The following is a 49,027-nucleotide window of genomic DNA, read 5'->3' as shown; positions in this document are numbered from 1 at the left end:
TACCACGGCCTCCATGAGCGGGGCGGGCTCCGCTTTCGTCCACGATGACGACGCCGGGACCGTCTCGACGCCCACCGGCTGGGACTCGGGGTTCCGCCCCTGCCCCTTTGGGTGGGTGACGGTGTTAGCGCCCATTGCTGTCTTCATGATCGATCCTCGAGACGTCATCGCCTACTCGCGGTTCTTCATGTTCGGCCCTTGGTGCCGGGGTGATACGGCACTTACTATGGCCTCTGCTGACGTCTGGTGGCCCATCCCGTCGCCTCTCGACGCCGGTAGCACCGTGGCAGACCACCAGACCTCCCAGGGTAAGACGCGCGACCTTCCTCCCATCTACCCGCCGCATCTACTGCCGCCCCTTCCGGATAGCTATTGGGCTTCGAGTTTCATTGCCCTCTCGCCCAGGTGCGACAGCCTCATATGCGATTTCTGTTCGTCGGGCCGGGAGTTTGCCTCCAGCTTCCTTCAGACTCTGCCTCGCGACGGACGCCCTTGCTGTTTAGCTAACGGTTCCCGCTATCAGGGTCCGTAGGGGACTTTCACCCCCGAGTCATCCCGAGGCACCACCCTCGGGAACAGCGCCAGTCAGGCGCTGCGCACCATGCCTGGCGCACAATGAAAAGACCGCCCACGATGGGGCGGTCAATGTTCGGCAACTCCCCCTCAATCCCGCCCAAGCTGGGCATTCATCATGTCGAACTGCTCGGTAAGATAGGCGCTGGTCTGATTCATGTTGGCGATCATGCTGTCGAGCTGGCCGAACTGGGTGCGGTAGCGCTCGATGGTGGCGTTGATGCTCTGCTCCATGCGCCCATAGCGGTCGACGAGGCTCTCGATGCGATTCTCGGCTCCGCTGATCGAGTTCTCCACCACCCCGTTGCTGCTCATCAGCTGGCCCAGGGTTTCGTTGAGCTGGCCTGCCATGCCCGGTGTTTCATCATTGCCGGCGAAGAATTCGCCCAACGCATCCATGTCCTCGCTGATCACCAGGTTGAGCCGGTCCTCATCCAGGGCCAGGGTGCCGTCGAGCTGCAGCGAGATACCCACGTCCGCCAGCATGGCGAGCGCGCCCTCTTCCCCGCCTCCCTGGGCTACACCGCCGGCCAGGTCGGCACGCAGCCGCGACTCCACGGTACGCAGGGCGCTGTCGCCCAGCAGCTCCCCGGCCTGCCCCGTTTCGCTGTCGAAGGCTGTCAGCTCGCCGGTGGTGCCCTTGAAGCTGTTGTAGGCCTCGACGAAGCCCGCCACCGCCTCACGCACCGCGCGGGTGTCGCGCTCCACGTTGACAGTGCTGCTGCCCTCCTGGGTCAGGCTGAGGGTGACATCCTGGATCGCGCCTTCAACCTGGTTAGAGGCACTACTGATCTCAATACCGTTGACGGTCAGCTGGGCATCATTGCCAAGGTTATCGACGGCTGTCGCTGTGTCGCTGAAGCCCACCCCGTCTGCCAGGGTAACGTCATCCCAGTCCATGCCGGTGATGGAGGCTTCCTGGCCGGTCTCGTTAGACATCAGTGCGAGGCGGTAGCCTTCGCCATCGTTGACGATCGAGGCGCTGACCCCGGTCTGTTCGGCATTGATGGCGTCACGGACATCCTCGAGTGTGCTGTCGGCGGCGATACTGATCGGCAAGCTCTCCCCGCCTTCGTTGTCGGCATGAGCGAACTGCAGCTGCAACTCACCGCCGCCACTCACCACAACGTCATCCAGCGTCTCGATGCCCTCCAGCCGCGCCGTGGCATAGCTGCCGGCGGAGGCCAGGGTCTGGACCTCGACATCGTAGCGCCCCGGGGAGGCGTCGGAGCCGGCGGCAGCCTGTACCGCTTCGCCGCTGACGTCGGCTGAGAGGCTCTGGAAGAGGGAAGGATCGTTCAGGGCACTCACCGCACCCTGGAAGCCAGACAGTGCGCCCTGTAATTCGCCGTAGGCCGAGAGCTGCACCTGCTGGGACTCGATCTGCTGCTCGATGGGTTCGAGTTTACCGCGTTCGGCGTCGTTGAGCTGGTCCAGTAGACCGTTGAGGTCCAGGCCGGAGCCAATGCCGAGGGAGGAGATGCTGGCCATGAGAAACTGCCTTGTGCCGATGAATTCGGGTGCCGCGCATGAATCGCTCGCTTGGCACCTTCCTTTGTTATCTCACATCGGCAACCGATAGAAAAACTTTAGGATGATTATGCGGCATAGGGCTGAATACCATCGTAGCGCTGGCCACGCTTGGCTTGCTCGAGGTCATAGGCGTTCTGCAAGCGCAGCCAGTAGCCCTCGCTGGTGCCAAAGAAGCGAGACAGCCGGAGGTCGGTATCGGCAGTAATGGAACGTGCCCCACGTGCAATCTCGCCGATCCGGGTGGCAGGCACGCCAATGGCTGTTGCCAAACCGTTCTTGGTCAGGCCCATCGGTTCGATGAAATCCTCAAGGAGAATGTCACCAGGGTGGATATTGGGCAGGCGCTGGGTCATGAGACCTCCTCAGTGGTAATCGACAATTTCGACATCGTAGGCATTGCCTTCCTCGAAGCGAAAGCAAAGGCGCCATTGATCGTTGATGCGAATGCTGTACTGGCCCTCACGGTCGCCACGCAGCATTTCGAGACGATTGCCTGGAGGAATGCGAAGATCCTCTAATACGCTGGCCGCGTTGAGCTGGCGTAATTTCTTCAATGCTGCGCGCTGCATATCCTGAGGCAGCTTGCGGGCCACTTGCCCATTGGCAATAGTTGCTGTCGCTCTATCCCTGTAGCTTTTAATCACCGCTCGTCCTCTCTGACATGAGCCAAGCATAACGCACCGCGTCATATGACGCAATACGTTAACACCTCCTCCTCGCAGGTGATTGCAAGCAACGCCGTGATCCGAGGCCCCTCTTACCTGCTGCAAGCGCCGGAAGGTGCCTCCCTTTCACCCATAAACCGCGACTGGCGTGCCAGCCCCTGCCAATCGGTTCGTTCACGCCACCGCTGAAGCCATTCGACCACCGCTTCCGGCGGCATTGGGCGGGCAATGCCATAGCCTTGGGCCAGCCGGCATCCTCGTCCCAGCAGTGCGTCGGCATGCTCCAGGGTTTCCACGCCTTCGGCCAGCAGCGCGCGGTCGAAGCGGCGAGCCATGTAGATCACACTCTCGACAATGGCCAGGTCGCTGGGGTCGGTGAGCATGTCGCGGACAAAGCTCTTGTCGATCTTGATCATATCCACCGGCAGTTGGCGCAGGTACGTAAGGGAAGAGAAGCCGGTGCCAAAGTCGTCGATAGCCACCTCGATGCCCATGGCCTGACAGCGATCGATGGTATCCAACGCCGCCTTGATGTCGTGCATGGCGGCCGTTTCCACCACTTCGAGCTTGAGGCGGTCGGTGGTAATGCACGGGTTGGCCGCCAGCAGGCCTTCCAGCCGTGGCACGAACTCCGGGTTCAACAAGTGCGAGGGGCTGATATTGACGCTTACCGGCAGCACGAGACCCTGTTGCTGCCAGCAACCCAACTGCGTCAGCGCCTGCCGGAGCACCCATTCGCCCAGCGAGGTCTCCAGTTGGGTTCCCTCGATCAATGGCAGGAAGCTATCGGGTGCCTTCAAGCCCTCCTTGGGGTGCTTCCAGCGTACCAGTGCTTCGAAACCAATCACCTCGGCGGTGGCCATGTCGATCTGGGGTTGGTAGTACAGGATCAGTTCACCATTCTCTATCGCCCGAGCAAACCGACGACGCTTCACCTGGCGCTGCTGAACCAGGCGGTCCTGCCCCGGGTCGAATCGACTCACCGTGTTGCGGCCATTCTGCTTGGCCCGATACATCGCCTGCCTGGCATGGCGCAGCAAGCCATCGGCCTCGGCATGGTCATCGGGATAGCGGGATACCCCCAGGCTTGCGGTAATCGATACCCGCTCCCCTTCCAGCGAGAAGGGTTCGCTGATCACCGACAGCATCGTCTGCAAGGCGGCATCGTCGGCAGCGTCATGAGTCAGCAGCACGAATTCGTCGCCACCGGCACGGACAACAACGCTGTCACCACCGACGTATTGCGCGAGACGTAGCGCCAAGGCGTCGATCAGCCGGTCGGCGCCTTGATGGCCCAGGCGGTTGTTGATCAACTTGAAATGGTCCACATCCAGCGCGCAGACCGTCAGGCTCCCCTGGTCCTTGATCGCCCTGGCGAGCGCCTCGTTCATCAACATCGATAGCTGAGTGCCGTCAAACGCGTACATCAGACCTCCGCCCCGTCATTTGCCACGGCAACCAGGGCAGTTGATCTCTCGCTTGTGATGAGTTCTACCCGGTTGCGGCCACCCTGCTTGGCACGGTATAGCGCCCTGTCGGCCCGCATCAGCAGATCACGGGCCGTATCGCCTGGTTGGTAGAGGGTCAAGCCGATACTGATGGTGATGGCGCCGCCGGGCAACTCGGCGCTGGCCACGTCGCTGCGCAGCCGCTCGGCAAGCTGCAGGGCGCCATTGAGTGGGGTTCCCGACAGCAGCAGCGTGAACTCTTCGCCGCCCCAGCGTGCCAGCAGGTCGGTCTTGCGTAGCCTTCGCTGGACGCAATCGGTCAGTGCAAAAAGCACGGCATCCCCGACATCATGACCATGGGTATCATTGACTGCCTTGAAGTGGTCGATGTCGAACAGCATCATGGCGAACTCGCCGCCTTCCTTTTCGGCCAGTCTGACAGCGGTAATCAGGGCGCGGTCAAAGGCGCGTCGATTGGCGGCGCCGGTCAGGTGATCGCGGCTGGCTTCATGAACCAGCGCCTGCTCCACCTGCTTGCGCTCGGCGATATTGTGAAAAACCGACACGTAGTGGCGCACTTCGCCACTCTCACCCTTTACCGCAGTGATCGATTGCCACACCGGATAGATCTCGCCCCGCTTGTTACGATTCCAGATCTCCCCCTGCCAATGCCCCTTGACCGTCAGCGACTGCCAGAGCCCGGCATAGAAGCTGGCGTCGTGGCGCCCGGACTTGAACATGCGCGGCGTGTGGCCAACCACTTCATCGGCGGTATAGCCGGTAATATTGACGAAAGCCTGATTGACTCGCTCTATGCGCATCTCGGCGTTGGCGATCAGCGTTGCCTGCCCCGTTTCGAAGGCAGTCGCCAGCAGGCGCAGCTCCTCTTGCTGGCGTTTGCGTTCGGAAATATCCTCCTTGACGGTAATGAAGCTGATGACCTTGTCGTGCTCGTCCTTGATCGGCGTAATGACCTCGTATTCCCAGTACTCCTCGCCGCACTTGCGGCGGTTGAGCATCTCGCCTCGCCAGATGTTGCCCGCTTTCAGCGTCTGCCATAGCTCCCGGTAGGTCTCGGGTGAGGTCTTGCCGGACTTGATGAGCGAACACGTCTTGCCGATGAGCTCATCACGGCTGTAGCCGGTGATATCGACAAAACGAAGGTTCACATAGAGCAGACGCCCGCTGGGATCGGTGATGGCAGTGGCCATGGGGCTATGTTCCACGGCGGTATAGAAATGCTTGAGCGATTGGACCAGCGTACCCGGCGAGCCACTTGCATCGATATGATCCCAGGCATCCGGTGAGGCGTCGCCTTCCGGAAACTCGTGTTGCTGCGTCATGCAAGGGGTCCTCATCCGGGTGTTGGCTCTGGGCTGGCCTGGTTCGTGTGCTGGATCAGACGTGGCGATGGGTGCCTATCAAGGACGATGATAAGGCCAGTCGCCAGGAATGTATAACTCTTGGAGAAGTAATTTTAAGTTTACTTGATAAAAATCAACTTTTAAGCACATTTTTGGTCAGGAAAAACCAATACTTGTACAAAAAAACTAGCGCGAATGGATGATCACTTCAACGCGCCGGTTCTGGGCTCGCCCCTCGGCACTGTCGTTGGTCGCCAGCGGACGGGTATCGGCCAGGCCCACCGCGCGCAGGCGCTGGGTTTCCACGCCGGCCTGCTCCAGGGCATGCACGATGGCGATGGCACGAGCGCTGGATAGCACCCAGTTGGAGGGAAATTCAGGAGTCTGGATGGAGCGGCTGTCGGTGTGCCCTTCCACCGCCACTTCGCCGTCATGGCGCTGGATGACTTCGACCAGCCGCTGTACCAGCGCCTGGCCATCGTCGGTCAGTTCAGCCTCGGCGGTGGGGAAGAGCCACTGATCCTCTACGCGCAGCTTGATGCCTTCAGCGACTCTGGACACCGCCACGCCTTCGAGGTCCGGCAGGTAAGGAGCGGTTTCGACACGCGCTTCGAGCGCCCGCTGCAGCGCCAGCGAGCCGGCGATGGCCTCCGGCGCCACTTCGCGCACCCGCGACGGGGGGCGGTCGGTGAGTACCAGCATGAAATCTGCCGGGCCAGCCGGCAGCTCGTCACCGTCGGGAATCAGGGGCTGAGGCAGAGGACGCTCATCAAAGGTAGTCCCCGGGGGCACTCGCTCCACCCGCTGAGCGAGCAGCGCCAGCGGCGTGGGCGGTGCGACGAAAGCTGGACGTACCTCTCGCTCAGCTTGCCCCGCCGGCAGCGCCAACAAGGGTGGTGCAGCGCTTGGCGGGGGCGATGCCACTCGACGCGGCAAACCGGCGACACCTAGGGCCGCGGAAAGCGCGAGGGGGCTAAGCTGGCCACTGGGGTAGGGAATTGGCGCGTGATTCGCCATCGCCCAGCGCAGTTCACCGGGCAGAGGTATGGCCATGGATTCCGGGGTATCGTCGGCGCCAGTCGTATCCGTGTCACGATTAGTGGCATAGGTGATGGTAAACAGCAGCACCATCAGGGCCACCAGCAGCGTCATGATATCCAGGTAGCCGATCATCCAGGTACTGTCCTGATCGGAGTCGGCATGCGTCGCCATCAGCGATCCATGCCGCATGGGGCCACGATGATCGCTACCAGCGCTGGAGTTCAATCGGGTCATCTGGACAGCCGGGTCGCCATGAGCAGGCTGCCTAGCCTAACCGCAGGGACGCTGAGGTGAAACGGGGAAAAGCGCCAGCTTGTGGCGCTACTTGCCGGCAGCTTGGCAGGCTCAGGCCTCCTCGGTGACCTCGCCCTGGCGGGATACCAGGTAACGGCTGGCAAAACGAGCCGCGGAAACGGGCCTTCCGGTGAGAAACCCCTGGATCAGGTCCATGTTGTGGCGCAGCAGCGCATCCTGCTGGGCTTCAGTCTCCACCCCCACGGCGACCACCCGCAGCCCCAGCTCCCTGGCCAGGCCACAAACAGCGGCGACGATTGCCGCACTGCCCCGCTGTTCGCCATCGAGGCGCTGGATAAAGCGGCGGTCGATCTTCAATGTGGTGACCGGCAGCTCCTCCAGGTAGCTCAGCGAAGCGTAGCCGGTGCCAAAGTCATCGATGGTGATCTCGCCACCCAGGTCCCGCAGCTGCTGTAACACGGTCGCCGCCTGCAGCGGCTTGTCGAGCAGCGTGCTTTCCGAGAGCTCGAAGCCCACCAGGCCAGGCGGCAGGTCATGATCCGCCAGCATGGCGGCAATCTTGCTTGTCAGGTCCTGCTGCCAGAATTGACGTGGTGACAGGTTGATGCTCACCGGCACCGGCTCGGCAGAGGCCCGACACCATTCACTCAGCTGTGCGAAGACCATCCGCATCATGCGATCGCCCAAGGCCACGATAAGCCCGGCACGTTCGGCCAGCGGTATGACCTCCCCCGGGGGGATGCTCCCCAGCACCGGGTGATGCCAGCACATCAAGGCTTCGGCACTGTGCAAGGCACCGCTTTCCCGTTCGAAGAGCGGCTGGAAGTGGACCTCGAGGCCCTCGCCACTCTCGACGGCGTCTCGCAGTGCGGCTTCCAGCGCCCGCTGACGGTCATCCTGGATGTTCATTTCGGTACGATAGAGCCGATAGGCATTACGCCCTTCCTGCTTTGCCCGATACATGGCCACGTCGGCATCGTGGATCAGGGCTTCGGCATTGGTGGCATCATCCGGGTACAGGCTGATACCAAGACTGCAGCCAATGCTGAATTCATGACCATTGATGATACAGGGCTCGCCCACCGCATCGACCAGCCGCCGGGCCACCCGGGTCACCTCCTCGACTTCTTCCAGGTCCGGCAGCAGAATCAGGAATTCGTCGCCCCCCAGGCGCGCCAGGGTATCGTCCTCGCGCAGCCGGCTCTGAAGTCGGTCGGCGACCATCACCAGCAGTTCATCACCCACGGCATGCCCCATGGCATCGTTGATCTGCTTGAAATGGTCCAGGTCGACGAAGACAACCGCCAGCCGACTCTTGTTACGGTGGGCATGCCGAATGGCCAGCTGTAGCCGGTCCTCCAGCAGGCGCCGGTTGGGAAGCGCGGTCAAAGGATCGTAGTAGGCAAGCTTGCGAATCCGCTCTTCATTTTCACGAATGTGCGTGATGTCATTGAACAGTGCCGCATAGTGCGTCACTTCACCATTCTCGCCAGTGATGGCGGTGATGGTCAGCAGCTCGAGATAGAGCTCGCCACTTTTGCGACGGTTCCAGATCTCGCCCCGCCAGTAGCCGTTAGTCTTCAGCGCCTCCCACATCTGCCGGTAGAAGGCGGCATCGTGACGCCCGGAGGAGAGTATCTCGGGGGTCTTGCCGATGACCTCTTCCGCCGCGTAGCCGGTCATGTGGGAAAATGCCGGGTTGACGAACTCGATGCGATTGCTCGGGTCGGTCACGATAATCCCTTCCAGCGAGGATTCGATGACCCGTTCGGCCAGCTGCAGGTTTTCATGGGATCGGGCAAGGGCCCGGTCGCGCTCTTCCAAGGCGTCGCGCAGGTCCTGCATGTAGTGCTGTTCAGCTCCGGCCAGCATGTCGCGGAAACCAATCAGGCCGATCACATTGCCCTCTTCGTCCAGCACCGCCAAGTGGCGCACCCGTTGCTCCAGGAGCCTGTCCCGGGCAGTGATCAGGGGTTCGTCATGAACTACGGAAAGCAGGGGACGGCTAGCCAGCTCTGCAATCGGGGTATTACCGGGGTAGTGGGCAACAAAGCGCACCATATCGCGCTCGGTGAGAATGCCCAGCTCCTGTTCGCTGCATTTCACTACCACGGCATCGCAGCTGGAGAGGCGCATCGACCGGGCCGCCTCGGCCAACAGCTGAGTACCCTGGAGTACCAGCGCACGCTGCCGCATGGCGGCCCGAACCTCCCGCAGGCGCAGGTAGGGCTCGATGCCCTGATTCATGGCCATGTCGGTCTGGGAGAGGATTCCCTTCGGCAGGCCGGCGCCATCGACCACGACGAAGTGTCGCCGCCCTTCGGCACTGAAACGTAGTGCGGCCTCGCTGATCGGCGTATCCAGATGCAGGCTCGCCACCGGTTGACTCATGACCTCACCGATACGCGTTTGCCCCGCTTGCGGGTCGGCGAAGTTAACTGCCAGCGCATCATGCTCGGTCCAGATCCCCTGCGCCTTGCCCTCACGGGTCACCACGATTGAACTGCATTGACGGTCGGCCATGCGCCGGGCTGCGATGCAAAGCGGCGTATCGGATTCACAGGTCAGCAGACCGGTCTGCATGATGCGTTCAATGGGTAGCTCGTGATTCATGACGCCTCACTGACGGGACGATTCCTACGGGACTCTTCTTCCCGTACTTTTCTTCCGGGACCACGCTTGACATACCCCGAACTGCCGAAAAACGATTCAGAACCAAGATAAATCCTGATTATTCTTAACACTATGTTCAATGATCACGTATTACATAACTAGTCGCAATGATTAACTGAGTGTCAACGGGACAACGTCTGGTCGCTACCCCATCGCCATGTCGCGGGTTAAATCTTGGCTAGTCGGCAATTTCATGACCCATATCAACAACCCCTTCGATCCCCTTCCGATCCGCTAAAGCCACTACTCCGCATGCCGATACCTGAGCGCAACGTGAGCATGACGCGACACCGACCTGCCCACGAAACATCTCTCACTCCCAAAGGAAGGCCTACGATGAACCGACTGCTTCACCGCATCGACATGGGCTGGAAATTCTTTCTCGCACTCTCCCTTCCGCTGCTGGCCATGGCCTGGTTTGCCGCATCCGGCGTTCTGGATCGCCAGCAGGTAACGGCCGACATGGCAGCCCTGGAGGAGATGACTCGCTTGTCCCAACGGGCAGGCAACCTGATACATGAGCTGCAGCGGGAACGGGGAATGACTGCTGGGTTCCTGGCCAGCGAGGGTGAGAATTTTCGGGATGCGCTGCCCGATCAACGCCGTGAAACGGACCTCCAGCAGGATACCTTCCAGCGATATCTCGCCAACGTCGACCTGGTCGCACTGGACCCGACACTTGCCGAGCGCATCGAGACGACCCTTTCACGGCTTCAGCAGACCTCATCCTTGCGTCAGCGAGTCGATGAACAAACATTGACCAGCGGTGAGGCAGTCGCCCATTACACGGAAATCAATGGCGCCCTGATCACTATCATTGGACGCATGGCCCTGGCCAAGGGAGAAGGCAGCGTGGCCAGCCGCATGGCGGCCTATTACAACCTGCTGCAGACCAAGGAACTGGCCGGCATTGAGCGTGCCATGCTCACCGGTGCCTTCGGCTCTGACAGCATGACACCGGCAAGCTATCAGCAATTGCTCAAACTGCTGGGCAGACAGGATGCCTTCGAGGAGGCCTTTACCACTCTTTCCACCCCTGAAATGCATCAGCGGTTCCAGGCGGTGGGCGAGAGCCCGACAGCCGAACGGCTGACGTCACTGCGCAACGTCGCCATCGAACGAGGCACGGCCGGTGGCTACGGCATCGATGCACAGCAGTGGTTCGACTGGCAGACCGACAGGATAGACCTGCTCAAGCAGGTAGAGGATGCCGTGGCGGAAGATGTATTGGCCACGGCCTCACGGCTCAGGAGTGAAGCAAGGGGTGACCTGACCAGCCACCTCGTCGTGGCGGCGGTTGCCAGTATCCTGGCATTGCTGCTTGCCGCCGTGATCGTGCGCAGCATCGTGCTGCCACTGCGTGCGACGCTGGCAGCGATCCAGCGCAGCAGCGGAGATCTCACCCTGCGGCTGGATGCCCCAGGCAAAGACGAACTGGCGCAGCTCTATCGCGCCTTCAATGAATCCACCGCCGATTCCGAGCTGCTGGTCTCGAATATCAAGCAAGGCGCCATGTCGGTCGGCGTGGCCAGCGGACAGATAAACGAGGGGAACCGTGACCTCGCTCAGCGCACCGAGGAGCAGTCCTCCTCCCTGGTAGAAACCGCTTCCAGCATGGAGCAGATGACGGCCAGCGTGCGTCAGACCGCCGACAATGCCCGGCAGGCCGAGGCGCTCTCCCGTGAAGCGGCAAACCAGGCCGGCAAGGGCAGCAGCGTGGCCAACAGTGCCCGCGGCGCCATGCAGCAGATTCATGAGGCCAACCGTGAGGTCACCCGCATCGTCGAGGCGATCGACAGCATCGCCTTCCAGACCAACCTGCTGGCGCTGAATGCATCGGTGGAGGCGGCCAGGGCCGGAGAGCATGGCCGCGGCTTTGCCGTGGTCGCCTCGGAGGTGCGCAAGCTGGCCAGCCGCAGCGCCGAGGAAGCCGAGCAGATACGCAAAGTGGTCGGTATCAATGTCGCCCGCATCAACGAAGGGGAGAAGCTGGTCAATGCCACCAGTGAAACCCTGGAGACGATTTCCCTGGGGATAGAACAAGTGGCCAATCTGATCATCGAGATGTCCACGGCGGCAAGCGAACAGTCGGCGGGCATCGAGCAGATCAACCAGGCAATCGGGCAGCTCGAGGAGATGACACAGCACAACGCCACGCTGGTGGAGCAGGTCGCCGCGGCAAGCCAATCACTGGATGAGCAGGCGAACGATATGACGCGCCTGATCGCCCGCTTCAAGGTCGATGAAGCGCTGCAGGGCGGCAATGTCTGGGAAAGCGAGGTCCAGCCAACCGGTACAGAGACGCAGCGAAAGCTCGCCTACTCTGCAGCGTGACACATGCATGGAAACGGCCGGTAACATTGTTACTAAAGTTTTTGTTCGACCCTGCCGATAGAAGAGGTGCATAGCACTAATGGGAGAAGCCGGCTCGTCCGCCGGCTTCGGGGGGCGGCATTACGATCTGTCGTAGCTGGACCGGGAAACCGGGCGATGGATGGTTGAATGCTTGCCAAGGGCGCATACAAGGAAAACAGGCCATGTCTTCACCACTTACCGATGCCACCAACAGCTTGAGCGCTTCGGCGTTGCACGACCTGACGCCGCGACAGCGCAAGGAGAGCGTTCTGGCATCCTTGCCCGCTGCGGGCACCATGCTGAGCCAGGCCGAGAGCCACGGCAACTCACCCGCCCAGGCGGATCTGGTCGAGCCGATTCAGCGTATCAATGAAGTGCTTCGCCAGCATGGCGTGGAATTCGAGCTCAACGAGATGCCGTCACGGGTGGTGACGCGGATCGTGGACCGGGAAACCGGCGACGTGTTGCGCCAGATTCCCAGCGAGGAAGTGCTGGCCATTGCCGAAAGGCTGGATGAATTGCAGGGACGCTTGATTCGCCTGGAAGCCTAGGCATTGTCCGAAAACTGGCTGCGCTCGGTCATACGGCGTTAAAAATCAGCTCAAAGTACTCATTTACACTCCGTAAACTCCGTCTTTTCGCTGATTTTTGCCTTGTCTGACCGTCGCTCGCCGACTTTTCAGACAGTGCCTAGGAGGCTGGGCTGCTAGACCTGCATATTCATGACGTCGCGATAGGCGGAAACCAGGCGGTTCCTTACCTGCAGCCCCATCTGGAAGGCCACGCTGGCCTTCTGCATGTCGACCATGACGTCGTTCAGCTCCACGTTGGGATCGCCGGCCTGGAATGCCATCGCCTTGGCGCTGGACGCCTGCTGCAAGCGGTTGATGCGCTGGATGGAGGCTTGCAGCTCGCCGGCAAAGCCGCCCTGCCCCACCATGGTCGAGACCTGCTGCCCCTTGGCAGCCTGCCCGCCGGCCTGTGTCGCAAGGGTCTGCATCTGGGCCAGCGCGGACTGTATGGCAGGTGAACTCATGGCTTGCGGCCCCCGTTCTGTTGGTTCGGAAGTGTCACGTAACGAATGTAGCCAAGGCTAACAGCTATGGTCACGACGCCATACCGGCAAATGGCATGAAAAACACGGGCTTTTCCCGCCTTTGGACTCGACCAGGGTTCGCATAATAGCGTTCATCACAGTTGCGCCCGCAAGGGTAGCCAGAATGCGGTGGACGGATGCACTCAATGCCATCTTTTAGGAATACGTTTCAAGCGGCGAACGACGCATCTCCATGGAGGTGCGCATGAGCAATGGCGCCGCGACGCCGGGTCGCCAGGAGACCGCGCCTGACCAGCCGGCCGGCGCGCTGCTGCAGCGCGTTCAGGATCAGATGCGTGGCAACCCGCTGATCGCGATCCTGATCGGCGGTGCGGCCTCGATCGCTATCGTGGTGGTACTGCTGATGTGGGCGAGAGAACCCGACTACCGGGTGCTCTACAGCAACCTCACCGAAGCGGATGGCGGCCGCATCATCAATGAGCTCGAGAGCCGCGGCGTGGCCTATCGCTTCAGCGAAGGCGGCACGGCCCTGCTGGTGCCCGGCGATGAGGTGCATGGCCTGCGACTGCAGCTCGCCGAGCAAGGCCTGCCCCGGGGCGGCAATGTCGGCTTCGAGCTGATGGACAGCCAGGCCTTCGGGGTCAGCCAGTTTGCCGAGCAGGTCAACTTCCAGCGCGGCCTGGAAGGCGAGCTGTCACGCTCCATCGAGTCGCTTGGTCCGGTATCCCGGGCCCGTGTCCATCTTGCCATGGCCCGCTCCTCGGTATTCGTACGGGACCAGGAGCCGGCCAAGGCGTCGGTTATCGTGACCCTTGAATCGGGCCGGGTTATCGGTGATGGCCAGGTCAACGCCATCATCCACATGGTATCCAGCAGCGTGCCCGAACTGGCCGCCGAAGACGTCACGGTGGTCGACCAGGGCGGTCGTCTGCTCTCCATGCCCGGGGCCAACCGCCGCGGCCTGGATGCCACGCAGCTCGATTATATCGCCGAGGTCGAGCGCTCCTTCCAGCAGCGCATCGAAAACATCCTGGTCCCGATTCTGGGCCAGCAGAACGTGCGGGCCCAGGTGGCCGCCCAGATCGATTTCTCGCGGCGCGAAGAGACCAACGAACGGTTCGGCCCCAACCAGCCGCCCAACGAAGCCGCGGTGCGCAGCCGCCAATCCAGCGTTTCCTACAGCGGCGGCGACGACCTGGCCATGGGCATCCCCGGCGCGCTGAGCAACACGCCTCCCGGTATCGCGCCCTCCCCGATCAACCTGCCGGTCGATGAGGATGGCGAACTCATCGAGGAAGCCGAGCAGGAGCTGCTGGCCTTGAGCAACCTGCGCCAGGACGGCGTGATCAACTATGAGGTCGACCGCAACATCGAGCATGTCCAGCACCGCCAGGGGCAGGTGCAGCGCCTGTCCGCCGCGGTGGTGGTGGACTATCGCGAACAGCGCGATGAAGACGGCGACTTGCAGCGCGTGCCGCTGAGCGACGTGGAAGTTGCCCAGATCGAGCGGCTGGTGCGTCAGGCCATGGGCTTCTCCCAGGCCCGTGGCGACGAAATCGAAGTGGTCAACAGCCCCTTCAGCCGCGCCGTCGACGACGACGAACTGCTGGAGTGGTGGCAGTCCCCCGAGGTCCACAACCTGGCACTGACCATCGGCCGCTACCTGCTGGTGGCACTGGGCGCCCTGCTCGCCTACCTGCTGATCCTGCGTCCGTTGATCAAGCGACATACGCAGCAGCCCATGCTGGCCTCGGCGCCGGGCACCGGCCTGCGTGTCAGGGTCGACGATGAGACCCCGGAAGGCATCGACGGCGAACTGGAAGACGATCTGGAGTCGACACGGACTTACAAGAAGCCGAAGCGCAAGCGCAAGTCCTCGGCCTATGAAGACCACCTGGCCGATCTGCGTGAACTGGCCCAGGAGGATCCACGCATGATCGCCATGATCGTTCGCAGCTGGATGAATAAAGAATGAGTACTGCAAGAGCCATGACCGGCGTACGCCGCAGCGCCATCCTGATGCTGGCCCTGGACGAGGACAGCGCCGCTGAAGTGTTCAAGTTCCTGGGGCCCAAGGAGATCCAGCAGCTGAGCATGGAGATGGCCGATTTGGGCCAGGTCTCCCATGAAGACATGCAGAAGGTCATGCAGGACTTCAACGACGAGACCGAAGAGTTCATCGCGCTGAACCTCAACTCCAGCGAGCATATTCGCTCGGTATTGACCAAGGCCCTGGGCAGCGAACGTGCCACCAGCCTGATCGAGGACGTCCTCGAGTCATCGGGCAGCAGCAGCGGTATCGATTCGCTCAACCTGATGGAAGCCCCCATGGTGGCGGAGCTGATCCGCGACGAGCACCCGCAGATCATCGCCACCATCCTGGTGCATCTGGAGCGTCATCAAGCCGCCGATGTGCTGGAGCTGTTCGACGACAAGCTGCGCAACGACGTGGTGCTGCGTATCGCTACCTTCAGCGGCGTGCAGCCGGCCGCCCTACAGGAGCTCACCGAAGTACTGTCGGGCATGCTCGACGGCCAGAACCTCAAGCGCAGCAAGATGGGCGGCGTAAGAACCGCGGCCGAGATCCTCAACCTGATGAACTCCAATCAGGAGGAGACCGCCATCGAGACCGTACGGGCGCACAGCGAAGACCTGGCCCAGAAGATCATCGACGAGATGTTCCTGTTCGAGAATCTCATGGACCTGGACGACCGCAGCATCCAGATGGTGCTCAAGGAGATCGACACCAACTCGCTGGTGGTAGCGCTCAAGGGGGCACCGGAAGGCCTTATGGAGAAATTCCTGCGCAACATGTCCCGCCGCGCCGCCGACCTGATGCGCGAGGACATGGAGGCGCGTGGGCCGATTCGTGTCTCCCAGGTGGAGACCGAACAGAAGTCGATCCTGCAGGTGGTTCGCCGCCTTGCCGACTCCGGAGACATCGTGCTGAGCGGCGGGGACGACACCTATGTCTGATCGCTCCCCCTCGCCCCCCGAGCAGTCGGCGTCCTGGCGCCGCTGGCAAATGGGGGAACTCCAGGATGAGAGACGACGCAGCGAGGCCGAGCGAGCCGCGAAGCCGGCAGAGGACCCCGCGCGCCAGGAGCGTTTTCGCCGTCAGGCCGAGCTCAAGGCCCTGCGCGAGAAGACCCTGCGGGAGGCCAGAGACGAGGGGTTCAAGGCCGGCTTCGATGAGGGACGTGCCCAAGGGCATGCCCAGGGCCTGGAGGAGGGTCGCCGTGAAGCCGAGCGCGAGCTGAAGCTGCGCACCCGTGAGGTCCTGGCGCCGCTCAAGCCGCTGGCGGAGCAGTTTTCCGAAGCCTTGGCCGTGCTCGACGAGGAAGTGGCCAACGACATGGTCGAGCTGGCACTGGCCACCGGGCGCCAGCTGGCCGGCGAAGCCTTGAAGGCCCGCCCGCGACAGGTACTGGAACTGGTCAGGGCGCTGCTGCACACCGACCCGCCGCTGACGGGACAGCAGCGCCTGTGGCTGCATCCCCTGGACCACAAGCTGGTGGAACAGCATCTCGGCCAGGAGCTGGGGGCCGCCGGCTGGAAACTTCAGCCGGATGACCAGCTCAGCCGCGGCGGCTGTCGCGTCACCAGCGCCAGCGGCGAGCTCGACGCCACCTGGGAGAGCCGGTGGCAGGCGGTCAAGGCTCAGGTGCGTCGCCGGCGCCCTGCCACACCCACAGCGGAAGACGAACAGGAGTGAGCGACATGCCCGAGACCCTGGCACAACCACGCAATGCGCACCAGGCACGCTGGCAGCAGACGCTGCAGCATGTCCGCGAGCGCGTGGAGACTGTGCCGGGATTTCGTGCCAGCGGGCGCGTACTGCGGGCCACGGGCATGGTAATCGAAGCCATTGGCCTGCGGGTCGCCCTGGGCAACGCCTGTCGCATCGAGCTGGTTTCGCCGGGTAGCAGTGAATCACCGCGCTTTGCCGAGGCCCAAGTGGTCGGGTTCGCCGGCGAACGACTGTTCCTGATGCCACTTACGGAGATTACCGGCCTGATGCCGGGCGCCCGCGTCTACCCACTGGGCGATGGACCCGACCACACGGCGCGCCGCTTTCCGCTCGGCGAATCACTGCTGGGCCGGGTGGTGGATGGCAACGGCGAGCCTCTCGACGGCATCGGCCCGCTGGACAACGCCCCCCGGGCACCGCTTTCTACCCCGCCGCTCAACCCGCTTGCCCGCGCCCCGATCAACGAGCAGATCGACGTCGGCATTCGCGCCATCAACGCGCTGCTCAGCGTGGGCCGTGGCCAACGCATGGGGCTGTTCGCCGGATCCGGCGTAGGCAAGTCGGTGCTGCTGGGCATGATGGCCCGCTATACCGGAGCCGATGTCATCGTTGTGGGGTTGATCGGTGAACGGGGACGCGAAGTTCAGGACTTCATCGACAATATCCTCGGCGAAGAGGGCCGCCGCCGCGCCGTGGTGGTAGCGGCTCCGGCCGACACCTCGCCGCTGCAGCGCCTGCAGGGCGCCGCCTATGCCACGCGCCTGGCCGAAGGCTTCCGCGACGAGGGCAAGAACGTCCTGCTGATCATGGACTCGCTGACCCGCTTCGCCATGGCCCAGCGTGAGATCGCACTGGCCATTGGCGAGCCACCCGCAACCAAGGGCTATCCGCCGTCGGTTTTCGCCAAGATCCCCAGCCTGGTGGAGCGTGCCGGCAATGCGGAACGCGGCCGGGGCTCGATTACCGCTTTCTATACCGTGTTGACCGAAGGCGACGATCAGCAGGACCCGATCGCCGATTCGGCCCGCGCCATTCTCGACGGCCATATCGTGCTGTCTCGAACGTTGTCTGAGGCCGGGCACTATCCCGCCATCGATATCGAAGCCTCTATCAGTCGCGTCATGACACACATCATCGACGACGAGCAGCTGGCCATGACCCAGGCCTTCAAACGGCTGTTCTCTCGCTACCAGCGCAACCGCGACCTGATCAGCGTGGGGGCCTACAGCCCGGGTCACGACCCGCAGCTGGACGAGGCCGTCCAGCGCTATCCGCTGCTGGAGCAGTTCCTCCAGCAGGGCATTCATGAAAATGCCTCGATTGAGGCCTCTCGACAGGTTCTCGCTGAGACCCTAGGAGTCAGGCAATGAGTGCATCATCACAGCTTGCCATGCTGGGCGATCTCGCCCGGGATGCTCGCGACCAGGCCGGCCAACTGCTGGCCGGTGCGCGCATGAGCGAACGTCAGGTTGCGGCCCAGCTCGAAGCCCTCAGCCAATATCGGCTGGAATACGCCGAGCGGCTGCAGAGCGCCATGCGAGACGGCATCGATCCTGCCAGCATGCATAACTACCAGCAGTTCCTCGCCTCCCTGGACGCCGCCCTCCAGCGTGCCAGGGACGCACTGGACTCCCAGCAGCAGCGCGTTCAGCAGAGCCAGCAACAGTGGCAACAGGAGCAAAAGCGCCTGTCGGCCTACGACACCCTTTCCTCCCGCCGCAACGCCGAACTGCAGAAGCACGAAGCGCGGCGCGAGCAACGCAACAGTGACGAAATGGCCGCCGGACGGCTGCTTCGCCAGCGCCCCGAGCGCGATTCGTGATCCGAGCCAGGAGATCGCAATGGATATTCAGATGATGCTGTCCGCCCTTCCGGGCAAGCCCATGGGCAAGGCCGAGACGGGCGCCAATGCATCCCAAGGCCAATTCGCCCTGGCCCTGGCCGGTGCCGGCCGATCGCAGTCCAACGCCCAGCTGTCTGACCCACTGCCGGATAGCGTCAGGCCTGTCCTGCCGCCCTCCATGGCAGCCCAACTGGCGATGCTGCAGGCCCTGAGCGCCAGCGACCCGGATCTCGTGGCAGACCTGGAACCGGTGCCTCTGCCAGATACCCTTTCGCTTGCCGATATCATGGAGCGCCTGGCGCTGATCGAGGGAAATCAGCCGGCCGAGACTCGCCCGCTTGGCGATGCCACTGACCCGCAAACAATAAACATGCAAACAGTAGCCGAGCAGGCTGCCGTAGCTGCGCGTGATTCGTCCGCCGACCACGCCGTTGCTGCTCTCGTAGCAGCCGATGCGCTGCGCCAGGCCCCCGGGGATCCTGCTCGGACACTGGAAACATCCCCAGCGGGCTCCGCCGTGGCCCTCCTGAACGCCTCACTGGCGCAACCCCAGCAAGCCATCGGTCACACCGTGGAATCAACGCCCCATCCGGCACTTCTCACACAGCTGGAGACCCGGACCGTCGAGCGCCCCCAAAACGCCGGTCACCATGCTCTGGAATCAACGCCTCGTGCAGCGCCTTTAGCACAGTTGGAGACTGGCTCTGCCGAACGGCTGCGGCAGACTCATCGCGATGACATAGAGACTACGCCCCATCCGGCACTTCTCACACAGCTGGAGACCCGGACCGCCGAGCGCCCCCAAAACGCCGGTCACTATGCTTTGGAATCAACACCTCGTGCAGCACTTCTCACTCAGTTGGAGACCAGCACGTCCGAGCGGCCGCTGCGAACCGGCGAGTTCGCTCGCTCGGTAAATATCGCCCCGCAGCCGAGCACGAGCGAACTGCGCGGCATCACGGCAGAAGCACCGCGCCCCACCATGGCAAGTATCGAGCCAACCTCGCCCAGCCTGCAGACAGCCCAACAGCCCGCCGGCACTGCAACCCAGGTTATGCCCGCCCCGGCAACACCCGCCCAGGCCAGCCTGCCCGCGCCGGTGCAAGGCCAGGCCTGGACCGGCCAGCTTGGCCAGCAACTGGTGCAGTTTGCCCGCCTCGGGGGCGAGCAGCAGATCGAGATGAAGCTCAACCCGGCCGAGCTGGGTCCGCTCTCCATCACCCTGAAGATGACCGAGCAGGGAGCACAGGCGCAGTTCCTCTCCGCCCATGCACAGGTGCGCCAGGTACTCGAGCAGGCCATTCCGCAGCTGCGGGAGGCACTGGCTGAGCAGGGTATCTCCCTCGGGGAGACCTCGGTCGGCGAGCAGCGCCACCAGGAGGGCCAGGCCTTTGCCAACCAGGAGAACCACCGGGGCAGCGGGGCCGATGAGACCGAAGTCCATCTGCCTTCCGCTGCCGATATCGGCCTGGTAGAGAATGCAACGGGCGTCAGCCTGGATGGCCGGGTTAACCTCTACGCCTGAGACAAATTGCCAAGATAGGGCCGTTCGCGCGGTCTGTTCCTTTCATCACGACCCGCGCGATTTCCGCATACTGCCCTTTTCCGGCTGGACAAACACTTCACGATAGGCAAGGCAATGGCGAAATCGACGGGTGGCTCATCCAAGCTGCTGTGGCTGATGATACTGCTGGTACTGATGTCCACGGCGGCAGCCGGGGTAGCAATCTATCTGGTCATGAACGATCGCAGTGATGGCTCCGGCAACATGCAGGGGCAGCAACTCGAGCGTCAGGCGCCGATCTTTCTCAAGATCGACCCCTTCACCGTGAACCTCGCCGACGACGACTTCGGTTCCCGACTACTTTATGCCGGGCTGTCGTTGAAGGTAGGCAACGAGGAGACACGTGCGCTTCTCCATGAACACATGCCCCAGGTGCGCAGCCGCCTCTTGATGCTGTTTTCCGGCAAGCAGGCCAGCGAGCTCACTTCACCGGAGGGCAAGCGTCGCCTCGGCGACGAAGTCATCGCCGTTCTCTCCGAGCCGCTGACCCAGCCGCAGCCACCCCTGGATATACGGGACGTGCTGTTCACCGAGTTCATCGTGCAATAACCGGGTGCCCCTGCCACCATGTCCCAAGACGATCTGCTGTCACAGGATGAGATCGACGCCCTGCTAAAGGGGGTCAGCGGAGACGACGAACCTGCTGCAGGCAGCGGTGAGGCGTCTCGCATCCGTCCCTATGATCCCGCGTCCCAGCATCGCGTCATACGCGAGCGCCTGCAGGCCCTGGATATCATCAACGAACGCTTCGCGCGGCATTTCCGCATGGGGCTGTTCAACCTGCTACGCCGTAGTGCGGACATTACAGTGGATTCGGTACGCTACCAGAGCTACAGCGACTTCTCGCGCAACGTGCCGGTGCCAACCAATATCAATATCATCGCCATGAAGCCCTTGCGCGGGTCGGCGCTGATCGTATTCCCCCCCAACCTGGTTTTCATGGTGGTGGACAACCTGTTTGGCGGCGACGGACGCTTCCTGACCAAGTCCGAGGGAAGGGAGTTCACCAACACCGAACAACGCATCATTCAGCGGCTTCTGCGACTGGCCATCGAAGCCTACGAGGAGTCGTGGAAGTCCGTCTATCCGCTGGAGATCCAGTACCTTCGCTCGGAGATGCAGTCCAAGTTCGCCAATATCACCAACTCGCCAAACGAGATCGTGGTAAATACCAGCTTCAATATCGAAGTCGGCAATCTCTCCAGCAATTTCCAGATCTGCATTCCCTATACAATGGTCGAGCCAGTGCGGGACCTGCTGGCCAACCCGCTCAACGACAGCCATCACGACCAGGACGGTACCTGGTCGAAGCGCATGGCCGGCCAGATCCGCCACTCGGAGGTGGAGCTCATCGCCAATTTTGCCGATGTTCCCAGCCGCATTGCTCACGTAATGGCGCTGAAGGTCGGGGACGTACTGACGTTGGAGCTTCCGGAAACCGTTTTCGCCAGCGTGGATGGCGTTCCGGTTATGGAGTGCGACTACGGCAGCCAGCACGAGCAGCGCGCGCTGCGTGTCATTCGCATCATCGATCATGGTGCGCAGAACTCAGTTTCACCTGATGCCTTCAAGAAGGGCGCTGCGCCTCAAGCCAAGGAATCCAAGCATGACTGATCCCAAGAAACCCGATCAGAATATTCCCGACGACGACCCCTGGGCGGAAGCCATGGCCGAACAGGAAGCGGCGGAAACCCCGGCCGAAGACGACCCCTGGGCGGAAGCCATGGCTGAGCAGGAAGCAGCCAGCGGCCCAGCTGACGATGACGACCCCTGGGCCGAGGCGCTGGCCGAGCAGGAAGCCAGCGAGTCCAGCGAACAGCAAGCAGCAAGCGCTGCCCAGGCTGCCTCTACACCGGTTGCCCAGGCGGCCGGCGACCGCATCTTCCGTCCCCTGGACAAGGGCAGCGAAGCCGGTACGGCTCGCGACCTGGAAATGATCATGGATATCCCGGTCAAGCTGACCGTGGAGCTGGGCCGCACCAAGCTGACCATCAAGCAACTGCTGGAACTCGCCCAGGGTTCGGTGATTGAGCTGGACGGCCTGGCCGGCGAGCCCATGGACATCCTGATCAACGGCTACCTGATCGCCCAGGGTGAAGTGGTCGTGGTGGATGACAAGTACGGCATCCGTATCACCGAGATCATTACACCTTCCGAAAGGGTCCAGAAGCTCAACCGATGAAAGACACCTCCTCCTCCGAGGCTCAGGCAACAGGGCTGGAGTCTCTGGCTGTCGGCGGCGATGCCCTGGTAGGCATGGCGACGCTGGGCAAGACCGCTGCCGCCCTGGGACTGGTCATCGCCATCATCCTGGTCTGCACGTCGCTACTGAAGCGCTGGGGGCCACAGCGTCGTGCCGCCGGAGGGCATTTGCAGATCGTCGGCAGTACCGTCCTGGGAAGCCGCGAGCGCCTGGTGATCGTGGAGGTGGAAGGCACCTGGCTCATCCTCGGCGTGGGCGGTGGCCAGATCAACAAGCTGCATGAGCTGGCGGCGCCCGAGCGTCCCCGCGAGCCCGAAAGCGTCGAACTTCAGGGAGAGCGTTTTGCCACCCGCTTCGCCCGTGCCCTGAAGCACAACGCCGGACTGGGAGGCCCCGGTCGGGGAGCGTCATGATTCACCCTGCACTGCCCAATAACCGGCCCACGACCCGGCACAAGGCCCTGCTTGCCCTGCTGGGGGCTTGCCTGCTGATGGCCATGCCGCTCACGGCTGTCGCCCAACAGCTTCCCGGCATCGTCAGCCAGCCGCTGGAGGATGGCGGCCAGCAGTGGTCGATCCAGCTGCAGACCCTGCTGCTGCTCAGCGCCATGGCCTTCCTGCCGGCGGCGCTGCTGATGATGACCGGCTTCACCCGTATCATCATCGTGCTCAGCCTGCTGCGAACCGCCTTGGGCACTCAGGCCACGCCGCCCAACCAGGTGCTGCTCGGCCTTGCGCTGTTCCTGACCTTCTTCGTCATGTCGCCGGTCTTTTCCATCGTCTATGAAACGGCCTGGGTACCGCTTTCCGACGACGAGATCAATTTCGACGAGTTCCTGCTGCTGGCGCAGCAGCCGTTCCGCGAGTTCATGCTGGCCCAGACCCGGGAGCCCGATCTGGCCCTGTTTGCCCGGCTGGCGGAAATCGGCCCCATGCAGGGGCCAGAGGATGTGCCGCTGAGGATCCTGGTGCCGGCGTTCGTGACCAGTGAGCTGAAGACGGCGTTCCAGATCGGCTTCACTATCTTCATTCCCTTTCTGATCATCGACCTCGTGGTGGCCAGCACCCTGATGTCACTGGGCATGATGATGGTGCCGCCGGCCACGATCTCCCTGCCCTTCAAGCTGATGCTGTTCGTGCTGGTGGATGGCTGGCAGCTGATCATCGGCTCGCTGGCGGAAAGTTTCTATATTTAGGAGCCTGTCGGACTTAACACTGATCTACTGCGAGATCCGGTCTCTCGTGACGATCGGTCAAATCCGACAGGCTCCGAGCGCTGAAACCCTTTGGGTCGACACGAAGCTGTCGGCAAGGAGCGAAGAATGACACCGGAAATGGTTATGGGCATCGCCTACCAGGGCATGCGCGTCACGCTTTTCCTGGGCGGCCCTCTGCTGATCACCGCACTGCTGACCGGCCTGACCGTGAGCCTGTTCCAGGCCGCGACCCAGATCAACGAGATGACACTTTCGTTCATCCCCAAGATCCTGGGCGTCTTTACCGTACTGGTATTCGCCGGCCCCTGGCTGCTTAAGCTGATCACGGATTTCACCCGCAATCTGTTCACCAATATCCCCAGCATGTTGATGTGAGCCCGCCATGGTCGAGGTGACCTTTGCCCAGCTGCACGGCTGGCTGGTAATCCTGTTCTGGCCCTTCGTGCGGATTACCTCCTTCCTGGTCGCCTCACCGCTGTGGGGCCACTCCAGCGTACCCAACCAGGCCAAGATCGGCCTGGCGTTCCTGGTAACGCTAGTGATCGCCCCGGTTCTGCCCCCCATGCCTGACGTGCCGATCGTCTCATGGGCCGGTTTCGGCCTGATGGTGGAGCAGATGCTGATCGGCATCGCCATCGGCCTGGTCATGCATGTGGTATTCGCCGTGGTCCAGGCCGCGGGGGAGTTCATCGGCCTGCAGATGGGCCTGGCCTTCGCTACCTTCTTCGATACCGGCAGCGGCACCAACACCATGATCCTGTCACGAATCTTCTTCATGATCACGCTGCTGATGTTCCTGGCCCTGGGTGGCCACCTGATGGTGCTGGAAGCGCTGGCAACCAGCTTCTATAGCCTGCCGGTCGGCATCGGCACCTTCAACCCTGCGGCCTTCGAGATGATGGTGCGCTACGGCGGCACCATCTTCGTTGCCGGCATGTCGCTGGCCCTGCCGCTAGTCGGATCGCTGTTGATCATCAACCTGGCCATGGGCATCCTCAACCGCTCGGCGCCACAGTTGACGGTATTCAACATCGGCTTCCCAACCTCCCTTATCGTGGGTCTCATCCTGCTGATGGTGCTGATGACCGACATGGGACGTTTCCTCCAGCGCCTGTTCAGCAACGGCCTGCAGTTCATGTACCAATTGATCGACATGCTTGCCCCACTGGGAACCTGATTTGCCTGCCCGCTCGGACACATCAAAAAAAACCGCCCAGGCAGGCCGGGGCGGCGAAAAGGCCGGACAAACGCCCGGCCTCAGGGAACTTGACATCAGGACATGGGATTACAGGAAGTTGAACAGCGACAAGCCCTTTACATCGACAAAGGCCTTCTGGGCCGCCTGCAGGCCCACCTGACGCAGGCTGTATTCGGCGATGGCTTCGCTGTAGTCCAGGTCCACCAGGTCGGAAAGCGTCTTGTCGTAGTTCATCATGCGGTTGCTGCCCACCGCATCGACCACATCCAGCTCGTTGAGACGTGCCCCCATGGAGGCGCGCACCGTGAGGACGTTGTCGAGGCTGTTATCCATCTCGCGCATCACGGCGTTGATCGTATTGCGGAAGTGGGCGCGATTCTCGGGCTGACCCTGCTGGTCCATCTCCAGCACGTCGATGGCGTCCTTCAACGACTTGAACAGGTCCTGGTTGGCGCCCTGGGCGTTGGCCGGACGCAGTTGGATCTGGTCGCCCACTTCCGGCTCCCCCTCGAGGGTAATACTGATACCGCCGAAGCTGACCAATTTGCCAGATTCATATGACTCATTAAGGACTTCGTCACCATTGGTGTACGTCAAAAGGTTGCCATTAGAATCTACTGCTTGGACAACAGGAAAACCGTCTACATCAACATCAAATTGTATCGTAAAGCTCTCGCCAAATAGCTCGTTACCTGGATCTACACGGCTAGGGCCCTTGAAGCTAACCGAGCCCTGATTGCGGTCAAAACCCACCTGGGTGCCAATGCTCTCCCCACCGCTATCACGCTCGGCCCGCGCCACATAGCCAGCGCCTGAAGGTACGCTCTGGAAGATCGACTTGCCGTTATCGGCCACCGGCAGCAGGCGCGAGGCATCGATGCGCTGCTCACGAGTGTTCTCGTCGCCAATGTACTGCGTGCCCTGAACGCCTTCACCAGCGGTACGGGCAAAGGGCGGCGAATCGTCGCGGTAGCCGCCGAACAGGTAGCGGCCATTGCCGTCGGAGGCGTTGGCCTGGCCGATCAGCGTCTCGTAGATCCCGCGCAGTTCGCTTGCCACCGACTGGCGGTCCACATCGCTCAGAGTGTCGCTTGCCGCCTGCACCAGCAGTGTCTTGGCGCTGGTCACGGCATCGCTGACGCTGTTGAGGACGCTTTCCGCCTGTGACAGAGAATTGCGTGCGGAAATCCGCGCATCGGCGAACTGCTGGGTAATCGCCTTGGCCTGGGATACGCCCACGGCCCGCGACGATGCCTGGGGGTCGTCGGAGGGATTCACCACCCGGCGGCCACTGGCGATTTGCTGACCGACCTTGAGGAAGTCGCCCTGCTGACGGTTCATGGACGAGACGCTCTGCTCGAACATGGTGACGGTGCTGATACGCATCGCGCTGGACTCCCTTCGAATCAGTTACGCAGACCGAGAATGGTATCGAACACCGTTGACGCGGTATCGATCACTCGGGCATTGGCGGAATAGAACTGCTGGTAGCGAATCAGGTTGGCCGCTTCCTCATCCAGGTTGACCCCAGATTCCGACTGCTGCACCGCCTTGAGCTGGGCGGTCAGGCCTTGGCGCGCATCGAGGTTGACCTGGACGATATTCGCCTGGTTGCCGACATCGCTGACCATGCCGCCGTAGGCTTGGCTGAGCGACGACCGGCCGGCCACCAGCGCCTGGCTCTGCAGGTTTTGCAGGGCCAGGGCGTTACGGTTATCGCCGGTGCCGGAAGCGGCGATGCCCAGGCCGAGCGTAAACTCACCCTGGGTGGCATTGGGCAGTTTCACCTTGAAGCTGATCCCATCCACAGTGAGTGTCGCTCCAGCGGTCAAAGAAGCGCCACTCACCGTTCCATCGCCGTTTACGGTGCGCTCCTCGCCGTTAACAAGCACAGTGGCAGGCCTAACTTCGCCATCTCCAGCGCCGAATATCAACGTGCCATCGCTGTTCAAAGACATGGCATAATTTTCGCTACCAACAAGTCCAGTAAGCGCTTCCGTTTCAGCACGTAGCTGGCCACTGACCATGTCACCGCTGGCGGCCACGTAGCTTCCCGCGGCGATCTTGTCCAGGTCGATGATCTGCGACTCCATGTTGGCCGAGGCGCGGCGCACTGGCTGCACTTCATAGCGATTACCAATGTTTGGCGTATCGCTGAACTCGAGCGTGATACCACCAAAGGCCAGCGTATTTGTTCCAGCATCCCAATCGACCTGATCGGCTGCCAGCTGCTGGCCATTGTCCTTGCGGATGACCTGGGGTGGATCATCTGGAGCGCCGAAGCGCACTGTATAGTCCGTCGCACGCAACTGATGGATATTTGCCGCATCGAAGCTCGTATCGATGACTTCTGCACCACCGGTATTACGCGGGTAGGAGTAGGCCTGGGGCTGACCGATACTGAAGAAGTCGCCGCCCTGCTCGCCATTGAGATCCTGACCCAGACGGTGCTGCTCGTTGAAACCGGTCACCATCGATACGGCGAGCTGGCCGATCTGGTTCTGGGTCTTGTCCAGCGTCTCTGCGCGGAATGTCATCAGGCCGCCCAGGGTGCCACCCTTGATGGTGTCCTCGGGCATGGCCACCAGGTTGCCACCGGAGTCCCGATAGCCGAGCACGGTGCGCTGCGGATCGTTCGGAGCATCCATGGCTTCGAGACGATAGTGATTGGTGCCGGCCACCAGCGGCTGCCCGTTGGGCAGGCTGATGTTGTAGGACTTCCCGTCCTGGATGTTGAGCCGGACATCCATGCGCTCGCTGAGCTCATGCACCAGCTGATCGCGCTGGTTGAGCAGGCTGTTAGGCGCCTCGCCGCTGCGCGCACGGGCTAGGGCGATCTCCCGATTGAGGGTCGCCAATTGCTCGGTCGTATTGTTGATCTGGGTGACTTCGTCACTGATCTGACCGTTGATGCCCTGCTGCATGTCCTGCAGGTAGCCGTCGAAGGACCGAAACTGGGCGGTCAGCGTATTGGTTGTACCCAATACGCCCTGCCGTGCGGCGGGATCGGACGGAGCGCCGGCCAGGTCCTCGAGGGAGGAGAAGAAGTTCTGCATCAGCGGCGCCAGGCCCGCTTCCCTATCGGCCAGCAGGTTGTCGATCTGGCTGATCTGGTTCTCGTAGGTCGCAAGCGCGCTCGACGAGCTGGTCGCGGCATTGAGCTGCGAGGCCACGAACTGGTTGAACTGGCGCTGAATGTCGTTGACCTGCACGCCGCCAGCGGTAGCGCCCTGCTGGCCCAGAATCGTCAGCTCACGATTGTAGCCCGGCGTATAGACGTTGCTGATGTTGTTGCTGGTGGTATTCAGCGCATTCTGAGCGGCATTCAGGCCGCTGAGACCGATAGAGAACATGCTCATGGTGTCGTTTCCTTTCGCCAATGTCCGAAATATCGGCCTCTAGAAGAAAAACTTTAGCGCCTTTAGGCTTTGTCTGAAAAGTCGGCGAGCGAAGGCCAAACAAGGCAAAAATCGGCGAAAAGACGGAGCTTACAGGGTGTAAATGAGTACTTTGAGCCGATTTTTAACGCCGTATGGTCGAGCGCAGTCAGTTTTCGGACACAGCCTAGTAGCGCAGGAAGACCAAAGAGTCGTTGTCACCCTGGGCAACCTGCGGCCCCATGGTGTTCATGATCGAAATCAGCTTGTCGGCGTAGGCCGGGTCGGTGGCGTAGCCCCCGGCCTGCAGCGCCCTGGCCGCCTGTTCGGCACTGCCCGCCGTGGTCACTGCCGCGTAGCGAGGGTTGTTCCCGATCAGGTTGGCATAGTCGGTGAAGGCCTCCTCGAAGGAACCGTAGACACGGAAGGAGTCAACGATCCGGGTTCGGTTGCCGTTGATGTACTCGTGGGTCGTCACGTCCGTGGTGGGGCCACGCCAGCTGCTGCCGGCCTTGATGCCGAAGAGATTGTGGCTGTTGCCGCCGTCGGCCTTCGCAATCTCGTGACGCCCCCAGCCGGTTTCCAGTGCCGCCTGGGCCAGGATCAACTCCGCAGGCACGCCGGTACGCCGACTGGCTGCCTGGGCGGGTGCAGTGAGCTTGTCCATGAAGCGCGTCACATGTTCACCGCTCTGGCCACGGCTACGTGATTCGGCTGCACTGGCAGTAGGCACCGTGGCGTTACGCAGCGACTCCGTTCCCGCCGCTGCCGACGTTGCCGGCAAGGCGTCCACCGCGCTCATGAAGCCTCCGCGGGCGGTCTCCAGCTCGTCGAGGAAGCTGGCCGGCGGCGCTTCGGTCATGCTCGCCACACGGCTCTCGCTGCCTTTCTCATCCTCGATCCCATCCTCTTCGACAGGCTGCAGTGCGTCCTTGAGCACACGCGGCGTACCGCGGGGAATGCCGGCAATCAGCTCGTTGATTTCGCGATCGACTTCCTGCGCCTGGCGACCTTGTCCCACGCCCTGGCTCTGCAGTTGGGCAACGAGATGATCGGCCAGGCCAATGCCGCGGCCGGCCATGGTCTGTGCCCACTGCTGGTCGAGCATCGACTGGTAGAACTCGGTCTGCTCGCTGTCGAGCAGGCCGGTGGTCGGGGTGGCATCACGCATGCTCTTGAGCATCATCTGCAGGAAAAGCGCCTCGAACTGCTGGGCGGCGCCCTTCAGGCCGGCGGCCTCATCGTTGCGCGCCGTGTGCTTGAGTCGCTCAAGGCCCTGGACGTCGAGGGCGAACTGGCTGCTGAAGTCCTGGATGCTCATCAGATGATCTCCAGGTCGGCACGCAGCGAGCCGGATGCCTTGAGGGCTTCGAGGATCGACATCAGGTCGCTGGGCGTGGCACCCAGCGCATTCAGCGCATTGACCACGTCAACCAGGTCTGCCCCCTCGACCACGCGCAGGTAGGCATCCTGCTCCTGGACCTCGATCTCGGTGTCAGGCACCACCACGGTCTCGCCGTCGCCGAACGGCGGCGGCTGGCTGACCAGGAAGCGCGTATCGATGACGATGGAGAGGTTGCCATGAGCTACGGCGGCCCTGCGCAGGGTCACCGCACTGTTCATGACTACCGACCCGGTGCGGGCATTGAAGACCACCTTGGCCGGGGCCTCCATGGGCGTGATCCGGATATTCTCGACCTGGGCCATGAAGTTGACCCGTGAGTTCTCGTTCATGGGGCCATCCAGGGCGATGACCCGGGAGTTACGTGCCGCGGCCACTGGCCGGCCAAACTCGCCGTTGATAGCGTTGACCACACGCTGGGCGGTACCGAAGTCGGCCTGCTTGAGTTCCAGCTCCAGCAGCCCTGCCTCGGCGCCCAGGTTCAGCGGCACTTCCCGCTCCACCATGGCTCCCCCGGGGATACGCCCCCCGGCCAACTGGTTGACCTGCACGGCGGCACCGCCCGCAGCAGCGCCCATACCGCCCACCAGCAGATTGCCCTGGGCGATGGCGTAAGTATCGCCATCGGCACCCTTGAGCGGCGTCATGAGCAGGGTACCGCCACGCAGGCTACGGGCATTGCCGATGGAAGAGACATTGATGTCCAGCCGCTGGCCGGGGCGGGAAAACGGCGGCAGGTCGGCGGTTATCATGACCGCCGCCACGTTGCGCAACTGCATGTTGGTGCCCGGCGGAACGGTGATGCCGAGCTGCGACAGCATATTGGTCAGGCTCTGACCGGTGAAAGGCGCCTGCATGGTCTGATCACCGGTACCGTCGAGACCAACCACCAGGCCATAGCCCACCAGCACGTTGTCACGCACGCCGGCGAAGTTGGCGATCTCGCGTATCCGCTCGGCCTGTACTGGCAGTGCCAGCAGGCCGGCCAACAGCAGCAGCGCCAGCTTCGCCACGACGCGGTGTGCCTGCGGATGGGGGAACGTCTTGGTAAGCGTCTTGAACAGCGTCATGCCTGCGCCTCGGTATTCGGTCATCGTTAGAAGGGCGATATATTGAGGAAAAACCGCTGCAGCCAGCCCATATGCTGCGCCTCATGGATATAGCCACTACCCACGTATTCGATACGGGCATCGGCCACTGCCGTGGAGGGCACGGTATTCTGGCCGGTTATGGTGCGCGGGTTCACCACACCGGAGAAACGGATGAACTCCACACCCTGGTTGATGGCGATCTGCTTCTCGCCACGCACTCTCAGGTTGCCGTTATGCATCACCTCGAGTACCGACACGGTGATGGTTCCGGTAAAGCTGTTGTTGGCCTGGGAGCCACCTCCGCCAGCAAAGTCGCTGTTGCCCGATACGTCGAAGCCATACTTGGCCAGTTCCTCCAGGGCATCGGGTAAGCCGGCAAGATCCAGACCCATCGAGCCGTTTCGGTTTGCATTGGACTGGGAGTTCTTGCTGGCACTCACCTGCTCGTCCAGAACGATGGTAAGAATATCGCCGATCATGCGCGGACGCCGGTCCTCGAACAGCGGCTGGGACCCGCGATGCGCCTGGTAGATCGAGCCATTGGCCAGGCGAGGCGGTGGCTCGATGATGGCGATCTGCTCCTGCTCCCCGACCACCGAGGCACGGGGAACTTGAGCGCAGCCGCCCAAGGCCAATACCGCCAGGACGAGGAGGACCAGAATCAGTCTCGATTTCGAAAAACCCGCGCCTTTCATGCTTGCTCGCTTCCCATGGCAGGGAGTGGAAATCATCATGCCGTCGTCTGTCAGAGCTGGCTCAACCGGGCCAGCATTTCGTCGCTGGTCTGCACCGCACGGCTATTGATCTCGTAGGCGCGCTGGGTCTGAATCATGCTGACCATCTCCTCCACCACGTTGACGTTGGAGGTTTCCACAAAGCCCTGGAAGAGACGTCCCGCGCCGTCCATCCCGGGAACTGCCTGGTTGGCAACGCCCGAGGACGTTGTTTCCTTGTAAAGATTGCCGCCGACAGACTCCAGGCCCGTTGGATTGATGAACGTTGTCAGGGTTATCTGACCAATATCTTGGGACTGGGCCACGCCCGGCTGAGTGATGGAAACCGTGCCATCTTCGCCAACCGTCACCGACAGGGCCGTCTCCGGTATGAAGATGGCAGGTTCTAGGGGATAACCGTTGGCGGTGACCATCTGGCCATTTTCATCGATCTGAAAGCTGCCATCACGGGTAAAGGAGGAGGTGCCGTCCGGCATCTGGATCTCGAAGAAGCCGTTACCGTTGATGGCCAGATCTCGGGAGTTCTCGGTACGTTCCAGATTGCCTTGTGTGTGCAGCCGCTCGGTGGCAACTGGTCGCACGCCGGTCCCCACCTGCATGCCGGAAGGCAGTCGGTTCAGCGCGTCATTCTGGGCACCTGGCTGGCGCATGTTCTGGTAGAGCAGGTCCTCGAAAACAGCACGTGAGCGCTTGAAACCATTGGTGCTGACGTTGGCCAGATTGTTGGAGATGACGTCCAGCTTGACCTGTTGCGATTCCAGGCCCGTCTTGGCCGTCCAAAGTGACTTGATCATATTCGTTTCCTCGGGCACCACTCAAAAAGTGCCTAGCTGTCAGACCATGAGCCCTGAATAGAGCCTTCAGCCCAATATAGAGAGCCTTCAACCCAATATAGAGAGCCTTCAGCCCTGTATGGAAAGCAGGTTATTGGCCCGCTGGGCATTTTCATCAGCGGTGCTGATCACTTTCATCTGCATTTCATAGCGTCGCGCCACGTCGATCATCGACACCATGGCATCAATGGCCCCGACGTTGCTGCCTTCGAGCACGCCGGTCGCCACGCGGGCCTCTTCGTCTGCGGCCAGCTGTGCCACATTGCCTTGTACATCCGGCAGCGGGCGAAACAGACCATCGTCGCCGCGCACCAGATCGGCCTGCGGCGTGACAAGCTTGATACGCCCGACATCGGCAAGGGCTTCAGGTCCCTCGCCTTCACCGATGGCACTCAGAGTGCCGTCGGCGCCCATGTACAGCTGTGAGCCGGGGGGCACCTGTATCGGACCACCGTCACCCATGACCGGCCGCCCCACTACCATCAGGATGCCGTCTCCGGCAATCTGCAGGTCGCCGCGACGGGTATAGGCTTCTCCATCTTCACTCTGCACCGCGAGCCAGGCATTGCCCTGCATCGCCACGTCCAGTTCGCGGCCGGTGGCATTCATGGGCCCCGGGGTAAAGTCGCTCGTCGGCGTGGTGCCCGCCACGGATACGCGGGTAGGCAATGCGCCGTTGCCCTGCACCGGTACGGCGCGCATGGCATGCAGTTGGGCGCGAAACCCGGCGGTGTCGAGGTTCGACAGGTTGTGACTGACCACCGCCTGCTGATCCATGCTCTGCTTGGCTCCGCTCATGGCGGTATAGAGGATGCGATCCATCGTTGTGCCTGCTGTCTGCTAACGCTACCCAGGGTGAAAAAGGCCCCCTCGGAAGAAGCCAAAGTGAGGTGTCCGACGTGCAAGCCGGGTCAACGCTCTAAATGGAGCAACGGCCCGGCGAGCATCAGGCCTACAGGTTGATAACCGTCTGCAACAGCTCATCCTGGGTGCTGATGGAGCTGGAGTTCGCCTGGTAGGCACGCTGGGCAACGATCATATCGACCAGTTGCTTGGCCAGGTCCACGTTGGAGTTTTCCAGCACACCGGAAGCGATGGTACCGAACAGGCCAGTGCCAGCCACACCGATTACCGGCTCGCCGGAGGCGTTAGTGGCTCGCCAAGCGTTGTCACCATCGGGCTGCAGTCCTTCGACGTTAGCAAAGCTGGTCAATACGACCTGACCGGCAGCCCGACGCTCTTCGTTGGTATAGTTGCGAATAATTCTACCATCTTCCAGCACCTCGATACCCGCCAGGCTGCCGGAAGTATAACCATCCTGATTCAAGGTATTTTGAACCGAGTTATTATTAAACTGGGTACTTCCTGCCATATTGAAAACGAAGTCGAGCTCCTCGGCCCCACCCAGAAATTGCTCATCAAAAACGAAATTGAATTGACTGCCCCCAGCAGCAGGTGCCTCAGCAACAGCGATAGTGAAATTTGCAACTTCACCTGTGCCATCGTTCGTCAGCGTAAAATTGGTAGCTGCTCCCTGCGCATAGGTAATTGTTAACTCACTGCCATTGACAGCAACCGCATCGATTGCAGCAGATGCTTGTAACGCGCCAGCGAGCGCAGCTGCATCAGCGTATGTATTGTCAGGAACACCCGGCAGGTCAGTTGCCGAGATATTGCCACCACCAGCTAGAAGGTCAGTCACATCTACTGTGGTGCTCTGCGCAGGGGTAGCGACACCGCCGCCATCCTGAATACTGCCATTTTGGTTAAAGGCTACAGCGAAGTCGTTCCCCCCCCCATCTTTCACCCCGTCCAGAGCAGCACGTCCTTCCCATGTGTTGTCTGCCACTTTCTCGAAATAAAGCGACAGCACCCTGGCATTCCCCAGTGAGTCGTATACCGTAAAACTGTTGGAGTAGTGGTACTCAACATCCACCTCCCCTCCGGCACCATCGTCCAGGGTGACTGTTTGCAACCCTACCCCGGGAACGGTTGCAGCGTTCAAGTTATAGCTAGCATTGGCTTCGCTGGTTTCTTGAGCAGGAATATCATCTCTAGGGATACGGATAGCTTGTGGGGCACCCCCTGCAATCACTTCAGAGAACGCATCATTGGGATCGCTTAACCCAAAGCCGGTAAGACGCTGGCCGCTCGCATTCACCAGAAAACCATCCGCATTCTGGCTAAACTGCCCATTGCGGGAGAATACAACCTCACCGCTAGGCTGCTCCATGCGGTAGAAACCTTGGCCGGCGATGGCCAGGTCCAGATTGCGGCCGGTATTTTCCAGATCGCCCGACTCGAAGTTCTGCGTCACGGCAGCGACACGTGTCCCCAGACCCACCCGGCTATTGGCGCCGGCAAAGACATCGGCAAAGGCCACGCCGCTGGTCTTGAAGCCCACCGTCTGGGAGTTGGCAATATTGTTGCTGATGACCTTGAGATTTTCGGACTGGGAGGCCAGCCCGCTAAGTGCTTGTGAAAAGCTCATTGTATTATCCTCGTTCCTTGCTGCGCGATTACAGAATCTGCTTGATTTCGTTAAGGCCGACTTGGCCATAGACGGCGCCTAGGTCCAGGCGCACGTTACCGTTACTATCCTTGGGCGTGACGCCGCCCACCATGGCGTAGTTCAGCGCCTGGGCGCTGACCGCATCGCCATCGGCATCGGTGGCTTCCAGCCTTACGCGATAGGAACCGGGAGCTGCACTATCGCCTTCTGATGTCTTGCCGTTCCACTGAAACGACTCGACGCCGGCCTTAACAGAGCCAATGTCGTAGCGATTGACTACCTGGCCACTCGCGTTGGTAATCGTCACCCGCACATTGTCGGCTGGCTTGAGCAGCTCGATCCCGAATGGCGTGGTGTGGGCATGGCCCTCTTCCGTCTGTTCGAGCAGCACGCGATCACCTTTCACCAGGACGCCCTGCCCAATCAGGTGAGTCGCCTGCATGGCCTGATTGGCGTCCATTTGTGCTGTAATGCCCTGCAGCGTCTGGTTAAGCTGCTCGATGCCGCTAACCGTATTGATCTGGGCAATCTGCGAGGTCATCTCATGGTTTTCCAGGGGATTGAGCGGATCCTGGTTCTGTAGCTGGGTGGTCAGCAGCATGAGAAAGCTCTCCCTCAGCTCATCTGACTGACTCTGATTCAGCTTGGCCCCACCACCGTTGATAGTGGCCAGTGCCGTAGGATCAATTCCACCCATCATGATCAGCCCTCCCCTAGAGTGAGTGTCTTGAGCATCATCTGCTTGCTCGTGTTCATGACTTCGACGTTGGCCTGGTAGGAGCGGGAAGCCGAGATCATGTTGACCATCTCGTGTACCGGCTCGACGTTGGGCATGGTCACGTAGCCATCGTCATTGGCCAGCGGGTGCTCGGGGCGGTACTCCATGCGCATGGGCGAGGTATCTTCCACCACGCTGCGCACGCCCACGCCACCGATGCCATGGGCGCCCTGGTGGCGCGACTCGAACAGCACCTGCTTGGCGCGATAGGCTTCACCATCCGGCCCCGCCACGCTGTCGGCATTGGCCAGGTTGCTGGCCGTGACGTTCATGCGCTGCGACTGGGCGCTCATGGCCGAGCCGGCGATATCGAAAACGGAAAACATCGACATGGAACGATCTCTCTCTGGTTGTTCCGGCTGCTTACTCCGGCTGCATGGCGCTCTTCAGGCCCTGGATACGGCTGTTGAGGATGGTCAACGCCGCCTGGTAGCGCACCGCATTGTCGGCGAACTGGGTACGCTCACGGTCCATATCCACCGTGTTCCCGTCCAGGCTCGGCTGGTCCGGTACGCGATACAGCAAGTTCTGGCTAGGCGGTGCGAAGCCCTGCCCGCCCAGATGCCCCGCAGACGTTCTTGCCAGTGACAAACCGCCACCAGATGAGCGACCATGCTCGACCGCCTTCTTGAGTTCGCCGGAAAAATCCATGTCCCGCGCCTTGTAATTCGGCGTATCGGCGTTGGCGATATTGCTGGCCAGCACTTTGTGGCGCTCCTGGCGCAAGCCCAGCGCCTGCTGGTGGTAGTTAAAGGCGGCCTCGAGCTTATCGATCATGCCGGCGCTCCCGTGGTCGAAACTCAATATGAACAGTGTGCGGAACTTGTTGAGAGTGAAGAATAGCCAGAGTGGTGTCACACCAATGGCAAGAACAGACCGGTTTTCCGCATTCATTTCCGCTGTTTCATGAAATCGCGGGACGCTAGAATTCACTGGCACCATCACCAACCTCGGCCAAATGCCATGCAGCGTCACCCCTTCAAGCTCCTGTTCACTTTGTGGCCGATCCTCGCCAGCCTGACGCTACTTCCCGGCATCGCCAAGGCCGACGACGACGCCCTGCTCCAGGCCGTACATGGCTTCCTGTACAGCGAGGCACAGCCCCTTGGCGAGGAGATCATCATCGAGCTGCGGCCTCCTTCGGCCCGGTTGCCGGAGTGCATTGCACCCCAACCCTTCCTGACCCGGGAAGGCGAACTGCCTCTCGGGCGTGTGTCGGTAGGTGTGCGCTGCGGCAGCGATGGGCGCCAGGTGCGCTACATGCAGGCTGAAATCGGCGTTCTCGGCGAGTACCCGGTCCTGGCAGCCACGCTCAACGCTGGCGATACGGTTCGCCCGGAGCACCTGGAACAGCGACAAGGCAACCTGGCGGAGCTTCCCAACAATGCCCTGCTCGATGCGGAGCAGATCATCGGCCAGGTGGCGACTCGCACGCTGCGCGCCGGGCAACCGCTGCAAGCCCACCAGTTCCGCTCCTTGCCGCTGGTGGAACGCAATCAGCGCGTCGTGGTCGAAGCCCGGGGCACGGGGTTTCGAGTCTCCCGCGAGGGGCAGGCGCTCGAGCCCGGCGGGCTGGGTGACCGCATCCGGATACGTTTCGACTCTCGCGAGGTCGTCACTGGACGAGTGGCAGGAGAAGGAATGGTGATCGTCGATTTCTGAGCGGTGCTTCGGCATGCCATGCCGACACTCTCGACGCTGGCTTGCTACACTAACCTGCGGATGCGCCTCGCGCGTGTTCGCTATATCATTGCCTAAAGTTTTCTCCGGAGCAGCCGATAGCGTGTAAAAGCACCGGTCACGAGGCCAATATAGTGAAGATCAACAGCCAGAACCCCCTGACTCGTCCGACACCGACGACGCCCCGCGAGGAAGCGCAGCCGGTCAAGGGTCCCAGTCAGTCCAGCCAGCAGGATGCCGGCCCGGCGGCCACCACGCACCTGCGGCAGAATGCCGCCGACAGCTCCCGCGACATCGACACCGTCAGGGTCGAGGAGATTCGCGAGGCCATTCGGGAAGGCCGCCTGGAAATTCGCGCCGACCGGATCGCCGACGGGTTGATCGAGTCGCTGGAACCGACTGCAGGTAATGGTGACGAATGAGCCTGACCAAGCTTCTCCGCGAGCAGCAGCAGCGCCTTGATGGCGTGATCGAACTGCTTGAGCAGGAGCGCGAGCTGCTTGCCGCCGCCGATATCGACGGGCGCCAGCTCGCCGAGGTTGCCGAACTCAAGCAGCAGCGACTGCAGCAACTGGAAGCCACAGAGACCTTGCGCCGTAACGTTCAGCAGCGCCTGGGCTATGCCGAGGGCGCCGCTGGTGCCCGACAGGCCGCCGAAGATGCCGGCTGCCTGGAGTCATGGGAAAGCACCATGGAGCGAACGCAGAAGGCCCATCGGCTCAACACGATGAACGGCCAGCTTGTTGGCCTGCGCATGGGCCAGAACAAGCGCCTCCTCGAGTTCATTCACGAGGCCGCCGAGAAGACGACCTATGGCGCCAGCGGTCGAGTAAGGGCGCAGCCGGGACGCTTCAACACGTCGGTTTGACCCATCACCACCCGCAAGCGTTTACCACAGCAAGTCGGCCCACCCTCTTACCATAGAGAGTCGATAAGGCTGCCGTCGTCGGGATCCGCCATGACCACGGCGTTGCGGCCATTGGCCTTGGCCTTGTAGCTGGCGGCATCGGCTCGGGCCAGCACGGTCTCGACGGCATCATCCCCCTCCTGGAACGCAGTCACCCCCATGCTAAGTGTAATGCTGTAGACCCTACTCTCATTCACCACAGTAACCTCGGAAACCACACGCCGCAGGGATTCCGCAATCTCCTCGGCCTGCTTCAGGGTACAGCTGGGCAGCAGCACGGCGAACTCGTCTCCACCCTGGCGGGCAACGTGGTCGCTACGGCGAACCTCCCAAGCCACCACCTGGGCGATACGACGAAGCATTTCGTCGCCCAGGGCATGCCCGCCTTCGTCGTTGATGGGCTTGAAGTGGTCCAGATCGAAGAGGATCAGCACCGACGGGGTACCGGTCTTGGCGTATTCCGCCAGCGCCTCCTCCAGGCGCCGCTCGAAACCGCGGCGATTGAGCAGTCCCGTCAGCGGGTCGTGTTCAGCCTCCCATCGCTGCAACGCCTCCTGCTGGCGACGCTCGGTAATGTCCTTCACCATACCCACGAACCCGAGGGGCTGATCGCTGCCCTTCACCTGGCTTGCATGCACTTCCACCCACAGGGTGACACCTTCCTGATGATGAAAGCGGAGCTGACGCATGAAGTCGTTGCCGGTCGACAGGGAGTGACGCCACATATCCTGGGTTCCCTGGCGGTCATCCGGATGAATTCGGCCCCACCACTCCTCGGGGGTACACGACGCATCGAGTCCCAGCAGCTCCAGCAGCGCCGGGTTCATGTAGTTCAGGTGACCCTTGAGGTCAGCCACGAACATGCCTATCGGCGTTGACCCCAGCACGGCATCGAGAAAGGCCTGCCGATCCCGCAGGTGCTCCAGCGCCGAGAGGCGCTCATGCTCCAGACGGTTGAAACTGCTGGCTACCTGCCTCAACTCTTCCATGCTGGTGGAGAGCGCCAGGTAGCGACGCTCCCCCGCCCCTACCTGAGCGATCTGCTGCTCGAGGCGGTGCAGCGGCTTGAGCATGCGCCTGACCAGCCAACTCATGCTGAACATCAAGACTACCGCCAATACCAGCCAGGCCCACCAAAGGGTAACGAGATAGTCTCCCAGCGGCGCACGAACCTGCGACCGGGGCAACGATACCTTGACCACCCAGTTCGCCGGCCTGATCTGGCGATAGGACATCAGCGTCGACTCGCCATTGATCCCGCGGGCAACGGTTTCCCCCTCCCAGCCCTCCAAAGCCAGGTCGAGTGACGGCAAACCATTGAACGCCTGCCTGCTCGTCCGCCCAGGATGAAACAAGACTTCGCCCGATGCCGACAACACGGAGACGCGCCCCTCTTCTCCCAGCCAGCTTCGCTCGAGCCATCGGAACAGCCCACCCTCTGTCAGGTTGACCATCCCTCCGACGACTCCGCTGAAAGCCCCCTGCTCATCGAGCCGCGGTACCAGCATCAGCACCAGGTTGTCACCGCTGGCTCGACCCACGAAGGGCTTGCTGACATAGGGCCAAGGGGAGTGACTCAACAAGCGAAAATATTCGGTTTCCGACGTATCAAGACCGACACGCCCCTCCACCACTGGCCAGTCGGCAAGCACGACGCCGTCCGGACCGGTTACCATGATGCCCTCGAACCATTCCAGCAGGGACTGGTTGTGCTCAAGGGCATCACCCAGTTCATCCGGGCTCATTCCCTGCAGATTCGGCGCCAGTCGCGCCAGGGCATTCAGGCGACGATTGACCTTCTCGGTCAGGCCATCGGCAATCAGGCGCGAGTCGTCACGCAGGTGATCGAGATTGACCTCATCCACCAGCGCCTTGCCATACTGCCAGGCCAGCATCAAGAGAATGCCCACAATCACCAGCCACGTCGCAGCAAGGCCGGCAAGCAGTCGCCCCTGCAGAGAGCAGAGGAATCGAGTCATTGCTTCCATCCGAACCGATATGCGCAACGCGGTCCCCTTTGACGATAAAATTGGGAGCCAAGCGACCCACCCACTACGCACGACGCTAAGCCTGAAACCACCCTTGGCGACCCAGCTGCCTAAAGGGTCGACATATTTATTCTTGTATCGGCGCCCGGTCTCCGAACTTGAGACCCGCTCAGGCGTCAAAAGCCAATCATGATTGGCTTTTGAGGGCAGACCCGAATTTAACCTTGCGCAGCGCTAAAGTCTGGACCGTTTATGACGATAATCTCTCATGGCAGCGTCGAATCTCACCTCGACGTTTCAACCGAAAACAGCAGGGGCTAATTCGGCGAATCGATGAGTCATCACGGCAAACACCCACCCGGCGACAGGGTCAGCTCACTGGCCCGACATCCCGCACGGCTCATCCAGAGCGCGTTCGAGCAGGGTCAGACCGGCATGGTCCTGACAGATGCCGCAGGCCTCATCGTCATGGCCAATGAGGCCTTCTGCCGCATTGCCGGCTGTGAGTGCAGCGAGGTCGCAGGCTGGCCAGTCGAACACTTCTTCGTTTCCCTGAGGACACCATCGACGATTGGAGCCGAGCCAGGCGCGAATGTCGATGAGCCCTCTTCCTGGCAACAGGAAGTCCTGTGCCGCCGTGACGACGGTGAGTCGATGCCTGTCCTGATGACCGTCGATGCCCTGCTCGATGCACAGCAGCAGCCGCATCACTATCTGCGCACCTTCGTCAGCCTCGCCACCCCCAGTGGAAAACAGCTAGGTGACAGACACTGGGTCCATGTCGACCCGATGACCGGACTCCCCAACTGGCTGCTGCTGCGTGACCGCCTCAATCACGCCCTGGCCCAGGCGGAGCGTGCCGAGAACGGGCTTGCCGTACTGTTCATCGATATCGATCGGTTCAAGGCGATCAATGATGCCGTCGGACACGTGGAAGGGGACCGACTGCTGGGCGAGCTGGCCCAGCGACTGCAGAAAGCCCTGCGCAGCCGTGACACCCTGGCCAGGCTGGGTGGCGACCAGTTCATCGTCTTGCTGGAAAAGGATGGCACGGCGGAAGCCGCCCAGGTGGTGACAGAGCGGCTACAGGAGGCGCTGGAGCCGCCTTTTCTCTCCGGGAGTCGCTATCTGCTGCTGACGGCTTCCATCGGCATCGCCCTTTACCCGAGCGACGCCCAGGATGAGGAAGCGCTGATCACCGCGGCACGCAGCGCCATGTATACGGCGCGAAAGAAGGGACCGGGACGCCTGGCCTTCGTCGATCATCGCCTGACGGCCAAGTTGAAGGAAAAACATCGTCTCGAGAGCCGGCTGAGCGAAGCCATTCATCTACCCGAGCGCCATTTTCGCCTCCTCTTCCAACCCGAAATCGATGTCGATACCGGCTGCTGCACCGGCCTGGAGGCCGTACTGCGCTGGCAACATCCCATGGAATGGAAACTTCCCCCTGACGCCTTCGGCGACACCATATGCCGCTTGGGCTTGGGTATTCGCCTTGATCGCTGGGTGATACAGAGCGTCATCGCCCATCATCTGCGTTGGCTGGAAAGCGCTTCATCGCTTGCCCAACTGCCCGTATCGATTCGTCTCTGCGAGTCACATTTGGTACACGATACCTTCGATAGAAGACCTCTCGACCATTTTCTGCGTCACCAGCAGGTCGACTCACTGGCCTGGATGGTGCTGCAGATACCTAGCCAAGGGTTGTCCAGCAACCTGGACGGCACGTCCCATATGCTCAAGCGGCTGGAGAGGCTGGGCGTTCGCCTCACCATCGATGGACTGGGCACCCACTCTTTCGACCTCGCCTGGCTCTCTCGCCTACCCTTTGACAGAGCCAAGATAAATGCCGGCCTGACCAGTGCACCCCATCAGGATGAGCGCAACCTGATGGAAGCGCTGTGCCGTCTACTTCAGGCCCTCCATATCGATCCGGTAGTCATTGGCATCGATGATCAGGCTATAGCCACCACCGTGAGCCGCCTATCCTGCAAGCATGTACAGGGCGATCACTACTGTCCCGCCATATCCGCAGAGGAGCTGGAGCAGTGGCTATCCGAACGCGCGTCAGCCCGCCGATAGCCTGGACTGGATCGCGCTCTATCCGCTCTGATACGGGTTAGGCACCGCGGGATAGCGTGCTGGATAGGCCTCCATGAAGGCATGGGCGACCCGCAGAACGCGCGCGTCATCATGCTTCCCCCCCGCCAGTTGAAAACCGACGGGTAAGCCGGCGTCGGTAAAGCCACAGGGCACCGATGCCGCAGGCTGTTGGCTGAGGTTGAAAGGGTAGGAAAACGGCGCCCACTCCTCCCAGTCTCGCATGTCCCGTTCAGGCGGCACATTGTGCAAAAGCTCGAATGGCGAGATCGCCACCGAGGGTGTCATCACCAGATGATACTGCTGATTGAAGTACTCCAGCTGCTGGGTCAAGCGGGCCCGGCCACGCAGGGCGCAAAACAGTTCCAGCGCACTCCACTGCTCGGCTCGCCTGGCATCCGCAACCATGCCCGGATCGAGCAATTGCCGATTGCGCTCATCCATTCCATCGTAGACAGCCAGCGACGCCGTAAACCAGAGCTTGTTGAAGATATCCAGCGGCGATTCGAACCCGGGATCGACCTCTTCAACGGTGGCACCAAGCGCCTCCAGCTTATGGGCAGCCGAGCGCACGCGCTCTGCCACGTCGCGGTCGACCCTGGCATAGCCGAGATCCGGCGAATAGGCGATTCGCAGCCCCTGAAGCCCCTGACCAAGCTCTTCGCCCCAATCCTCTGGCTGGCCCCGCGTCGCATACGGGTCACGATAATCGTAGCGCCCGATGACGTTGAGCATCTTCACCGCATCGGCGACATTACGGGTAAGGGGACCGATATGGGACAGGGTTGGTTCCTCCGACGGGGGCCACTGGGGCGTCCAGCCAAAGGTGGGCTTGAAGCCGAACACACCGGTGAAGGCGGCGGGAATACGGATCGATCCCCCCGAATCACCGCCCTGATGGAGCACACCCATATTGAGCGCGGCGGCGACGGCAGCGCCTCCCGAAGAACCGCCGGGGGTCAGGCGAGTATCCCAGGGGTTGGCCGTCGCACCATGCACCCGGTTGTCGGTGATCGCCTTCCAGCCGAACTCCGGCGTATTGGTCTTGCCGAGAATAACAGCCCCCGCCTCCCTCAGCATACGAGTCGGTGGCGAGTCACGTTCGCAGGGTGTATCAGGCTCGGTCAGGGATCCTTTCCTGACAGGCATGCCGGCGACCTCTGTCAGATCCTTGAGTGAAACCGTCACGCCATCGATGGGACTCAGCGGCCTCCCCTGCCCCCAGCGTCGAGCCGAAGCATGGGCGGCAGCCTCGGCACCCTCCCGGTCGACGTGAACGTAGGCATTGACCTCGCCGTTGAAACGCTCGATGCGCTCGAGAGCGGCTCTTGTGGCCTCCAAAGGGGAAGCGTCATGCGATTCGAAGAGACTTCGTAGCTGGCTGGCATCCATGAGTCCCAGATCGGTATCGCTCACACGGACCTCCAATTTTTCCAGTGAGTCCGTATAGAGTGTGGGAAATATCTGGGATATGACAAGTGCATACGAAAAATGCCGCCTGGCGCAGAGCGCCAGGCGGCATTTCAAGTATTCGATGGTGGAGCCTAGCGGGATCGAACCGCTGACCTCAACACTGCCAGTGTTGCGCTCTCCCAGCTGAGCTAAGGCCCCACACGTACTCTCGCAAGAACGAGGCGAATGATACCGACCACTGTTTCCCCCGTCAACCTTGCTCGTCAGTTTTCGCGCCCCGTTGACGGTAACGTTTAGTACCGGCGCTAAGTCAATTTCCCTTGGCCAACGAGTGTGGCAAGCTTGGTGGTTTAAAGACCATCCGCTCTCTTCACGGACGCTTCCGTGATCAACAGCAATGACGAGGAACGTCTGCCTTGATCAAGGTTCTCATTGTCGATGACCACCACCTGGTTCGTACCAGTCTCGCTCGCCTGCTGGATGAGGAGGAGGACATCGACGTTGTCGGAGAGGCTGCCAGCGGCGAGGAAGCCATCACGCTGAGCCGCAAGCTCGACCCGGACGTGGTGCTGATGGATCTGCGCATGCCGGGAATTGGCGGCCTCGAAGCGACGCGCAAGATCATGCGTAACAGCGCTGATATCCGCGTCCTGGCCCTGACCGGCTTCATGGAAGACAACTTCGCCCAGCGTCTACTGGAAGCAGGAGCCGGGGGCTTTATCAGCAAGGACACCCAGGTACCGGACATGGTCGATGCCATCCGCAGCGTATTTGCCGGTCACCGCTATATCAGCCCGGATATCGCCCAGCGCCTGGTGCTGTCACGCTTCGACTCGGAAGAAAACCCCTTCGACCAGCTCTCCCAGCGCGAGCTGCAGGTGGCGATGATGATCGTCAACTGCCAGCGTGTCTCGGAGATATCGGATCGCCTCTTCCTCAGCCCGAAAACCGTCAACACCTATCGCTACCGGATCTTTGAAAAGCTGGGCGTGCAGACCGACGTCGAGCTCACCCACCTGGGCCTGAAACACGGTCTGGTCGATGGGTTCGATACCGTCAGCTGAGACGAACAATCTGGTAAGCTTGGGACTCACGCTCCAGCCAGTGCCAAGATGACTTTCGACTCTCGACAGTTTCTCGCCCACCTAACCCAGGCACCGGGCATCTATCGCATGCTCGACGAGCAAGGCGAAACCCTCTACGTCGGCAAGGCCAAGCGGCTGAAGGCCCGCTTGTCGAGTTACTTTCGTGGCACCCTCAACGCCAAGACACAGGCCATGGTCGGTCGTATCGCGGACGTTCAGGTCACCGTGACCCGCAGCGAGATCGAGGCGCTACTGCTTGAGCAGACCCTGATCAAGGAACTGCGTCCGCCCTACAACATCCTGCTTCGCGACGACAAGTCCTATCCCTTCGTCTTCGTCACCGACCGCCATCCCTACCCGGCGCTTGAGTACAAGCGGGCCAGGCGGCGCCACGAGGACGGCCGCTATCTCGGGCCCTACCCCAGCAGCGGCGCGGTACGCGAAAGCCTGTCGCTGATGCAGAAGATCTTTCGCATTCGCAACTGCGAGGACAGCGTCTTCGCGCACCGCACCCGACCCTGCCTGCAGTATCAGATCCAACGCTGCAGCGGCCCCTGTGTCGGCTATATCAGCGAGGCAGACTATCGGCGCGACCTGGAGCACGCCGTGATGTGCCTGGAAGGTCGCAGTGAGCAAGTCACCGGCGAGCTGACCGAGGCCATGGAGGCTGCCAGCCGGGAGCTGGCCTTCGAGGACGCCGCCCGCCTGCGCGACCAGGTACAGCATCTACGCCAGCTCCAGCAGCGCCAGTTCGTCGACACCGAGGGCGGCGACGCCGACGTCTTCGCCTTGGCGGAACGCGAGGACTCGCTGTGCATCTCCGTGCTGGCGGTGCGTCAGGGGCGCCTGCTGGGTGCGCGCCACCACAAGCCCGGCAACAGCCTGGGCCTGGCGACCTCCGACCTGCTGGCCGAATTCGTCAGCCAGTACTATCTCGGCCAGGGCAGGGAAATCCCCCGGGAGGTGATCACCAGCCTGGCGCTTGCCGATGCCGATATCCTGGAAAGTGGCCTTTCGGCTCGCGCCGAGCGCCGAGTTCGCCTGACACACAGCGTACGCGGCCATCGCCAGCAATGGCTCGAACTCGCTCGCACCAACGCCGAGCAACAATTGGCTGGCCAATTGGCCAGCCAGGCCCAGCTGACCCACCGCTTCGATGCGCTGCGTGACGCCCTGGCGCTGCCCCAGGTGCCGCAGCGGCTGGAGTGCTTCGACATCAGCCACAGCCATGGCGAGGCCACCGTGGCCTCCTGCGTGGTATTCGACCAGAATGGGCCACGCAAATCGGACTACCGGCGTTTCAATATCGACGGCGTAGCAGCCGGTGACGACTATGCCGCCATGCGTCAGGCCCTGAGCCGCCGCTTTCGCAGACTCGCCGAGGGAGAGGGCGTGACGCCGGATATCCTGCTGGTGGATGGCGGCAAGGGCCAGCTGAATCAGGCCCGCGAGGTGCTGTCCGAGCTGGGACTCGAGCATATCCTGCTGCTGGGGGTAGCCAAGGGCCACACTCGCCGTGCCGGCCTGGAAACCCTGTTCGTGGAGACTGTCGATCGCACCCTCGACCTGGACGGAACCTCACCGGCCCTGCACCTTATTCAAAATGTCCGTGATGAGGCCCATCGGTTTGCCATAACAGGGCATCGCAGCCGGCGCGACAAGACAAGACGCAGCTCCACACTGGAAGATATCGAAGGCATCGGCCCCAAGCGCCGACGGGAACTGCTGCGGTTCTTTGGCGGCTTGCAGGGCGTAAAGCAGGCCAGCCGGGAGGAGCTGGCCAGGGTCCCCGGGATCAGCGCCTCCCTCGCAGACACGATTCATCGATCGCTGCATGGATGAAAGGACCCACTGCGGATAGAATGGTTGCCTTCTCGGTAACCCTGACCTCAGGCAAGGATCCCCCTGTCAATGAACATCCCCAACATCCTGACGCTGGCTAGAATCGCCTTCATCCCGCTGCTGGTGGTGTTCTTCTATCTACCCTTCTCCTGGAGCATGCCGGTTGGCGCCGGCCTTTTTGCCCTGGCCGCGGTAACAGACTGGCTCGATGGCTATCTGGCACGCCGCTGGGACCAGGCCACTCCCTTCGGTGCCTTCCTCGACCCGGTGGCTGACAAGCTGATGGTCGCCGTTGCCCTCGCCCTGCTGATCGAACGCTTCGACAGCTTGTGGTTGACGCTGCCGGCACTGGTGATCATCGGTCGCGAGATCGTGATCTCGGCGCTGCGGGAGTGGATGGCTGAAATGGGTAAGCGCGGCAGCGTTGCTGTCTCCTGGCTGGGCAAGGTCAAGACCACCCTGCAGATGGTCGCCCTTCTGCTGCTGTTGGCTTTTCCGCCGGGCACCCAGCTCGCCCTTCTCGGTATTGCCACGCTCTACGTCGCCGCCATCCTGACCCTCTGGTCCATGGTGCTTTACCTGCGTTCCGCCTGGCCCCACCTGAGTCGATCCATGTAGCAGGCAAGGCCAACAAGTGATTGACAGAAACGACCTTATCCGTATAATTCGCTCTCGAGTCGAGCGGGAATAGCTCAGTGGTAGAGCATCGCCTTGCCAAGGCGAGGGTCGGGAGTTCGAATCTCCTTTCCCGCTCCAATCTCTTCGGGTAATGCCTTGGAACAAGGTTCCCAAGAGAAGCGGTATCGAGGGTCGTGAGCCGGTGCGCCGGTCCGATCGATCTCCTTTCCCGCTCCATGCGACTCATTGAGGCTGGATGGCAGAGTGGTTATGCAGCGGACTGCAACTCCGTGTACGCCGGTTCGATTCCGACTCCAGCCTCCACTTATTCCCTTCAGTTGTCTGCTCGAACCCCGTGCCGCCCGGATGGCGAAATTGGTAGACGCAAGAGACTTAAAATCTCTCGGTGGCAACACCGTGCCGGTTCGAGCCCGGCTCCGGGCACCAGACTCTTCGCTATCCCGTTCCTCTACCGGTATCATCGGACGTTAACGAGCCGATTCGGCTGATGCAACAGGTTCCAGCGAGACCCCGCATGCCCCGTAGCGAACATGACGTACTGATTGTCGGCGGTGGCGTTGCCGGCCTTACCCTGGCCTTGCACGCGGCCGGCAGCCGTCGCGTCACCTTGGTTCGTCCCGCAAGCGACGATCAGAGCGCCAGCCGCTGGGCACAAGGCGGCATTGCCGCCGTGCTTTCTCCCCAGGATGACTTCAGCGCTCATATTGCCGATACCCTGGTGGCAGGCGCCGGCCTGTGCGACGAAGGCGCCGTGCGCTTCACCGTCGAACAGGGACCAAGTGCTATCGAGTGGCTGCTTTCCCTTGGCGTGCCTTTTACCCGCGACCCGGATCCCGCCTCTCTCTATCCTTATCACCTTACAAGGGAAGGGGGGCATGGGGCGCGACGCATCATCCATGCCGAGGATGCCACCGGGCGCGCGGTACTCGACACCTTGATGGCAAACACGCTGGCCCACCCCGACATCACGATACGAGACGACCTCACCGCCATCGGACTGCTGGCCGATAGCCGTGGTCAGTGCCGCGGCGCGCGCTGTCTGGGTAGCCATGGCGAGGCCACCGAACTGCTGGCAGCCGACACCATTCTGGCAACGGGAGGCGCCAGCGGCCTCTATCGGCATACCACCAGCCCCAACCCCGCCAGTGGCGAAGGCATGCTGATGGCCGCCGAACTTGGCGCCGAATTGATGAACCTGGAGTTCCAGCAGTTCCACCCCACCTGTCTCTACGATCCGGAAGGCAGCCCTTTCCTGATCAGCGAGGCGGTGAGAGGAGAAGGCGGTCACCTGCTGAATGCGCAAGGTGAACGCTTCATGCCTGCGCTCGACCCCCGCGCGGAGCTGGCCCCCCGGGATATCGTCGCCCGCGCCATCGACGCCGAAATGCAGCGCACCGGCTCCCCCCATGTCTGGCTAGACATACGCCACCTGGGGGAACACGCAATACGCCACCATTTTCCCACCATACACTCGCATTGCCTTGGTCGCGGCCTGGATATTACTCAACAGCCGATACCGGTGGTGCCTGCCGCTCACTATAGCTGTGGCGGGATCGCCACCAACTTGGATGGCGCCTCTACCGTCCCGCACCTCTACGCCATCGGTGAAGCAGCATGCACCGGCTTGCATGGCGCGAATCGCATGGCCAGCAATTCACTGCTGGAGTGCCTGGTATTCGCTCGCAGTTGCGCGGCGCGCCTGGCTGAAACTCCACCACCGTTGGAGGCGCCGCTGGCAGAGTGGCAACCGGGCCGGCAGCCCGTCGATCTCGAGCAGGTTCGTCGATGGCGTTTGACCATGCGCGATATCATGACCCATCGCGTTGCCATCGTGCGACGGGACCAGGGCCTTGAAGCCGCGGCGCACGAGCTTGGCGAATTGAGTGCCGAGGTGGGAGAAATGGTGG

General features: G+C 61.8%; 44 protein-coding genes and 4 tRNA genes (1 of these 48 running past the window's edge). 26 read left to right on the top strand and 22 right to left on the bottom strand.

Annotated features, from left to right (window positions below; translation table 11 throughout):
• Positions 1-663: 663 nt before the first annotated feature.
• The 7 genes from fliD to KZO25_RS03070 all read right to left on the bottom strand — a co-directional run bounded on the left by fliD (position 664) and on the right by KZO25_RS03070 (position 9,492).
• Complete coding sequence (gene fliD, locus KZO25_RS03100; RefSeq protein ID WP_223135809.1) at positions 664-2,064, bottom strand: flagellar filament capping protein FliD; 1,401 nt, start codon at positions 2,062-2,064, stop codon at positions 664-666.
• 107 nt (positions 2,065-2,171) lie between these two features.
• The gene (locus tag KZO25_RS03095; protein ID WP_223135808.1) at positions 2,172-2,459 is read right to left on the bottom strand and encodes a HigA family addiction module antitoxin; all 288 of its coding nucleotides are present in this window, start codon (positions 2,457-2,459) and stop codon (positions 2,172-2,174) included.
• Between the two features lie 9 nt (positions 2,460-2,468).
• Positions 2,469-2,750: a type II toxin-antitoxin system RelE/ParE family toxin gene (locus KZO25_RS03090; RefSeq protein WP_066452057.1), complete on the bottom strand. Its 282-nt coding sequence runs from the start codon at positions 2,748-2,750 to the stop codon at positions 2,469-2,471.
• 113 nt (positions 2,751-2,863) lie between these two features.
• Positions 2,864-4,198, bottom strand: a complete 1,335-nt coding sequence (locus KZO25_RS03085) for a putative bifunctional diguanylate cyclase/phosphodiesterase (RefSeq protein WP_223135807.1) — start codon at positions 4,196-4,198, stop codon at positions 2,864-2,866.
• Positions 4,198-5,562 carry a sensor domain-containing diguanylate cyclase gene (locus tag KZO25_RS03080; RefSeq protein ID WP_223135806.1) on the bottom strand — a complete coding sequence of 455 codons (1,365 nt, stop codon included), beginning with the start codon at positions 5,560-5,562 and terminating at the stop codon, positions 4,198-4,200. Before KZO25_RS03080 ends, KZO25_RS03085 begins: the two co-directional genes overlap by 1 nt.
• A 207-nt stretch (positions 5,563-5,769) precedes the next feature.
• Positions 5,770-6,795: an OmpA family protein gene (locus tag KZO25_RS03075; protein WP_262488803.1), complete on the bottom strand. Its 1,026-nt coding sequence runs from the start codon at positions 6,793-6,795 to the stop codon at positions 5,770-5,772.
• Between the two features lie 174 nt (positions 6,796-6,969).
• Positions 6,970-9,492 carry an EAL domain-containing protein gene (locus KZO25_RS03070; RefSeq protein ID WP_223135804.1) on the bottom strand — a complete coding sequence of 841 codons (2,523 nt, stop codon included), beginning with the start codon at positions 9,490-9,492 and terminating at the stop codon, positions 6,970-6,972.
• A gap of 396 nt (positions 9,493-9,888) precedes the next feature.
• On the opposite strand from KZO25_RS03070, the gene KZO25_RS03065 reads away from it, so the two are divergent.
• Together KZO25_RS03065 and KZO25_RS03060 are read left to right on the top strand one after the other, a co-directional pair.
• Positions 9,889-11,886, top strand: coding sequence for a methyl-accepting chemotaxis protein (locus KZO25_RS03065; RefSeq protein WP_262488802.1), 1,998 nt, complete (start codon positions 9,889-9,891; stop codon positions 11,884-11,886).
• 203 nt (positions 11,887-12,089) lie between these two features.
• Positions 12,090-12,458, top strand: a complete 369-nt coding sequence (locus tag KZO25_RS03060) for a flagellar protein FlaG (protein WP_066452061.1) — start codon at positions 12,090-12,092, stop codon at positions 12,456-12,458.
• A 155-nt stretch (positions 12,459-12,613) separates the two neighbouring features.
• Here the strand turns inward: KZO25_RS03060 and fliE are convergent, their stop codons facing one another.
• Positions 12,614-12,943 carry a flagellar hook-basal body complex protein FliE gene (gene fliE / locus KZO25_RS03055; protein WP_066452062.1) on the bottom strand — a complete coding sequence of 110 codons (330 nt, stop codon included), beginning with the start codon at positions 12,941-12,943 and terminating at the stop codon, positions 12,614-12,616.
• A 265-nt stretch (positions 12,944-13,208) separates the two neighbouring features.
• Between fliE and fliF the strand changes: the two genes are divergently transcribed.
• From fliF to fliR, 13 genes are all read left to right on the top strand, one after another.
• Entirely contained in the window at positions 13,209-14,939 is a 1,731-nt protein-coding gene (fliF, locus tag KZO25_RS03050; protein ID WP_223135803.1) for a flagellar basal-body MS-ring/collar protein FliF, read from the top strand.
• Entirely contained in the window at positions 14,936-15,940 is a 1,005-nt protein-coding gene (fliG, locus tag KZO25_RS03045; RefSeq protein WP_223135802.1) for a flagellar motor switch protein FliG, read from the top strand. Before fliF ends, fliG begins: the two co-directional genes overlap by 4 nt.
• The gene (locus KZO25_RS03040) at positions 15,933-16,679 is read left to right on the top strand and encodes a flagellar assembly protein FliH (protein ID WP_223135801.1); all 747 of its coding nucleotides are present in this window, start codon (positions 15,933-15,935) and stop codon (positions 16,677-16,679) included. Before fliG ends, KZO25_RS03040 begins: the two co-directional genes overlap by 8 nt.
• Before the next feature lie 5 nt (positions 16,680-16,684).
• Positions 16,685-18,085 (top strand): flagellar protein export ATPase FliI, encoded by a 1,401-nt coding sequence (gene fliI / locus KZO25_RS03035; protein WP_262488800.1) that lies wholly within the window; start codon positions 16,685-16,687, stop codon positions 18,083-18,085.
• Positions 18,082-18,537 carry a flagellar export protein FliJ gene (fliJ, locus tag KZO25_RS03030; RefSeq protein WP_223135800.1) on the top strand — a complete coding sequence of 152 codons (456 nt, stop codon included), beginning with the start codon at positions 18,082-18,084 and terminating at the stop codon, positions 18,535-18,537. The genes fliI and fliJ overlap by 4 nt, the downstream gene beginning before the upstream one ends.
• A 19-nt stretch (positions 18,538-18,556) precedes the next feature.
• Positions 18,557-20,083: a flagellar hook-length control protein FliK gene (locus KZO25_RS03025; RefSeq protein WP_223135799.1), complete on the top strand. Its 1,527-nt coding sequence runs from the start codon at positions 18,557-18,559 to the stop codon at positions 20,081-20,083.
• A 114-nt stretch (positions 20,084-20,197) separates the two neighbouring features.
• Entirely contained in the window at positions 20,198-20,671 is a 474-nt protein-coding gene (gene fliL, locus KZO25_RS03020; protein ID WP_066452070.1) for a flagellar basal body-associated protein FliL, read from the top strand.
• 18 nt (positions 20,672-20,689) lie between these two features.
• Entirely contained in the window at positions 20,690-21,736 is a 1,047-nt protein-coding gene (fliM, locus tag KZO25_RS03015) for a flagellar motor switch protein FliM (RefSeq protein WP_223135798.1), read from the top strand.
• Complete coding sequence (gene fliN, locus KZO25_RS03010) at positions 21,729-22,304, top strand: flagellar motor switch protein FliN (RefSeq protein ID WP_223135797.1); 576 nt, start codon at positions 21,729-21,731, stop codon at positions 22,302-22,304. The genes fliM and fliN overlap by 8 nt, the downstream gene beginning before the upstream one ends.
• On the top strand, positions 22,301-22,738 hold the full coding sequence (gene fliO / locus KZO25_RS03005; protein ID WP_223135796.1) for a flagellar biosynthetic protein FliO: 438 nt from the start codon (positions 22,301-22,303) through the stop codon (positions 22,736-22,738). Before fliN ends, fliO begins: the two co-directional genes overlap by 4 nt.
• A 77-nt stretch (positions 22,739-22,815) precedes the next feature.
• Positions 22,816-23,520, top strand: a complete 705-nt coding sequence (gene fliP, locus KZO25_RS03000; protein ID WP_223135832.1) for a flagellar type III secretion system pore protein FliP — start codon at positions 22,816-22,818, stop codon at positions 23,518-23,520.
• A 126-nt stretch (positions 23,521-23,646) separates the two neighbouring features.
• The gene (gene fliQ, locus KZO25_RS02995; RefSeq protein ID WP_223135795.1) at positions 23,647-23,916 is read left to right on the top strand and encodes a flagellar biosynthesis protein FliQ; all 270 of its coding nucleotides are present in this window, start codon (positions 23,647-23,649) and stop codon (positions 23,914-23,916) included.
• 7 nt (positions 23,917-23,923) lie between these two features.
• Positions 23,924-24,718, top strand: a complete 795-nt coding sequence (fliR, locus tag KZO25_RS02990) for a flagellar biosynthetic protein FliR (protein ID WP_223135794.1) — start codon at positions 23,924-23,926, stop codon at positions 24,716-24,718.
• Between the two features lie 108 nt (positions 24,719-24,826).
• On the opposite strand, the gene flgL is transcribed toward fliR, so the two are convergent.
• The 11 genes from flgL to flgB all read right to left on the bottom strand — a co-directional run bounded on the left by flgL (position 24,827) and on the right by flgB (position 36,243).
• On the bottom strand, positions 24,827-26,125 hold the full coding sequence (gene flgL, locus KZO25_RS02985) for a flagellar hook-associated protein FlgL (protein ID WP_223135793.1): 1,299 nt from the start codon (positions 26,123-26,125) through the stop codon (positions 24,827-24,829).
• Between the two features lie 20 nt (positions 26,126-26,145).
• The gene (gene flgK, locus KZO25_RS02980; protein ID WP_223135792.1) at positions 26,146-28,098 is read right to left on the bottom strand and encodes a flagellar hook-associated protein FlgK; all 1,953 of its coding nucleotides are present in this window, start codon (positions 28,096-28,098) and stop codon (positions 26,146-26,148) included.
• A 205-nt stretch (positions 28,099-28,303) separates the two neighbouring features.
• Positions 28,304-29,437: a flagellar assembly peptidoglycan hydrolase FlgJ gene (gene flgJ / locus KZO25_RS02975; RefSeq protein WP_223135791.1), complete on the bottom strand. Its 1,134-nt coding sequence runs from the start codon at positions 29,435-29,437 to the stop codon at positions 28,304-28,306.
• Positions 29,437-30,588 (bottom strand): flagellar basal body P-ring protein FlgI, encoded by a 1,152-nt coding sequence (locus KZO25_RS02970; protein ID WP_262488799.1) that lies wholly within the window; start codon positions 30,586-30,588, stop codon positions 29,437-29,439. The genes flgJ and KZO25_RS02970 overlap by 1 nt, the downstream gene beginning before the upstream one ends.
• Positions 30,589-30,614: 26 nt before the next feature.
• A complete protein-coding gene (locus KZO25_RS02965) occupies positions 30,615-31,304 on the bottom strand; it encodes a flagellar basal body L-ring protein FlgH (protein WP_223135790.1) in 690 nt (229 codons plus the stop codon).
• A gap of 50 nt (positions 31,305-31,354) precedes the next feature.
• A complete protein-coding gene (flgG, locus tag KZO25_RS02960) occupies positions 31,355-32,137 on the bottom strand; it encodes a flagellar basal-body rod protein FlgG (RefSeq protein WP_223135789.1) in 783 nt (260 codons plus the stop codon).
• A 108-nt stretch (positions 32,138-32,245) separates the two neighbouring features.
• On the bottom strand, positions 32,246-32,998 hold the full coding sequence (locus KZO25_RS02955) for a flagellar basal body rod protein FlgF (RefSeq protein ID WP_223135788.1): 753 nt from the start codon (positions 32,996-32,998) through the stop codon (positions 32,246-32,248).
• Between the two features lie 130 nt (positions 32,999-33,128).
• Positions 33,129-34,667 carry a flagellar hook protein FlgE gene (locus KZO25_RS02950; protein WP_223135787.1) on the bottom strand — a complete coding sequence of 513 codons (1,539 nt, stop codon included), beginning with the start codon at positions 34,665-34,667 and terminating at the stop codon, positions 33,129-33,131.
• Between the two features lie 28 nt (positions 34,668-34,695).
• Positions 34,696-35,385 (bottom strand): flagellar hook assembly protein FlgD, encoded by a 690-nt coding sequence (locus KZO25_RS02945; protein WP_223135830.1) that lies wholly within the window; start codon positions 35,383-35,385, stop codon positions 34,696-34,698.
• A 5-nt stretch (positions 35,386-35,390) separates the two neighbouring features.
• The gene (gene flgC, locus KZO25_RS02940; RefSeq protein WP_223135786.1) at positions 35,391-35,798 is read right to left on the bottom strand and encodes a flagellar basal body rod protein FlgC; all 408 of its coding nucleotides are present in this window, start codon (positions 35,796-35,798) and stop codon (positions 35,391-35,393) included.
• Positions 35,799-35,829: 31 nt separating this feature from the next.
• Positions 35,830-36,243, bottom strand: a complete 414-nt coding sequence (flgB, locus tag KZO25_RS02935; protein ID WP_223135785.1) for a flagellar basal body rod protein FlgB — start codon at positions 36,241-36,243, stop codon at positions 35,830-35,832.
• Between the two features lie 186 nt (positions 36,244-36,429).
• On the opposite strand from flgB, the gene flgA reads away from it, so the two are divergent.
• From flgA to KZO25_RS02920, 3 genes are all read left to right on the top strand, one after another.
• The gene (flgA, locus tag KZO25_RS02930) at positions 36,430-37,128 is read left to right on the top strand and encodes a flagellar basal body P-ring formation chaperone FlgA (RefSeq protein ID WP_223135784.1); all 699 of its coding nucleotides are present in this window, start codon (positions 36,430-36,432) and stop codon (positions 37,126-37,128) included.
• Between the two features lie 152 nt (positions 37,129-37,280).
• Positions 37,281-37,568 (top strand): flagellar biosynthesis anti-sigma factor FlgM, encoded by a 288-nt coding sequence (gene flgM / locus KZO25_RS02925; protein ID WP_223135783.1) that lies wholly within the window; start codon positions 37,281-37,283, stop codon positions 37,566-37,568.
• Positions 37,565-38,014: a flagella synthesis protein FlgN gene (locus KZO25_RS02920; protein ID WP_223135782.1), complete on the top strand. Its 450-nt coding sequence runs from the start codon at positions 37,565-37,567 to the stop codon at positions 38,012-38,014. The genes flgM and KZO25_RS02920 overlap by 4 nt, the downstream gene beginning before the upstream one ends.
• Positions 38,015-38,061: 47 nt before the next feature.
• Here KZO25_RS02920 and KZO25_RS02915 read toward each other — a convergent pair whose 3' ends face one another.
• Positions 38,062-40,032 (bottom strand): diguanylate cyclase, encoded by a 1,971-nt coding sequence (locus KZO25_RS02915; RefSeq protein WP_262488798.1) that lies wholly within the window; start codon positions 40,030-40,032, stop codon positions 38,062-38,064.
• A 342-nt stretch (positions 40,033-40,374) separates the two neighbouring features.
• Between KZO25_RS02915 and KZO25_RS02910 the strand changes: the two genes are divergently transcribed.
• A complete protein-coding gene (locus KZO25_RS02910; RefSeq protein WP_223135780.1) occupies positions 40,375-42,123 on the top strand; it encodes a putative bifunctional diguanylate cyclase/phosphodiesterase in 1,749 nt (582 codons plus the stop codon).
• Between the two features lie 18 nt (positions 42,124-42,141).
• On the opposite strand, the gene KZO25_RS02905 is transcribed toward KZO25_RS02910, so the two are convergent.
• Positions 42,142-43,557 (bottom strand): amidase, encoded by a 1,416-nt coding sequence (locus tag KZO25_RS02905; protein ID WP_223135779.1) that lies wholly within the window; start codon positions 43,555-43,557, stop codon positions 42,142-42,144.
• A gap of 119 nt (positions 43,558-43,676) precedes the next feature.
• Positions 43,677-43,752 (bottom strand) — tRNA-Ala (locus KZO25_RS02900).
• A gap of 218 nt (positions 43,753-43,970) precedes the next feature.
• On the opposite strand from KZO25_RS02900, the gene uvrY reads away from it, so the two are divergent.
• The 7 genes from uvrY to nadB all read left to right on the top strand — a co-directional run.
• A complete protein-coding gene (uvrY, locus tag KZO25_RS02895) occupies positions 43,971-44,618 on the top strand; it encodes a UvrY/SirA/GacA family response regulator transcription factor (protein ID WP_043516542.1) in 648 nt (215 codons plus the stop codon).
• Positions 44,619-44,666: 48 nt separating this feature from the next.
• Positions 44,667-46,481, top strand: coding sequence for an excinuclease ABC subunit UvrC (gene uvrC / locus KZO25_RS02890; protein ID WP_223135778.1), 1,815 nt, complete (start codon positions 44,667-44,669; stop codon positions 46,479-46,481).
• Between the two features lie 69 nt (positions 46,482-46,550).
• Positions 46,551-47,099 carry a CDP-diacylglycerol--glycerol-3-phosphate 3-phosphatidyltransferase gene (pgsA, locus tag KZO25_RS02885; protein ID WP_223135777.1) on the top strand — a complete coding sequence of 183 codons (549 nt, stop codon included), beginning with the start codon at positions 46,551-46,553 and terminating at the stop codon, positions 47,097-47,099.
• A gap of 63 nt (positions 47,100-47,162) precedes the next feature.
• A tRNA-Gly gene (locus KZO25_RS02880) sits at positions 47,163-47,237 on the top strand.
• Positions 47,238-47,349: 112 nt separating this feature from the next.
• Positions 47,350-47,423, top strand: a tRNA-Cys gene (locus KZO25_RS02875).
• A 36-nt stretch (positions 47,424-47,459) separates the two neighbouring features.
• Positions 47,460-47,546 (top strand) — tRNA-Leu (locus KZO25_RS02870).
• An 88-nt stretch (positions 47,547-47,634) separates the two neighbouring features.
• Positions 47,635-49,027, top strand: partial view of an L-aspartate oxidase gene (gene nadB, locus KZO25_RS02865; RefSeq protein ID WP_223135776.1) — the 5' portion only. 197 nt of this gene lie beyond the right edge of the window; the window shows 1,393 of its 1,590 coding nt (coding positions 1-1,393); it begins with the start codon at positions 47,635-47,637; its stop codon lies beyond the right edge, outside the window.

It is taken from the genome of Halomonas sp. ANAO-440, assembly GCF_019915905.1.
Lineage (GTDB): Bacteria > Pseudomonadota > Gammaproteobacteria > Pseudomonadales > Halomonadaceae > Halomonas > Halomonas chromatireducens.
The sequence above is the reverse complement of the archived record's forward strand: the minus strand, read 5'-3'. Positions and strand labels throughout refer to the sequence as shown.

What these genes read in the sequence shown, in the direction of transcription:
- fliD (WP_223135809.1), bottom strand. Translation starts at nt 2,064, where the DNA reads ATGGCCAGCATCTCCTCCCTCGGCATTGGCTCCGGCCTGGACCTCAAC.
- KZO25_RS03095 (WP_223135808.1), bottom strand. Translation starts at nt 2,459, where the DNA reads ATGACCCAGCGCCTGCCCAATATCCACCCTGGTGACATTCTCCTTGAG.
- KZO25_RS03085 (WP_223135807.1), bottom strand. Translation starts at nt 4,198, where the DNA reads ATGTACGCGTTTGACGGCACTCAGCTATCGATGTTGATGAACGAGGCG.
- KZO25_RS03080 (WP_223135806.1), bottom strand. Translation starts at nt 5,562, where the DNA reads ATGACGCAGCAACACGAGTTTCCGGAAGGCGACGCCTCACCGGATGCC.
- KZO25_RS03075 (WP_262488803.1), bottom strand. Translation starts at nt 6,795, where the DNA reads ATGGCGACGCATGCCGACTCCGATCAGGACAGTACCTGGATGATCGGC.
- KZO25_RS03070 (WP_223135804.1), bottom strand. Translation starts at nt 9,492, where the DNA reads ATGAATCACGAGCTACCCATTGAACGCATCATGCAGACCGGTCTGCTG.
- KZO25_RS03065 (WP_262488802.1), top strand. Translation starts at nt 9,889, where the DNA reads ATGAACCGACTGCTTCACCGCATCGACATGGGCTGGAAATTCTTTCTC.
- KZO25_RS03060 (WP_066452061.1), top strand. Translation starts at nt 12,090, where the DNA reads ATGTCTTCACCACTTACCGATGCCACCAACAGCTTGAGCGCTTCGGCG.
- fliE (WP_066452062.1), bottom strand. Translation starts at nt 12,943, where the DNA reads ATGAGTTCACCTGCCATACAGTCCGCGCTGGCCCAGATGCAGACCCTT.
- fliF (WP_223135803.1), top strand. Translation starts at nt 13,209, where the DNA reads ATGAGCAATGGCGCCGCGACGCCGGGTCGCCAGGAGACCGCGCCTGAC.
- fliG (WP_223135802.1), top strand. Translation starts at nt 14,936, where the DNA reads ATGAGTACTGCAAGAGCCATGACCGGCGTACGCCGCAGCGCCATCCTG.
- KZO25_RS03040 (WP_223135801.1), top strand. Translation starts at nt 15,933, where the DNA reads ATGTCTGATCGCTCCCCCTCGCCCCCCGAGCAGTCGGCGTCCTGGCGC.
- fliI (WP_262488800.1), top strand. Translation starts at nt 16,685, where the DNA reads ATGCCCGAGACCCTGGCACAACCACGCAATGCGCACCAGGCACGCTGG.
- fliJ (WP_223135800.1), top strand. Translation starts at nt 18,082, where the DNA reads ATGAGTGCATCATCACAGCTTGCCATGCTGGGCGATCTCGCCCGGGAT.
- KZO25_RS03025 (WP_223135799.1), top strand. Translation starts at nt 18,557, where the DNA reads ATGGATATTCAGATGATGCTGTCCGCCCTTCCGGGCAAGCCCATGGGC.
- fliL (WP_066452070.1), top strand. Translation starts at nt 20,198, where the DNA reads ATGGCGAAATCGACGGGTGGCTCATCCAAGCTGCTGTGGCTGATGATA.
- fliM (WP_223135798.1), top strand. Translation starts at nt 20,690, where the DNA reads ATGTCCCAAGACGATCTGCTGTCACAGGATGAGATCGACGCCCTGCTA.
- fliN (WP_223135797.1), top strand. Translation starts at nt 21,729, where the DNA reads ATGACTGATCCCAAGAAACCCGATCAGAATATTCCCGACGACGACCCC.
- fliO (WP_223135796.1), top strand. Translation starts at nt 22,301, where the DNA reads ATGAAAGACACCTCCTCCTCCGAGGCTCAGGCAACAGGGCTGGAGTCT.
- fliP (WP_223135832.1), top strand. Translation starts at nt 22,816, where the DNA reads ATGGCCATGCCGCTCACGGCTGTCGCCCAACAGCTTCCCGGCATCGTC.
- fliQ (WP_223135795.1), top strand. Translation starts at nt 23,647, where the DNA reads ATGACACCGGAAATGGTTATGGGCATCGCCTACCAGGGCATGCGCGTC.
- fliR (WP_223135794.1), top strand. Translation starts at nt 23,924, where the DNA reads ATGGTCGAGGTGACCTTTGCCCAGCTGCACGGCTGGCTGGTAATCCTG.
- flgL (WP_223135793.1), bottom strand. Translation starts at nt 26,125, where the DNA reads ATGCGTATCAGCACCGTCACCATGTTCGAGCAGAGCGTCTCGTCCATG.
- flgK (WP_223135792.1), bottom strand. Translation starts at nt 28,098, where the DNA reads ATGAGCATGTTCTCTATCGGTCTCAGCGGCCTGAATGCCGCTCAGAAT.
- flgJ (WP_223135791.1), bottom strand. Translation starts at nt 29,437, where the DNA reads ATGAGCATCCAGGACTTCAGCAGCCAGTTCGCCCTCGACGTCCAGGGC.
- KZO25_RS02970 (WP_262488799.1), bottom strand. Translation starts at nt 30,588, where the DNA reads ATGACGCTGTTCAAGACGCTTACCAAGACGTTCCCCCATCCGCAGGCA.
- KZO25_RS02965 (WP_223135790.1), bottom strand. Translation starts at nt 31,304, where the DNA reads ATGAAAGGCGCGGGTTTTTCGAAATCGAGACTGATTCTGGTCCTCCTC.
- flgG (WP_223135789.1), bottom strand. Translation starts at nt 32,137, where the DNA reads ATGATCAAGTCACTTTGGACGGCCAAGACGGGCCTGGAATCGCAACAG.
- KZO25_RS02955 (WP_223135788.1), bottom strand. Translation starts at nt 32,998, where the DNA reads ATGGATCGCATCCTCTATACCGCCATGAGCGGAGCCAAGCAGAGCATG.
- KZO25_RS02950 (WP_223135787.1), bottom strand. Translation starts at nt 34,667, where the DNA reads ATGAGCTTTTCACAAGCACTTAGCGGGCTGGCCTCCCAGTCCGAAAAT.
- KZO25_RS02945 (WP_223135830.1), bottom strand. Translation starts at nt 35,385, where the DNA reads ATGGGTGGAATTGATCCTACGGCACTGGCCACTATCAACGGTGGTGGG.
- flgC (WP_223135786.1), bottom strand. Translation starts at nt 35,798, where the DNA reads ATGTCGATGTTTTCCGTTTTCGATATCGCCGGCTCGGCCATGAGCGCC.
- flgB (WP_223135785.1), bottom strand. Translation starts at nt 36,243, where the DNA reads ATGATCGATAAGCTCGAGGCCGCCTTTAACTACCACCAGCAGGCGCTG.
- flgA (WP_223135784.1), top strand. Translation starts at nt 36,430, where the DNA reads ATGCAGCGTCACCCCTTCAAGCTCCTGTTCACTTTGTGGCCGATCCTC.
- KZO25_RS02920 (WP_223135782.1), top strand. Translation starts at nt 37,565, where the DNA reads ATGAGCCTGACCAAGCTTCTCCGCGAGCAGCAGCAGCGCCTTGATGGC.
- KZO25_RS02915 (WP_262488798.1), bottom strand. Translation starts at nt 40,032, where the DNA reads ATGACTCGATTCCTCTGCTCTCTGCAGGGGCGACTGCTTGCCGGCCTT.
- KZO25_RS02910 (WP_223135780.1), top strand. Translation starts at nt 40,375, where the DNA reads ATGAGTCATCACGGCAAACACCCACCCGGCGACAGGGTCAGCTCACTG.
- uvrC (WP_223135778.1), top strand. Translation starts at nt 44,667, where the DNA reads ATGACTTTCGACTCTCGACAGTTTCTCGCCCACCTAACCCAGGCACCG.
- pgsA (WP_223135777.1), top strand. Translation starts at nt 46,551, where the DNA reads ATGAACATCCCCAACATCCTGACGCTGGCTAGAATCGCCTTCATCCCG.